At 42.3% G+C, this 53,527-nt stretch carries 42 protein-coding genes and 1 pseudogene; 16 read left to right on the top strand and 27 right to left on the bottom strand.

The features are described 5' to 3' along the window. Positions 1-314 precede the first annotated feature (314 nt). A complete protein-coding gene (locus tag HWQ41_RS09750) occupies positions 315-959 on the bottom strand; it encodes a class I SAM-dependent methyltransferase (RefSeq protein WP_292761963.1) in 645 nt (214 codons plus the stop codon). Positions 960-1,969: 1,010 nt separating this feature from the next. Between HWQ41_RS09750 and HWQ41_RS09745 the strand changes: the two genes are divergently transcribed. From HWQ41_RS09745 to HWQ41_RS09720, 6 genes are all read left to right on the top strand, one after another. Then, a complete protein-coding gene (locus HWQ41_RS09745; protein ID WP_292761961.1) occupies positions 1,970-3,499 on the top strand; it encodes a glycosyltransferase family 39 protein in 1,530 nt (509 codons plus the stop codon). 74 nt (positions 3,500-3,573) lie between these two features. Beyond that, positions 3,574-4,041: a MarR family transcriptional regulator gene (locus HWQ41_RS09740; RefSeq protein ID WP_292761959.1), complete on the top strand. Its 468-nt coding sequence runs from the start codon at positions 3,574-3,576 to the stop codon at positions 4,039-4,041. A gap of 162 nt (positions 4,042-4,203) precedes the next feature. After that, a complete protein-coding gene (locus HWQ41_RS09735; protein WP_292761957.1) occupies positions 4,204-5,670 on the top strand; it encodes an HlyD family secretion protein in 1,467 nt (488 codons plus the stop codon). 348 nt (positions 5,671-6,018) lie between these two features. Next, positions 6,019-7,278 (top strand): MFS transporter, encoded by a 1,260-nt coding sequence (locus tag HWQ41_RS09730; RefSeq protein ID WP_292761955.1) that lies wholly within the window; start codon positions 6,019-6,021, stop codon positions 7,276-7,278. 283 nt (positions 7,279-7,561) lie between these two features. Then, positions 7,562-9,142: a DHA2 family efflux MFS transporter permease subunit gene (locus HWQ41_RS09725; RefSeq protein ID WP_292761954.1), complete on the top strand. Its 1,581-nt coding sequence runs from the start codon at positions 7,562-7,564 to the stop codon at positions 9,140-9,142. 144 nt (positions 9,143-9,286) lie between these two features. Next, positions 9,287-9,853 (top strand): Uma2 family endonuclease, encoded by a 567-nt coding sequence (locus tag HWQ41_RS09720; protein WP_292761952.1) that lies wholly within the window; start codon positions 9,287-9,289, stop codon positions 9,851-9,853. Here the strand turns inward: HWQ41_RS09720 and HWQ41_RS09715 are convergent. After that, positions 9,850-10,713, bottom strand: coding sequence for a Uma2 family endonuclease (locus HWQ41_RS09715; RefSeq protein ID WP_292761950.1), 864 nt, complete (start codon positions 10,711-10,713; stop codon positions 9,850-9,852). The two genes, HWQ41_RS09720 and HWQ41_RS09715, sit on opposite strands and share 4 nt — an antisense overlap. Positions 10,714-11,156: 443 nt before the next feature. Next, positions 11,157-12,386, bottom strand: coding sequence for a hypothetical protein (locus HWQ41_RS09710; protein ID WP_292761948.1), 1,230 nt, complete (start codon positions 12,384-12,386; stop codon positions 11,157-11,159). Between the two features lie 1,165 nt (positions 12,387-13,551). On the opposite strand from HWQ41_RS09710, the gene HWQ41_RS09705 reads away from it, so the two are divergent. Beyond that, a complete protein-coding gene (locus tag HWQ41_RS09705) occupies positions 13,552-16,026 on the top strand; it encodes an EAL domain-containing protein (RefSeq protein ID WP_292761946.1) in 2,475 nt (824 codons plus the stop codon). A gap of 256 nt (positions 16,027-16,282) precedes the next feature. On the opposite strand, the gene HWQ41_RS09700 is transcribed toward HWQ41_RS09705, so the two are convergent. Further along, positions 16,283-16,795: a hypothetical protein gene (locus HWQ41_RS09700; RefSeq protein ID WP_292761944.1), complete on the bottom strand. Its 513-nt coding sequence runs from the start codon at positions 16,793-16,795 to the stop codon at positions 16,283-16,285. 190 nt (positions 16,796-16,985) lie between these two features. On the opposite strand from HWQ41_RS09700, the gene HWQ41_RS09695 reads away from it, so the two are divergent. The 3 genes from HWQ41_RS09695 to HWQ41_RS09685 all read left to right on the top strand — a co-directional run bounded on the left by HWQ41_RS09695 (position 16,986) and on the right by HWQ41_RS09685 (position 19,435). Further along, complete coding sequence (locus tag HWQ41_RS09695; protein ID WP_292761942.1) at positions 16,986-17,882, top strand: YihY/virulence factor BrkB family protein; 897 nt, start codon at positions 16,986-16,988, stop codon at positions 17,880-17,882. Between the two features lie 94 nt (positions 17,883-17,976). Next, positions 17,977-18,483 (top strand): DUF4112 domain-containing protein, encoded by a 507-nt coding sequence (locus tag HWQ41_RS09690; protein ID WP_292761940.1) that lies wholly within the window; start codon positions 17,977-17,979, stop codon positions 18,481-18,483. Between the two features lie 19 nt (positions 18,484-18,502). Next, entirely contained in the window at positions 18,503-19,435 is a 933-nt protein-coding gene (locus HWQ41_RS09685) for an alpha/beta hydrolase (protein ID WP_292761938.1), read from the top strand. A 561-nt stretch (positions 19,436-19,996) separates the two neighbouring features. Here the strand turns inward: HWQ41_RS09685 and HWQ41_RS09680 are convergent. Further along, positions 19,997-20,164 (bottom strand): hypothetical protein, encoded by a 168-nt coding sequence (locus HWQ41_RS09680; RefSeq protein ID WP_292761936.1) that lies wholly within the window; start codon positions 20,162-20,164, stop codon positions 19,997-19,999. A gap of 140 nt (positions 20,165-20,304) precedes the next feature. On the opposite strand from HWQ41_RS09680, the gene HWQ41_RS09675 reads away from it, so the two are divergent. Beyond that, entirely contained in the window at positions 20,305-20,970 is a 666-nt protein-coding gene (locus HWQ41_RS09675) for a class I SAM-dependent methyltransferase (protein WP_292761934.1), read from the top strand. A gap of 113 nt (positions 20,971-21,083) precedes the next feature. On the opposite strand, the gene HWQ41_RS09670 is transcribed toward HWQ41_RS09675, so the two are convergent. The 5 genes from HWQ41_RS09670 to HWQ41_RS09650 all read right to left on the bottom strand — a co-directional run bounded on the left by HWQ41_RS09670 (position 21,084) and on the right by HWQ41_RS09650 (position 29,943). Then, positions 21,084-22,778: a fasciclin domain-containing protein gene (locus HWQ41_RS09670; protein ID WP_292761931.1), complete on the bottom strand. Its 1,695-nt coding sequence runs from the start codon at positions 22,776-22,778 to the stop codon at positions 21,084-21,086. A gap of 874 nt (positions 22,779-23,652) precedes the next feature. Further along, positions 23,653-23,862, bottom strand: coding sequence for a hypothetical protein (locus HWQ41_RS09665; protein WP_292761929.1), 210 nt, complete (start codon positions 23,860-23,862; stop codon positions 23,653-23,655). A gap of 517 nt (positions 23,863-24,379) precedes the next feature. Next, positions 24,380-27,643: a PAS domain-containing protein gene (locus HWQ41_RS09660; protein ID WP_292761927.1), complete on the bottom strand. Its 3,264-nt coding sequence runs from the start codon at positions 27,641-27,643 to the stop codon at positions 24,380-24,382. 663 nt (positions 27,644-28,306) lie between these two features. Then, positions 28,307-29,515, bottom strand: coding sequence for a NupC/NupG family nucleoside CNT transporter (locus HWQ41_RS09655; protein WP_292761964.1), 1,209 nt, complete (start codon positions 29,513-29,515; stop codon positions 28,307-28,309). Between the two features lie 245 nt (positions 29,516-29,760). Beyond that, positions 29,761-29,943: a hypothetical protein gene (locus tag HWQ41_RS09650; RefSeq protein WP_292761925.1), complete on the bottom strand. Its 183-nt coding sequence runs from the start codon at positions 29,941-29,943 to the stop codon at positions 29,761-29,763. On the opposite strand from HWQ41_RS09650, the pseudogene HWQ41_RS09645 reads away from it, so the two are divergent. Beyond that, positions 29,923-30,779: pseudogene (locus tag HWQ41_RS09645) on the top strand (ATP-binding protein); the annotation flags it as partial. The gene HWQ41_RS09650 and the pseudogene HWQ41_RS09645 sit on opposite strands and share 21 nt — an antisense overlap. Before the next feature lie 2 nt (positions 30,780-30,781). On the opposite strand, the gene HWQ41_RS09640 reads toward HWQ41_RS09645, so the two are convergent. The 6 genes from HWQ41_RS09640 to HWQ41_RS09615 all read right to left on the bottom strand — a co-directional run bounded on the left by HWQ41_RS09640 (position 30,782) and on the right by HWQ41_RS09615 (position 36,316). Then, on the bottom strand, positions 30,782-30,940 hold the full coding sequence (locus HWQ41_RS09640; protein ID WP_292761924.1) for a hypothetical protein: 159 nt from the start codon (positions 30,938-30,940) through the stop codon (positions 30,782-30,784). A gap of 182 nt (positions 30,941-31,122) precedes the next feature. Next, the gene (locus HWQ41_RS09635; RefSeq protein WP_069068837.1) at positions 31,123-31,353 is read right to left on the bottom strand and encodes a hypothetical protein; all 231 of its coding nucleotides are present in this window, start codon (positions 31,351-31,353) and stop codon (positions 31,123-31,125) included. A 234-nt stretch (positions 31,354-31,587) separates the two neighbouring features. Next, positions 31,588-32,538: a hypothetical protein gene (locus tag HWQ41_RS09630; protein WP_292761921.1), complete on the bottom strand. Its 951-nt coding sequence runs from the start codon at positions 32,536-32,538 to the stop codon at positions 31,588-31,590. Beyond that, positions 32,519-33,412, bottom strand: coding sequence for a hypothetical protein (locus HWQ41_RS09625; RefSeq protein WP_292761920.1), 894 nt, complete (start codon positions 33,410-33,412; stop codon positions 32,519-32,521). Before HWQ41_RS09625 ends, HWQ41_RS09630 begins: the two co-directional genes overlap by 20 nt. A gap of 425 nt (positions 33,413-33,837) precedes the next feature. Beyond that, positions 33,838-34,821 carry a hypothetical protein gene (locus HWQ41_RS09620; RefSeq protein ID WP_292761918.1) on the bottom strand — a complete coding sequence of 328 codons (984 nt, stop codon included), beginning with the start codon at positions 34,819-34,821 and terminating at the stop codon, positions 33,838-33,840. Between the two features lie 73 nt (positions 34,822-34,894). Continuing rightward, on the bottom strand, positions 34,895-36,316 hold the full coding sequence (locus tag HWQ41_RS09615) for an amidohydrolase (RefSeq protein WP_292761917.1): 1,422 nt from the start codon (positions 36,314-36,316) through the stop codon (positions 34,895-34,897). Between the two features lie 81 nt (positions 36,317-36,397). Between HWQ41_RS09615 and HWQ41_RS09610 the strand changes: the two genes are divergently transcribed. From HWQ41_RS09610 to HWQ41_RS09600, 3 genes are all read left to right on the top strand, one after another. After that, positions 36,398-37,177 carry an isochorismatase family cysteine hydrolase gene (locus HWQ41_RS09610; protein WP_292761914.1) on the top strand — a complete coding sequence of 260 codons (780 nt, stop codon included), beginning with the start codon at positions 36,398-36,400 and terminating at the stop codon, positions 37,175-37,177. A gap of 232 nt (positions 37,178-37,409) precedes the next feature. Then, positions 37,410-37,865, top strand: coding sequence for a cupin domain-containing protein (locus tag HWQ41_RS09605; protein WP_292761912.1), 456 nt, complete (start codon positions 37,410-37,412; stop codon positions 37,863-37,865). Between the two features lie 38 nt (positions 37,866-37,903). Then, a complete protein-coding gene (locus tag HWQ41_RS09600; protein WP_292761911.1) occupies positions 37,904-38,125 on the top strand; it encodes a hypothetical protein in 222 nt (73 codons plus the stop codon). 148 nt (positions 38,126-38,273) lie between these two features. Here the strand turns inward: HWQ41_RS09600 and HWQ41_RS09595 are convergent, their stop codons facing one another. Both HWQ41_RS09595 and aepY read right to left on the bottom strand, forming a co-directional pair. Continuing rightward, positions 38,274-39,392 carry a 2-aminoethylphosphonate aminotransferase gene (locus HWQ41_RS09595; RefSeq protein WP_292761910.1) on the bottom strand — a complete coding sequence of 373 codons (1,119 nt, stop codon included), beginning with the start codon at positions 39,390-39,392 and terminating at the stop codon, positions 38,274-38,276. Between the two features lie 205 nt (positions 39,393-39,597). Next, positions 39,598-40,797 (bottom strand): phosphonopyruvate decarboxylase, encoded by a 1,200-nt coding sequence (gene aepY / locus HWQ41_RS09590; RefSeq protein ID WP_292761909.1) that lies wholly within the window; start codon positions 40,795-40,797, stop codon positions 39,598-39,600. Positions 40,798-40,847: 50 nt separating this feature from the next. Here aepY and HWQ41_RS09585 point away from each other — a divergent pair, with 50 nt between their 5' ends. After that, positions 40,848-41,147 carry a hypothetical protein gene (locus HWQ41_RS09585; protein ID WP_292761908.1) on the top strand — a complete coding sequence of 100 codons (300 nt, stop codon included), beginning with the start codon at positions 40,848-40,850 and terminating at the stop codon, positions 41,145-41,147. On the opposite strand, the gene aepX is transcribed toward HWQ41_RS09585, so the two are convergent. From aepX to HWQ41_RS09540, 9 genes are all read right to left on the bottom strand, one after another. Beyond that, positions 41,101-42,756 (bottom strand): phosphoenolpyruvate mutase, encoded by a 1,656-nt coding sequence (aepX, locus tag HWQ41_RS09580; RefSeq protein WP_292761907.1) that lies wholly within the window; start codon positions 42,754-42,756, stop codon positions 41,101-41,103. The genes HWQ41_RS09585 and aepX overlap by 47 nt on opposite strands. Positions 42,757-43,121: 365 nt before the next feature. Further along, complete coding sequence (locus tag HWQ41_RS09575; protein WP_292761904.1) at positions 43,122-43,877, bottom strand: phosphocholine cytidylyltransferase family protein; 756 nt, start codon at positions 43,875-43,877, stop codon at positions 43,122-43,124. Positions 43,878-44,011: 134 nt separating this feature from the next. Next, positions 44,012-44,725, bottom strand: a complete 714-nt coding sequence (locus HWQ41_RS09570) for a 2OG-Fe(II) oxygenase (protein ID WP_292761903.1) — start codon at positions 44,723-44,725, stop codon at positions 44,012-44,014. Positions 44,726-45,183: 458 nt separating this feature from the next. Next, entirely contained in the window at positions 45,184-45,789 is a 606-nt protein-coding gene (locus HWQ41_RS09565; protein WP_292761901.1) for a CDP-alcohol phosphatidyltransferase family protein, read from the bottom strand. A 147-nt stretch (positions 45,790-45,936) separates the two neighbouring features. Next, positions 45,937-47,145, bottom strand: coding sequence for a bacteriohopanetetrol glucosamine biosynthesis glycosyltransferase HpnI (gene hpnI, locus HWQ41_RS09560; RefSeq protein WP_292761899.1), 1,209 nt, complete (start codon positions 47,143-47,145; stop codon positions 45,937-45,939). A 233-nt stretch (positions 47,146-47,378) separates the two neighbouring features. Beyond that, entirely contained in the window at positions 47,379-48,293 is a 915-nt protein-coding gene (gene hpnK, locus HWQ41_RS09555) for a hopanoid biosynthesis-associated protein HpnK (protein ID WP_292761897.1), read from the bottom strand. A 482-nt stretch (positions 48,294-48,775) separates the two neighbouring features. After that, the gene (hpnJ, locus tag HWQ41_RS09550) at positions 48,776-50,230 is read right to left on the bottom strand and encodes a hopanoid biosynthesis associated radical SAM protein HpnJ (protein ID WP_292761895.1); all 1,455 of its coding nucleotides are present in this window, start codon (positions 50,228-50,230) and stop codon (positions 48,776-48,778) included. A 548-nt stretch (positions 50,231-50,778) separates the two neighbouring features. Then, on the bottom strand, positions 50,779-52,434 hold the full coding sequence (locus HWQ41_RS09545; protein ID WP_292761894.1) for a B12-binding domain-containing radical SAM protein: 1,656 nt from the start codon (positions 52,432-52,434) through the stop codon (positions 50,779-50,781). 186 nt (positions 52,435-52,620) lie between these two features. Continuing rightward, a complete protein-coding gene (locus tag HWQ41_RS09540; protein WP_292761892.1) occupies positions 52,621-53,397 on the bottom strand; it encodes a Uma2 family endonuclease in 777 nt (258 codons plus the stop codon). Between the last annotated feature and the right edge of the window lie 130 nt (positions 53,398-53,527).

Genomic DNA, 53,527 nt, shown 5'->3' with positions numbered 1-53,527 from the left:
TCTCCCTCCCAGCCTCCCTCTCCGAAACGGAAAGGGAGGAGCAACGAAAAATTAAACTTTTTGCTCCCCTCTCCGCCTCGGAGAGGGGCTGGGGGAGAGGTCAAATAAGACTTGTCGAACTCACGTTAAGTTAAGATACAGCCCTTGCCCTAACTCGTTAAGAGCCTCTAGGCTGGGAACCCATCCTGGGGGGCTGCCGCCTCCTCTTTCTTGACGAGAGGCAGCAGCCTCTTTTGAATACATTCCCAGTCTTAAGACTGGGAACAAGGCGACACAAGCCTTTGGGCTTTTCTTAGTGCCATTCATCTCTGGGCTTAACTGCGGTAAGCTATGACGGCATAAAACGGATCTCCTCCAGCTGCACCCAACCACTGTAATAAATTCGGTAAGGTTGACTTATGAGCTATAACTTCTGCGGTTGTAAATCCTGGAACTGAAGCAAAGTAGGCTTTGACTAATTCCACTCGCTCTGCTTCTGAAGCCTCCCGCCAAGCTTGAATTGCCTTTTCAAAAAACATCCGGTTAGAAAAGCTGATAATTGCGACACCACCGGGTTTCAGGATGCGGTAAATTTCGGAAAATACTGCTTCTGGATATTGCACATATTGCACAGATACGCAATTGAGAACAGCATCAAAATCTTCATCTGGTAAAGGTAGCTGCGGATTTTCGTTGAGATTTTGCACAAAGTAATGATTTAAGCGGGAATTTCGTGCTAGTTCCTCTGCGTTGAGTCCGTGTCCCTCCACATGAGAAAACTGCATCTCTTCTGGTAAATGAGACACCCAACTGCTCATCATATCAAAAATGCGGGTGTTGGGTTTCAGGCGATCGCGATATAAATCCGTTAGCTGTTGAATAAATCCTTCATCGACATGGGTGACGAAGCGGGGATAGGCATAGAACAGCTTATCGTCTGTGTCGTCTAATTTCAGGCGTTGATTCGGTCTTAACTGCATAAATCTCTATTTTGGAGAACTTTTTCCGAAAATTGCGGCAATTTCAAGTATTTTTCAACAATCACTATCTAACATATTTGGTTCTTCAGTACTAACTATAATTACTACTTAAGAACCTTTTTTTTGTTAAGTCAAAGTAGTTAAGCAGCCTTGCTATTTAATCATCACTGACTATATATTTAGTGCTGAAAGCTTGTCGCAGCCCCATAAGAATATAACCAACAGCAAAAGTTAGACTTAGACTGTACCAAAAGATGACAGTCAATCTAGATTTATTTTGTCTGCTTTTTTGAGTAATAGGTGTTGTTAAAAGTTTTTGTAATTGTGGAATTAGCATTGTGCGCGTCTATGTCTGAATAAATCGTGTTAATGAGGAAAATCAAAAGCTTTCTTCAATTTTTCTGATTGTACAATCTTCAAGTACTAAGCGGTCATTTCTAGAGTCAATAAATCTAGCAGCACTCTGTTTTCTACCCAGAACAAAAGGGAATCAAAGCCTAACTGTCTAGGTTAAAAGGATGGGGTGTAGCTTGCCCATGCAATATTTCAGCTAGAATTTGTGCAACGCTTTTCCTATCAGTCAGAAGTTGATATAGGACTAGTATTTGATTTTTGAACAAGACTCAGTACGGATCTATCCCTTCTTTCCTGTTCCCTGCCCACGCAAGTAAATTCAGGAATCAAACCGGATTCCTATATTATATAATTATTAGCTTGTGCTACTTGATTATACTTAGATTCTGGTTCCCGATCGCCCTTAAGAGGATGTTTGAAAAGTCCTCTTGTTGGTATCAAAAGTTTTAGATCCCTCTAAATCCCCCGATAAATTGGGGGACTTTGATTCCGGTTCCCCCCTTTTTAAGGGGGGTTAGGGGGGATCTGAAAGTGCCTAAAGTCACAGTGAAACACTTTTCAAACAACCTCTAAGAAAAACTTTGCGATTTACTGATTTTAGTTTGTTAGTTTGGATACTGCCCTTATTATTATTTAATTCTGGGCACAATAGTTTGATGGCACATGATGAAGGGCTTTACGCTTCGCGTGCGCGTCTGATGTTTGATTCTGGTAATTGGATAACTCCTTGGGAAAAGGCACATCATAAAACCCCTGGCCCTTATTGGTTAATTGCCAGTTCCTACAAGTTGTTTGGTATCAGTGATGCTAGTGCGCGTCTTCCTAGCATGATTGCTGGCATTTTTAGCTTATGGCTTGTGTATGAAATCGGCAAAATTATGCTAGGCAAAAAATTAGCAAGGCTTGCTGCTGCAATTTTAAGTGTGGAATTTCTCTGGCTGCAATACTCTCGCTTAAGTACACCTGATATACCGATGGTTCTCTTGGTACTTTTAGCTATTTGGTCTTTAATAAAAACGGAATTACATCCTAAATATCGCTATTTTTGGAGTTTTCTCGCTGGTTTAAGTTTAGGTTTAGGCTTCTTAGTCAGAAGCTTTATGATTTTTTTGCCAATCATAGCTTTATTTCCTTATTTAATTTGGGAACATCGCCGTCATCGTCATCTTACTAACCCAATTTTGTATTTAGGCTTTTTCGTAAGTTTAATACCTACTTGTGTTTGGCTATGGTTAAGCTGGCTGCACTACGGAAATCAGAGTTTTGAGGAGTTAGTCAAGTTTGTTGTGCAGCTAGGTTCTGAGCCTCAGAATAATAATGGGCCGCTATTCTATATATGGAATATTCCTTTAAATGCATTTCCTTGGGCTTTTTTCGGACTTTTAGGTTTATTTTTAACTCTCCGCCGTCCTATTCCTCGTTACCATTTGATATTAGTTGGCTTTCCGCCGGTCTTATTTTGTGAACTTAGTTTTTTTACCACTCGTTTCACTCATTATAGTCTTTGCCTTTATCCGTTCATAGCTTGGTTTGCATCTGTGGGTTTAAACTGGTTAGGCAATATTTACCAGACAGGAATTCCCCCACAATTCTCTCTTCAAAAAGGTAAAATAAATGTATTAAACCTTTTTGCCAGGAAGAATCTTCCTCGAAATCTCAGTTATGCCTTTGGTGGCTTAGGTGTTTTACTTGTAATAGCGAGTATTGGCGTTCTTAGTTGGGGTAGTTCTGACATCCGCAAGTATGCAACTATTGGCTTGGCTATGGGCTTGGGTTGGTTAATTTTGCCTGTGGTGTGGATTAGTCGTTACCACTTTGGCAAAAAGTTTCTCACAGATCGTTACTGGATTGCAGGTTGGTTAATTCCCTGTTGGCTAGCTTTGGCGGCGATGGGTAGCGTAGGTCTGTTAAGCGACTATAATCCTGTTTTAAGAACTTTTTTACAACAAAGTGCGATCGCCTCAATTATCCAATCTCATCCTATCTACTTTGTGCAACTAGACGCTAAAACCAAAGTACTGCTTAATTTCTATCTTTCTAGTCGCCCCCAACCAGTAGTCTCTATTTCCCAAGTACCAGCTTTGAGCTATGTTTTGATCTATACTGACCAATCCCCGAAATTATCTCGGCCTCACCGCATTATTGGTACAGTAAAAAAGTACCAATTGATTCAAATCCTTCCCTAAGACAGATGCAAAGCAACTGTTGCTAAAAAAGATTAATCTAGTTATAATAGTACGTACACTAAGTATTTTGTGAAATGGTTTCTACATCTAATCACTCTCCAACTTTAGAGTCGTGGCAACAAAATCTCGCACCATATAATTTGGGCTACAGAATCAAATTAGTCTCACAACTGCTCAGTCGCAAGTTTACTGAGAAGCTAGAACCGTTTGGACTGACGCCATTTCACTGGTTGGTGTTGTGTTGTTTGTGGCAAGAAGATGGTTTACCTACTTCTAGTATTGGGGACAAACTCAAACAAGTGGGAGGGACTTTAACAGGCGTACTAGATCGGATGGAAGAACGCGGCTTGGTGCGTCGAGAACGCGACACCCACGATCGCCGCATCTGGCGGATCTGGCTCACGGATGCAGGGAAGGAACTAGAAACTGTTTTACCGCCAATCGCCGCAGCCGTGCGTGATGAAGCGATGGAGGGTATTTCCTTTCCTGACCGGGAAGTGTTTTCCCAAATCTTGAATCGGGCGATCGCTAACCTCTCCTAAAGATTATCCCAGAATCACCCGACCGGGTGAGGCAGTATAAAGATTTCTTTTGAGATAATATTACGCATACTAAGGAAATAAGAATTTTTTTCAGTAAATATTACGCATTCTAAATAAACGACTATCAATCAAATTATTGAACGGACAAGGGAGTTAACAATCATGGGCACTAATACTTTGAACGGACGCAACGGACACAAGACCTCAATTTTAGAAAAAGAAGTGATTCCTGATTTAGAGACTTTAGAAGCTGTGACAGCAGAGACATCCGCAATAGCAGAAGCGCCTGTTGTAACTCCTGAGATCGAGAAAGAAGTTCCAGCGAAGCGGAAAAAACCGACTGGTTTAATTTTGGCAGGATTAGGTGTAGGTGCGATCGCCGCAGGTACTTTTGGTTTTCACTATTGGCAATACGCCTCCACCCACCAGGAAACAGATAACGCCACCGTTGCGGGAAACATTCACCAAATTAGTACCCGCATTCCCGGAACTATAAGTGAGGTGCTGGTGAATGATAACCAACTGGTGCAACCCGGACAACTGTTGGTGAAGTTAGATCCACGCGACTATCAAAGTCAGGTACAACAAGCACAAGCTGCCCTAGAAAATGCGCGTGGTCAGGCGCAAGCCGCCCAAGCAAATATTGCCTTAACTTCACAAACCACCAGTGGTAAGACAAGTCAAGCGCAGGGAGATGTCAGCAGTGCTGTTGCAGCAATTTCCACAGCCCAAGCAGCAGTTCAAGAAGCCCAATCTGGGATACCAGCGGCGCAAGCTGAAGTCAGACTAGCCCAAGCCGGGATTCCCGCCGCCCAAGCGCAGGTAGCGCAAGCAAATGCGAATTTAGAAAAAGCTCAAGCAGATTACAATCGTTACAACGAATTGTATAAAACAGGTGCAATTCCTCGTCAGCAATTAGATACAGCCAAGGCCGCTTATGATGTGGCTAAGGCACAAAAAAACGCCGCTATTCAGGGAGTAGAACAAGCCCAAGCCAAATTAGCCTCCGCGAAAGTTGGTGTCGCCAAAGCCCAGTCTCAACTAGCACAGGCGCAAGAAAATGTCACCAACGCCCAAGCTAAATTGGCAGCATCTAAGGGAGGATTGCAACAAGCTACCGCAGGCGGACAAGATACGACAGTAAAACGTAGTCAATACGAAGCGGCAAAAGCGGCGATCGCGCAATCAGAAGCATCGCTCAAAAACGCACAATTGCAACTATCTTATGTTAATGTTACCGCCCCCAGTGCCGGACGTATCGGTAGAAAAAACGTGGAAGTTGGCAACCGAGTTCAATCGGGAACACCATTAATGGCGATCGTGGATAACAACTATTGGGTAGTTGCGAACTTCAAAGAAACTCAATTAGAAAAGATGCGGCCAGGAGAGCCAGTAGAAATCAAGCTTGATACCTTTCCTCATCATACCTTTATTGGTCGTGTTGATAGTGTTTCGCCAGCTTCCGGCGCTCAGTTTGCCTTATTGCCACCGGATAACGCAACAGGTAACTTTACTAAAGTTGTCCAACGCATTCCAGTAAAAATAGTTTTCGACCAAAAGAGTATTCAAGGGTACGAATCGCGGATTACACCTGGGATGTCTGCGGAAGTTGCTGTGGAAGTCAAGTAATACCATGTCCGCTAAAATAGAACCCCACCCCCAACCCCTCCCCGCCTGCGGGGAGGGGAGCGAAAGCACAGCTTTGGCTCTTTGGGGTTCCAGGTTTTATGGTTAATTGCCCGGACATCATTACAGGAGTTTTCATGTATTTGAACCACATCTGTCGTAGGGGCACAGCAATGCTGTGCCCCTAGCGCGTGGTCTATTTACCTGAAAATAGCTGTAAATACCAAATTCCCTGCAAACAGATGAAAAACCTCTTTCTAACTGTGATATGTTTCTACATCTATGGAGAGGCGTATAGAGATGAAGTGAGATGATATTTATCAAAGCAGATTGGTATAAAGCAAGCCATAGATGAAAAAACCGCTACTACCTGCATTAAGGTCAAAAAACTACCGTCTGTTTTTTGCCGGACAAGGTATTTCCCTAATTGGGACGTGGATGACGCAACTTGCCACGATTTGGCTAGTTTATGACTTAACAAAGTCCCCATTAATGCTAGGAGTTGTGGGATTTTCGAGTCAAATTCCTAACTTTTTTTTAGCTCCCTTTGGCGGAGTATTTGTAGATCGCTTTTCTCGGTATCATACCTTAATTGGTACGCAAGTCTTGGCGATGATTCAATCGTTAACATTAGCAGTGCTGGCGCTAACTGGTGTGATTCAGATATGGCATATCATCGTGTTGAGTTTGTTTCAAGGATTTATTAACGCCTTAGATGCGCCAGCACGCCAAGCTTTTGTGCCAGAATTGGTTGAACACAGAGAAGATTTAGGCAATGCGATCGCGATCAATTCCACGATGTTCAACGGTGCGCGATTAATTGGCCCTGCGATCGGGGGTTTATTAATTGCTCGCGTTGGAACTGGCTATTGTTTTTTAATTGATGGTTTGAGCTACATTGCTGTAATCGCCGCTTTATTGGCGATGCAAGTTAAACCTTGGAAAAATTCGGTAACTGACGGTAATCCCTTGCAAAAAGTCAAAGAGGGATTTGTATATGCCTTTAGCTTCCCACCCATTCGATCTGTCTTATTGCTATCAGCATTAGTTAGTCTTATGGGACTGCAAAACACTATTCTCGTCCCAGTTATGGCAGAACAAGTTCTCAAAGGTGGTGCAGAAACATTGGGGTTTTTGATGGCTGCATCTGGAGTTGGAGCCTTAACTGGTGGTATTTATCTAGCTACGCGCCAAACAATCTTAGGAATTGGGAAATTGATTGCCTTAGCTCCAGCAATTTTAGGAATTGGTCTAATTGCTTTTGCTTTGTCTAGATTTTTACCACTTTCTTTATTTACAATGTTATTTGTTGGCTTGGGAACAATTCTTCAAGTTGCTGCGAGTAACACATTTTTGCAAACAATTGTTGAAGACGACAAACGCGGGCGATTGATGAGCTTATACACAATGTCATTTTTGGGGATGATTCCTGTAGGTAATTTATTAGGAGGTTTATTAGCAAGTCATATTGGTGCTACCAACACTTTAATTATTGATGGGATAGCTTGTATTTTAGGGTCGATTATTTTCAGCAGACAGTTGCCTGCTTTAAGGAAAATAATGCGTACAATTTATGAGCAAAAGGGCATTATCACGACTCAAGAAGTTTAAGATAGATAACCGCAGTTAGATTTAGATTTATGTTATACCAGTTTGCAGTTGAGTCAAATACAGACCTAACCCCCAACCCCTTCCCTACTAGCGTTGGGGAGTAAGATTTAAAGCCTCTCTCCTAAAAGGAGAGAGGTCAAAACTGTACTGCACCCAAGCGAAAACATCTATAATATAATGAGCTTTTTTCGACTACTCATATTGTAATTTCGCCGCACAGAGAGAAAGAGAATATTTAATAATAACATTTTTTACTAGTTAACTTTGAAACAGGAAAAATACTATGGCTAACGCAGGTGTAATTGGTCAGCAAGTACCACCAGAACGTGTACCGCTAAAAATCTGGATTGGTGTATTAGCCAGTATGCTTGGTGCATTTATGGCGGTATTAGATATTCAAATAACTAATGCTTCGCTGCAAGATATTCAAGCAAGTTTAGGAGCAACTCTAGAAGAAGGTTCTTGGATTTCTACGGCGTATCTCGTAGCAGAAATTGTGGTAATTCCTCTAACAGGATGGTTGTCGCGGGTGTTTTCTCTGCGACGTTATCTGTTAGTCAATACTGCATTATTTGTTTTCTTTTCTATATGCTGTGGTTGGTCGTGGGATCTCAATTCCATGATTTTCTTTCGGGTCTTACAAGGTTTTAGTGGAGGAGTATTAATTCCCACTGCTATGACAGTTGTATTAACGACTTTACCTCAATCTAAGCAATCAATTGGGCTGGCTGCATTTGGGTTTAGTGCAGTTTTTGCACCCTCAATTGGCCCGACATTGGGAGGTTGGTTAACAGAAAATTTTGGTTGGGAATACAACTTTTATATAAATGTAATTCCAGGGGCATTAATGCTAGCTGGCGTTTGGTACGGAATTAAGCAAGAAAAACCCCAAATTAATTTACTGAAACAAGGTGACTGGTGGGGAATTATTGCAATGGCTATTGGATTAGGTTCCCTGCAAGTTGTTTTAGAAGAAGGCAGTCGCAAAGATTGGTTTAGTTCAACGCTGATTGTGCGCTTAAGTGCGATCGCGGTAATTTTTTTAGCCGTGTTTTTCTTTATAGAATTAACTCGTAAACAACCATTTATTAATTTACGGCTTGTGCTTAGGCGGAACTTTGGTTTAGCGAGTATTGTCAATGTGTCGCTGGGAGTAGGATTGTATGGTTCGATTTATATTTTACCGCTGTATCTTGCCCAAATTCAACAATACAATGCGCTGCAAATTGGTGAAGTGTTGATTTGGGCTGGTATTCCCCAACTGTTTATTATTCCCCTCATCCCCAAATTGATGCAACGTATTGATGTGCGGTTAATGGTAGCTGTTGGTGTGACTTTGTTTTCTATCAGTGCGTTTATGAACTCTGGAATGACTAATCAAACAGGATTAGATCAGTTACGCTGGTCGCAATTTGTGCGTGCAATGGGACAACCTCTAATTATGGTGCCGCTTAGTTCTATCGCCACTGCTGGATTGAGTCGGCAAGAAGCAGGTTCAGCAAGTGGTTTATTTAATATGATGCGGAATCTGGGCGGTTCTATAGGAATTGCATCTTTAGCAACTTTATTAACTAACAGAGAGCAATTTCACTCGAATAGATTGGGTGATGGAGTATCTTTATATAACCCAGAAACTCAGCAGCGAATTGATCAGATGACACAGTATTTTATCAGTCGCGGAGCCGATTTGAGTACAGCACAAAATCAAGCGATCGCATCTATATCTAACATTGTCCGCCGGGAAGCATTTGTAATGGCTTTTAATGATTGTTTCTACTTTATTGGCATTGCTTTGTTACTCAGTGGAATTGCCGTTTTATTCTTGAAAAAGGTGAAGCCAACTGGTGGCGCTGTCGCTCATTAAATTTGTTATATAGCAATCCTATTTGATTTGTGAAAATCACAAGACTCAGATCCCCGACTTCTTAGAGAAGTCGGGGATCTCGTTGTTCAGCAGTAAATTCGTTGTATGGGTTAAAATGTTTGATAAAACTACTAAGGTCTTAAAATGGTCATTAGCCAAAGTGAGTACTATATCTCACCGGAAGAATATCTAGAAGGCGAAAAAGTAAGTGAAATCAAACACGAGTATATTGATGGGCAAGTCTACGCAATGGCAGGGGCAAGTGATGCTCATGTCACAGTTAGCATGAATGTATCTATGCTGCTGCGAAACCATCTCCGGGGTAGTGGTTGCCGTGTCTACATGTTAGACATGAAAGCACAAATTGATGTCATAAACCGCTATTTTTATCCCGATATGATGGTTACTTGCGATACACGAGATAAAGAATTTGAATATTTTAAGTGCCATCCTTGCTTAATTATCGAAGTGCTTTCTGAGTCAACAGAAAGCTTTGACAGAGGGAAGAAATTTGCCAGCTACCGACACTTAGAATCACTACAAGAATATGTGCTAATTTCACCAGACCAAATGAGTGTAGAATGCTTCCGCCGCAATCAGGAAGGAAATTGGGTACTTTACCTTTATGAAGAAGAAGAAGTGCATTTAGCTAGCGTTGATTTTCGTTGTGCGATCGCAGAAATATATGAAGATGTTTTATTAGTATCTTAATCCAACATTTCTGAGTCAATTCCTAAAGCGTTGAGTTCTTCAGTAGAGAGCGATGTCTCCGACGGGCTACGCCTACGCAATTTCTCTACAATTCTCTCCCGCTTTTGTCGCTCAACTTCCGCCCTTTGTTGCTCAATTTCCGCCCTTTGTCGCTCAACTTCCGCCCTTTGTTGCTCAATTTCAGTGCGTTCATAACCCGTAAGCAGTAAATTTCCTTGTGCATCCCACCAGCGTAACCAAGGTAACTCAGCATTTTGATAAAATCCCTGCCAGATTCCCAACTCTACCCCCATAGGAACAATTGGGTAATGCCCCCGTTCATTGGGTTTCATCAGTTGATAGGTATTATCGATTAGGTGGTAAACTTCCACCTGTGCTTTTGCTACTTCATAAATCCCATAATAAGGCACTCGAATTGCCTGCTCATAAACCCAAAATTTACCAACATTTCCACCTTGCCCTTGAGATGGCGGCGTTTGATCTCGTTCTTCCGAACCGTCTCCAGAGACAAATTCCAACACAATCAAGGGTGCAACATATTCCTTCCACAGCACATAAGAACGCCGTGTTTTACCTTCAAGGGTCGGTGGTACATTGGATACATAATACCAATCGGGTGATTCAGCCCCTTTCTCAGGAGGATCTGTTAATCGCCAATAGATACCTAAGTCTTGTCCAATACAATATTGACTATCAGGATGAAGGTCTTCTAAGACAAGTTTAATTGAGTCAGTGAGTAAGATACTTTGGGGATGCTCTTGCCAGTTTTTGCCTCCGGCACGCTTCGCGAACACAAAGGTACCATCTGAATCTGGTAACTGGGTGTGGTCAGGTAAGGTTAATGCCGAGAGGGAAGTCATAGGGACAACCAAAATTATATTTGTAATTTTACACTATGACTTCACGAATATTGCTCCTCAACGATATAGCGCTTCTCAGTTGAGTGCAATACAGACCTAACAAGAACAGCCCCTTCCCTACTAGCGTTGGGGAGTAATATTCAAAGCCTCTCTCCTTTTAGGCTATGCGTTACCCACATCTTTCTTTACAATCTTGAAACCCATGTTCTATAACCGTCTTAGACACTGAGAATTTAGGCATACTTGACAAATTCGCTTTTAATCTTCTCGCTAAAACTGCGTTTTTATTGAGAATGAACAACGAACGAATCTGGGTTATAAAAACCTGAGTCAATACTCTCGCAAATGTTAAGAAAGATCCGGGTAATGGATAGCCTTTTAGGAGAGAGGTCAAAGTGTATTGCATACAAACGATAAGCGCTATAGTACTTCGTTAATATTGCCTACAAATTTGCTTTCGACAGTTTTTCAATTTGCCCAGTAAAGTATGCTTCCTGATATTTGAGTTGTTGTGCTAGTTCTAACCCTTTTTGAAAAGCTGTTAGTGCTTGAGGAAACTCTTTACGTTCTAGATACAATTGCCCAATTTGGTCATAAGCTTGCATCATCCCGTAAAAGTTGGCGGCTTGCGCCTGTATTTGCACAAGAATTTGGCTAGCCTGCAAAGCCGCGTCTGTTTGTCCTTGAGAACGGTACAGCGCAATTAACTTCTGCAAAGCGTCACCAGCCCGAACGTATTCCTGTAATTGCCAAGCAGTGGTATAAGCTTCTTGATAATTTTTAAAAGCTTCTAACAGTAAGTTAGGATCTTTTTTTGCTAGAGATTCGTAATCTGAAGCGATCGCTAGCTTTAATTGTGGTATTTCAGTAAGATTATTTTGATTGACGTAAATTTCTGCTAGTCTATTAAGTACATTCAATGACTGCTGTGGTTGGTTTGTCTGCTCGTAAATGTCAGCCAGCCGTTGCAGATATGTTACCTCATTTACACGTTCGCCTTGGGAAGTCGCTAAACCCAACAATTCCTGGTAGATTGGGGCGGCTTTGCGATAATCAAACCAACTCAAATGCAGTTCTCCAATTGTCTTGAGGATTTCTATTAGGGCTGCTGTATTTTTTTGCTGTCGCACTACTAACAAAACTTGGTCGTAAGCTTCTAGAGCTAGTTTAGGCGATCGCACATTTTGGTAAGCTTGACCTAGCGATCGCCACAATTCTAGATCAATTTGGGCAGTTTTTTTCTGAGATTCTGCCTGCTTTTGAATTGCTTGCAATCGCAGTGTAATATATTGTACTTCTTGGCTGTTGTTTTGGTTCCAAGCGATCGCAGAGACTCGTGATAATGCTTGCACCTCTGCTAATGAACCTAAAAAGCGTCGCAAGCGCAGTTCCCGGTTCCAAATTTCAAACGCCGCTACCTGATCCCCTGCTTGCAGTTTCGCTGCTGCTTCTTGGTTTAAGGCATCCAGTGCTGGTTCTAACTTTTGCTTTTCTTCGAGAGTTAACGGCTGTTTATCTTTGGGCAAACGTGGTAGCAGTGGATCGCGTGTGGTAATTTCTAGGGGACTAGGAGGAAATTCATCCGGTGGTTTGGGCTTTTTACTCTCTGCCAGCGTCAAGGAACTGCTAAAGAGTATAGCGGCAGTCACAATCACAATTAAGCGCCTGAGCATGGATACTTTACCTTGCCTTGAGTTAGTTGGATGAGGTAATTGGTAATTATCCCCATGCCCTATTATTTACCTTAAACAGCAATTCATCTCACATCTTACCGCTTGATCGGAAGTGTGAAACGGCAGTCGCTACAAGTCGGGAAACCCGCCCAAAGTGTAGGTAGTTCACTTATTTACCAAAGTCAAGGGTTATTATTCTACTCCTCTCCATTGCTTTATGTCTTTATAGGAATCCGGTTTGATTCCTGAATTTACTTGCGTGGGCAGGGAACAGGGAACAGGGAACAGCAAAAAAATTGTAGGTTGGGTGGAGGCTTTGCGTAACCCAACATCCTTATATATGTTGGGTTGCGCTCCGCTCCACCTACGTCTAATGCACTATTTTAGCCTAGAGGGTCCACTACGTGCATTTCAAAAATCAAATAGGAGTTCTATATCTAGTCTACGTATTCCGCAAATCAATTTAATATCAAGCTAATACAACCAAAGATTTTTAAGTGCAATTACTGAGGCTACATAGCACATTAAGATAATTTGTGCAAGCGAAAATCTCTTTAAGATGACTTTGGAAATATACTGAATAATTTCACAAAATTTTTTATTTGCCTTCCCAGGACTCAGAAAATATACGCTCACAATAATTAACTAATATAGATATCCTTGATTAGAGATTGTTTTAAGAGTCCCGTAAGGTATAATTTGCCGTTCTGACTTAGGTCAACTGCAACGAAAAAACAAGCTTTCAGCCATGTACTGAGATGCTTCACGGTGCTCACCATGAGAGCAAAATACCCTTTTAAAACATCCTCTTAGAGCTAATTGGCTCTCGAAGTTAAGAAACTTGGTATCAGTTCCCAGGACTATAACAAGTAGTAGCGTTATTTCAAATCCTCTAAAATATGCCTTTCCCCAAAGAGAATCGAGCGAAATGTGTATTGAGTTTTGCTCCCTAGAAGCAAATTTATTTCCACTTACTATCAATGATCATGGCGTTGATGTTGCCAAATATTTTTACTTTTAAACTACAGAATTATTAGGTCTGCGATTAGTAAAACTCCTCACACATCAGCTAAAAGGGAATATTTATTTTAGCAGCTATAACGGAGGAGAATCAAAGATTATATTTGCGAATAAAAATTGATATTTCCATAAATAAAACCAAATTATGAGCGGCGTAAATATATTAATTGTTGAAGATGAAGCCATCGTGGCAATGGATATACAAAATCGGCTCAAAAAATTTGGATACAATGTTTTGTGGCTTGCCTATTCTGGAGAAGAAGCAATTGAGAAAGCAGCAGATGATTCTCTAGATTTAGTTTTAATGGATATTCGCCTCAAGGGAAAGATGGATGGTGTGGAGGCCGCCCAGATAATTCATAATAATTTTAATATCCCAGTAATTTATCTCACTGTCAATGCCGATGAATCAACATTAGAACGAGCAAAAGTAACAGAGCCATTTGGCTACATTATCAAACCCTTCAAAGAAAAAGAATTAAAGTTTACTATTGAAATTACCCTATCCAAACATCGGATGGAAAGAAAATTAAAACAGAGTGAACAATGGCTGACTACCGTACTTAAAAGTATTGGTGATGGTGTGATTACTAGCGACGCATTAGGAGCAGTGACTTTTATGAATCCGGCTGCGGAGGTAATGACGGGTTGGAAATATGCAGATGCGTTTGGTAAAAAAGCAACAGAAGTATTCAATATTGCTCATGAAAAGACCCGTCTAAAAATTGAAAGTCCTGTAAGACAAGTCCTTGAGTCTGGTGTTGCTGTCAATTTACCAGAAGAGACGATACTTATTGCTAGAAACGGTGCAGAAATACCAATTGATGATAGTATTGCAGCGATTAAAGATGACAATGGTAACATCACGGGTGCAGTTTTGGTCTTTCAGGATATCACCGAGCGTAAGCAGATATTGGAGGCACTAGCGTGTCGCCAGCAAGAATTCAAAGCACTAGTTGAAAATGCACCTGATATTATTTCCAGATTTAACACTCAATTGCGCTACGTTTACGTTAATCCAGCTATTGAAAAGCTTACAGGAATATTAACTGAAACATTTATCGGTAAAACAAACGCAGAGTTAAATCTGCCGGAAGAATTTTGCCGGATATGCGATCATAAGCTCCAGCAAGTTTTCCAAACTAAGCAAGAGATGGAGTTTGAATGCTGTTTAGCGATCGCTTGGGAAATAAGACATTACCATACCCGTCTTGTGCCAGAATTGGCTAGCGATGGTTCAGTATATTTTGTTTTGAGTATTGCTCGCAACATTACTGCTCTAAAACTTGCCCAGGCGCAATTAATCCATGATGCCTTTCACGATCTACTGACCGGTCTACCAAACCGCGCCTTATTCATCGAACGGCTAGAGCGTGGACTGATGCTGGTAAAACGACGTGTGGACTATATATTTGCTGTTCTCTTTTTAGACCTAGATCGCTTCAAAGTTATCAACGATAGTCTCGGTCATATGATTGGTGATCAACTACTAACTGCGCTTGCTCAGAGATTAGAAAATTGCGTGCGCTCTGGAGACACAGTTGCCCGTCTAGGGGGAGATGAGTTTACAATTTTGCTTGATGATCTCAACAACATCAATGACGTAACATGCGTAGTGGAGCGAATACACCAAGCTCTGACATCTGCGTTCAAACTCAGCGGGTATGAGATATTTACCACCGTCAGCATTGGCATCGTCTTGAGCAAGGCCAGTTACAACCGACCGGAAGAACTCCTGCGCGATGCTGACATTGCAATGTATCGCGCTAAGGCATTGGGTAAGGCACGCCATAAGATATTTGACTCAACTATGTACACCCAAGAAACGAAACTATTACAGTTAGAGATGGATCTACGACGGGCAGTTGAACGCCAGGAGTTTCAGATTCACTACCAGCCAATTGTTTTGTTAGAAACTTACAAGATTATTGGCTTCGAGGCTCTGGTTCGTTGGCAGCACCCGCAACACGGATTAGTTTTTCCAGACAGCTTTATTCCAATGGCAGAAGAAACTGGGCTGATTATCCCTATTGGTTATTGGGTACTCCGCGAGGCTTGTCGTCAGATACGTGCTTGGCAAATACAATTTCCTGCTAACCCACCCTTGACAATCAGTGTAAATCTTTCCACTAAACAGTTTTTACAACCTGGGCTGATTGAACAAATTACCCAAATAATCCAAGAGACTGACCTGGAAGCCAGCAATTTAAAACTGGAGATTACCGAAAGCGTACTTATGGAAAATATTCAATCAGCAACTTTTATGCTTTTGCAACTGCAACAGATGAATATCCAATTACACTTAGATGATTTTGGCGTCGGCTATTCATCCTTGAGTTACCTGCAACGTTTTCCAAGTAATGCCTTGAAGATTGATCGTTCTTTTATTGCCAAGATTGGTGCTAATGGAGAAAACTTAGAGATTATTCAGGCGATCATCACCCTAGCCCAAAGTCTAAATAAAGATGTAATAGCGGAGGGCGTAGAAACGGTGGAACAGCTAGCACAACTTAGAGCCATGAAATGCAAGTACGCGCAGGGATATTTTTTCTCCCAACCCCTAGATAGCAAGTCAATAGAGAGATTAATTGCATCTGGCATTCAGCCGAGACAACGATAGCAGGGGGTTATTGACCGTGCCAATTTTAGATTTTAGATTAAAGAATTAAAAATTATCGTAAATCAAAGGGTTTAAGACCCCAACAATACAGGTAGCGCGGAGTCGGAGCCACTCCGCCTCCGATCATTTTCAGTCGGGGTTTAAATCGCCGTCTGAAAATGTCTTTAATTTTGAATTTTGTTAGCGTAGCGTTAGCGAGTCTGCGTTCGCTTTTAGCGTCTCGTAGAGAGCGTCATTTTGAATTTTGAATTGTTAACTATGGGGTTTCCCCTTGTCCCCCTATCTCCTTGTCCCCTTGTCCTCTTGGGTGACTCTCTTTTTCTGCTGCGGCTCGTTCCCGTGTCAAGCTATCAATAGCATCACCCAAGGCAGTAGTCAGGCTATTGCGGGTTTGGGCGTGGTTATCCTGCTCAGTTTTCAAAGCTTGCAAGAGGCGATCGCGTTCTTTGATCACGGCGATGAGTTTAGTTTGCAAGTCCTCCACAGATTTTAGGTGTTCTATTTCTTGTTGGATCGCTGTTACTGGTGTCGCAGCAGCCAGTGTCTCGACCTCAAAACCCTGGAGTTTATGCAGGTCTGCCTTGAGGGATGCGATCGCCTGTTGGGACAGTTGAGCATCTGTGCGGCGTTGTTCTGCTTCTGTGTTGTAAAGCTGACGCCATTTTTGGGCACTTTCCCAAGCCGCATCGCGATCGTGTTGAAGTCCCGCCATCTGCTCTTTGAGTACCTGGATTTCTGTCAACCACTGTTGTGTTAAATCTTGATTCATAAATAAATAGTTATTAGTTAATGGTCATTGGTCATTAGTCATTGGTCATTGGTCATTGGTCATTGGTCATTGGGCATTGGGCATTGGGCATTGGGCATTGGGCATTGGGGAAAGAATTCTTATAACTCCTAACTCCTAACTCCTAACTCCCCACTCCCACTCCCTACTCCCCACTCCCCATTACTAAATCATGCCAAAGCCTCGTTTTTTCCGCTTCTTTCGCCACCTCAATTGGCACACGCTCAAAAAAACTTTTGCCAGGACAATCGAAAGACGACTTTTGGGACTAGCCTCAGAAATCGCCTTCAATGCCATGCTATCGCTGTTTCCAGCAATTCTTGCTTTCATCACAGCCATTGGCTTATTAGCAGAATCTTTGCAAGCCACCTTTAATAAACTGGCGATTCAACTCAGTCAAGTCCTACCTGAAGAAGCCCTGGATCTGATTCGTGATTTTGCCACCACAGAAATTACCAACTCCAAAAACAGCGGTTTATTTTCTCTGAGCTTTGTATTAGCAATTTGGGCTGCTTCTGGGGCGGTGAGTACCGCTATGACAGCCCTCGACCAAATCCATCAAATTCCTCCAGAAAACATCCGCCCCTTTTGGAAAGCCAAGCTCGTCTCTCTGGGATTAACAGTCGGTACTATGTTGCTTTTAGTATTGGCTTCTTTCTTAGTGTTTACCAGTGACCTACTGTTGGGAATGGTAGTGCGCGAAAATGGTTCTTTGATCTTCTTGGTGCATGTTTGGCAGCTGTTACGCTGGCCTTTAGCTTTAACTATTGTTGCTGTTGCCTTTGGCTTTCTCTATCGCTATGGCCCAAGCCAGTGGAACTCAGGCACACCAATGATGCCTGGAGCAATTTTAGCAGCTGTTTTCTGGGCAATATTGTCTGCTCTATTTCGGCTTTATGTGGCTAATTTTGGGAATTATAATAAAGTCTATGGTGCTGTAGGGGCTGTGATAGTTTTAATGCTCTGGCTGTCGATGAGCGCTGCTGTTCTGTTAATCGGCGATCAGTTGAATGTGACTGTCGGCGAAGATATGCGCCCAAAAGCACAGTCAGAATCCCCCGAAAAATAGTAAATATAGCTAAAATCTCTGAGGAAATTTTTCCGATAGCTCACTAGAAGAGTAGAATATCTAACGATTCAATACAAAGTTAGCGATCGCCTTTATGCCTGATTCTTCTCCTCGATTTTCGATGATTGAACCTGATGCCAAAGCACCCACCTTGAAGCGCCTGCGTCAGTTAAGTCGGCTGCTGGATAATATTATTACCATTCCCGGCACGAAGATTGGTTTTGGTCTAGATCCAATTATCGGACTGATACCTATTGGTGGTGATTTTTTGGGAGTGATGTTTTCTAGCTACATCATCCTAGAAGCGGCGCGGCTGGGTGTATCTAGAGCCACTTTAGGCAAAATGGTTTTGAATGTGATCATTGATGGCTTGGTAGGCGCTGTCCCAGTTTTGGGAGACTTGTTTGATTTTGCCTGGACAGCGAACAGTTATAATATCAAGTTATTGGAAGAGTACTTAAAGTTTCCCAGCCAGCAAAAGAGTGCAGACAGGTGGTTTATCTTTGCCGTTTTGGCTGGATTGTTGCTAATCTCGATTATTTTAGTAGCATTGCCTGTGATACTAATTAGAATGTTGTGGAACGCCTTAACTGGCACTTAAATTATTTATTGATAACGGAATGAAAGATTGGTGGCAAGCTACTTTTCCTAAAGGGCGGCAAAGTCTAGTTATTACTGATGCTAAAGGGTATCCTGTACAAATTGCTTATGGCGAAAAAGGTAGAGGTAAACCGCTAATTTTATTACATGGTATGGGTAGTTGGAGCTATAATTGGCGGCACAATATAGCACCATTATCTAAATATTTTCGGGTAATTTGTTTTGATGCCAAAGGTTTTGGTTTTTCCGAAAAGCCATTGTCTCGTAGAGAACACAACGGTCATCAAGTTATTGAGTTTCAAAGAATTATTCAGGCATTATGTGATGAACCCGCAGTGATTGTCGCTGAATCTCTGGGGGGATTAGTTGCCCTTGCCCTTGCTCAAGAACATCCACAGTTAATCGGGCGGCTTGTAGTAGTAAACGTACCTGTTTTTGCCGAACATCTACCCCATTGGGCTATGTGGATACTTGCCCAAACGCCCCTGGAAATAATGCAAACAATTGACTCCTTACGGCTGGCATATTTGTTTGCACCTCTATTTAGAGAAATTATGGCAATAGAAAGACGTGGAGTATTATTTGATCCGTCAATTTTGACACAGGAAGATGTCTATTGGATAACTTACCCGTTTATTGAATTGCCAGGTACGGTTGCGAAAGTCGCCGAAGAGTTACAAATAGCCGCGCGAGAAATTGAAAATTGGCAACTAAATAAGCCTAATATGCTCACCCAAATTCAAAATAACCTGAGTGCGATTAAGTGTCCTACACTAGTTTTGTGGGGTGATCAAGATAGTTGGTTTCCTGCTAGTCATGGTGAAAAATTGCATCAGCATATCCCAAATTCTAAATTGCAAATTTTGTCTAACTGCTATCATGATGCCTCAACTGGCGCTTTTGAGGAGTTGAATGCAGCGATTCTTGAGTTTTTACGGGATACTGACTTCTAAAGACAGTTCATGTTTTGATAGGAGCATCCCAAATATGCAAAAATACCTCACAATTAGAAATCGCTAAATAAAAAGAGAGTGGGAGGAAGCATATCAGTCAGCTTTCAAACTCCCACTCTGCCATTTGCCGCTGAAGTGAACAGGAATGTATACAGACGTTGCCCGTTATTTGGGGGCTAATGCGTACTTCCACAACAACGCCCATACGCATTTAATATTCCTGTTGCAGCAAATGCCAAACCTGATTATTGATAATTATCTGCTGAGAAAAATAGTCTGCAAATAATTGGTAGGGATAGTTTTTTATTTTTGTAAATCATTTAGTAGATAGTGTTTTACAAAAGGAATTTGCTTACGTGGTAGTCCCTGATAACAAAACCCTTGAAGTCGTTTATCTTTTACAATTTAACTTGGTTAATCAGAATCGGGTTGCCATTTTGGCAGGTTTTTAAATTTCCTAATTACTCATAAGTAGCCTTTATGAACTGCGTAACGATCTGACCATTATCCCAATACTTTTTGGGAAGTATAAAAGTGCATCATGCATCCAATCCAATAATTTCAACACACTATCTCCCCAATCTTCTCCGAACCAGCCTGCTTATTAGCGATCGCTGTATTGACTTTCAATAATGTCATGTCTTCCGGGCCATTTATATCCAGTACTATCACTCCGACTACTTCCATCCGGCATGATAGTGTTGTGGAAGATGGCATCGCTGCATTCATAACCGTCCACAAGATCCCTCAAATTGGCATAACTGAAGTTAGCCTTCCTGAAAAAAGAGTGACTTACTCACTGGAGATTCCTGATAAACTACTATTGGGCGATAGTATAACTGTAGATTCTTTCAATTCTCTGAGCTACCATGCCAAAACAGTCTATAGGTCTTGATAACCAACTCTATAATTACCTTTTATCCGTTTCGCTGCGGGAACCGGAGATTCTTTTGAAGTTGCGCCAAGAAACCGCCAGCCATCCCCGAAGTGGAATGCAGATTTCACCAGAACAAGGGCAGTTTATGAGATTACTGGTACAGCTGATTGGAGCGAAGAAAACCCTGGAAGTTGGTGTATTTACAGGTTATAGCTCACTCTCAGTTGCCTTAGCCCTTCCTGAGGATGGCAAGATTATCGCTGCTGATGTGAGTGAAGAATTTACTGCGATCGCCCGGCGATATTGGGAAGAAGCCGGAGTTGCTGATAAAATCGATTTACGATTGGCACCAGGCTTGGAAACTTTAGATCAACTGTTGGCAACTGGCCAAGCCGAGACATTTGATTTTGCCTTTATTGATGCTGATAAAGAAAATTATGATGCATATTATGAGCGATCGCTACAATTGGTGCGTTCAGGTGGATTGATTGCTATTGATAATGTTTTATGGTCTGGACAAGTTGCCCAAGTGCAAAATCAAGATAAAAGCACCCAAGCTATCCGGGCGCTCAACGAAAAGTTACATCATGACGAACGAGTTACCCTCTCCCTTGTCCCCATCGCCGATGGACTGACTTTAGCCATCAAGCGACCTTAGTATAGTTTCAACCCAACTTACTCAGGAATTACGCAAACAAGAGCCGAAAAGAATGATTTTCACGTAGGGGCAATTCATGAATTGCCCCTACCGCCTGTTCTATTTCTATTTACTTAGAAGTTATAGCCAACTCCTAATAGTAGCCCTACATCAGTTTGATCCATAAAAGCAGCATTTACACCACCTGTTAGCGTAAATTTAGAACCGAGAGGAACGTCTACACCACCAGTTAGCAGTAATCCAATATCAGTATCCACATTAGCTTCAATTGCTACACCAGCACCTATATAAGGAGATATACTATAGGTTTTTTCGCCCACCGAACCTGCTCTGCGGGGAGAAAAATCTAAAGTCACGGGAACTAGAAACAGTGTATCATCCCCAAAGATCACCGATGGTCGCACTGATAGATAGTTTGTCAGACCAAGTTTGCTGATCACTGCAAAGTTACCGTCGCTCAGAGCTGTATCGCCGCCGCTCAAACCAATGTTACCAGCAACTCCGATATAGCTTCTGCCACCACGAGTAGCTCTACCTACTGTCACATCAGGCGTGTTTGCTGTTGGTGGCTGATTTAACTTACTGATGTTAATATCAGGCGGAATCAGGACTTGGTTAATTGCATGGATAACACCATTGCTAGCTTTGATGTCCGGCTGGATAACCCTAGCATTATTCACCTCGACTTGATTGTTAGCGCGATCGATTTGAATTTTTACAGGTCTATCTTCATAGGTTTTCAGTTCCCCATTCGTCAGTTGACTAGCAGTTACCGCACCAGGAACCACATGATATCTCAAAATCTTAATCAATGCTTCTCTGTTCTCTGGTTGCTGTAACTGCTGTAGAGTAGCAGCAGGCAAAGCAGCAAATGCCTGATCGGTGGGAGCAAAAACTGTATAAGGGCCTGGCTGTTGAAGAATATCTGCTAAACCAGCTGTCTTTAATAAAGAAGTCAGAGTTGTAAGAGAACTACTGGATGCAGCAAGAGAAACAATATCGTTACCGGTTTGAGTTCCACCGACAATATACTGACTAGCTGGAAGATTGCTAGCAATAGGTTGTATCCGTCCCTGTTTAGCCAAAGCTTGATATAAAAGTGCTGCCGCTTCCGCACGAGTCAGGGGCTGTTGTGGATTGAGTTGTTTTACATCTGGATAATTAACAACAATATTAGATTGTGTTGCTGCTGTCACACCACTAACAGCGTAGTTCGGGATACTTGAGGCGTCATTGTAGTAGGTGCCCAGATCACTACTTGCTCCAGTACTGCTAGTAGTCAAACCCAAACCACTTGCTAAAGCAACGATCCCCTGTACTCTGGGTATTTGTTGATTTGGCAAAAATACGTTCCCAGGATAGCCTGCCAAAAATCCAGTTTCGTAGGCGCTTTGAATTGCAGAAGCCGCCCAATAGCCAGTAGGAACATCACTAAATCCACCTGCGCTTAATTGCCGAACTCGGTTTTGGCTGCCGAAAGCTTTTTGAATTAGGGCAGCAAATTCAGCACGAGTCACAGCTTGATTCGGTCTAAAGGTGCCATCAGGAAAGCCAGCAATCACATTATTGTCAGCTAGGGCTTGAATGAAGGGATGCGCCCAATAATCTGAGGAAACATCAGACAAGTTAACTGTTGAAGTAGGCGATGGTGTCGCAGGCGATGGTGTCTCAGGTGATGGTGTCGCCGATGGAACAGTATTTTGAGATAAAGCTGGGGCAGAAATTACGATGGGAGTTATTGTAGCAGCTGTCATTCCCAGAACTAGTAAAGCAACCCTTCCTGATGACCAACGAAAGAAACTAGACATGGAAATATCCTCTTTTCAAATTCTTGGATTGACTATTGGAAAATACTGGATGCAAGGTTAAGTGAATACAAATATCCAGATAATTGTTTGGTTTGCCTTGATATGGAAACCATAAATACAACCGTTAACTCTGGAAAAGTCAAATCTTGGACATTATGAGTAGCTGCTCTGACATCTCATAACATTTATCCAAATGTTCACCACACATAGTACAGGATTACTATTTGATTTTTAAAGAACCGCAGATGACACTAATAAGGATAAGCAGGCATACTGTGGTAATAGGTATGTTGCAATAATAAAGATAATTCGTGCAAGTAGGCGATTTTATTCAGTTCTAAAATCGCAGTCAAGCAGTAGGATAATTGGCTTTTAGTAGCCGTCTCTTTATAATTGCCGAGGAAGGTTAATGCCGTCAAGCTTAATGTATCATGATCTTTAGCAAGATTTAATAAATAAAATGTGTTTTGCGAATATGATATATTATTAATCTTTTATCAAAATTATACAACTAACTAAAGGCTGGATTTAGAGAAAAAACTTTCACTCTTTAGATAGTTGTCTGTGATGGGAAATTTTCAAATACTAGACTGGAAGTTAGCGATCGCAATCAAAAATTTCGAGCCTGATTGCGCCAAGATTTTTGGGTAGGAATTATTCTTTTGCAAAAGACTATTTTAGGAAAATCAACCCACAGATAAACTAGTAACCCATCTGCTGTTACTCTTGCACGCGATACCTACGGTAAGCTGGGCTAACGTAGATGGTCACTTAAGCAATAAAATCCCCTCCAAGAACAAAATTTAGAAGGGCGCTAGGAGTTAGATTAAATTTTAGTCAGTGGTCATTAGTCATTAGTCATTGGTAGTAATGACTAATGACTGTACATGACATCCGATCGCAAGACGTAGTTTCGCCCCTGAATAATAGAAGCGCCCTCATGTACTAGTTCGTGGACAAAACACAAAGCCATACTTATTACTGCAAGCACAGGCAGATTAAGTAAATCTTCGTAGTATGCGGGAAGATAAAAGCGGGTTTCGCCGCCTTCAAAGCCTTCATTCAGATAAATCATGAAAGTCAATACACTTTCCTCACTGTTAGGTCGCCGATAAGCACCATCATGGTGAGGTGCAAACCCCTAGAAACGAAAACGCTCATTCAGCCCAACAGGATGTCATCTACCAATGGTGTTGGGGATATAATTTGACACACGCTGCCATAAATCAAAAGCACGCTCCCGGTTATCCAGAATAACGCGCTGATTATTGCGGATGTCGGGACGCATTTCAAAACCTCGGTGAGTACTAATAGGATAGGACTTACGCAAAACTAGACGCTGTAGGGGCAATTCATGAATTGCCCCTACGTAAAAATAAGGGTTTCAGCTATTGTTTGCGTAAGTCCTGTAGGAGCATCTGCATAGCCAATGTTTTCTGTTAAAGTAATATACTCAGCACATTCTGCGGGCGAAATGGTTGCGAAGCAAATCTTTCTTGATCATGGTTAAGCTGATTGAGATTTAAGCCTTCTGATAGTGTATTTCTCATAACCCAATACCGTTCAGTTCAGCCTAAAATCCAATGGACAGAAATAGAGTTTTAGTGATGATTTTGCCCTAGCAAATTTGCAATTGAGGTCAGTAATTCAGTTGGTTGTACTGGTTTGGCAACGTGTTTTTGAAACCCAGCTACCAAGACTCGATCGCGATCGCTTTCTCCAGCATAGGCAGTAAGAGCGATCGCCGGAATTTCCCCTCCCTCCTCCTTTGGCATGGCTCTGAGCAGCCTAATCAGGCTGTAGCCATCCATCTCTGGCATTCCTAAATCACTGATTAATAAATTAGGTACAGTCTGTGCTACTACAGACAACGCTTCAGTCGCCGAGGCTGCAACAGTTGTCAGCGCCCCATTCTGTTGTAGAAAGAAGCGCAAAAACTCCCGTGTGTCAGCATCATCATCAACAATCAATATCCGTAGTCCGCTGAGAACTGAGGAGTTAAATTTCTCCGCTGCTCCCCCTGTTCGCCCTGTTTCCCCTGCCCCTGCCCTTACTCCCTCACTCTCCTTGATCACGGGCAGTCTCACAGTAAAAATTGCTCCCTGTCCAATTCCGGGACTAGTTGCGATCGCACTACCACCATGCAACTCTACTATGTGGCGAACTATTGCCAATCCCAGTCCCAGTCCGCCAAATTTTCTGGTTGTGCTGCTATCGGCTTGACGAAAATATTCAAATACGTGGGGTAGGAATTCCGGGGAAATACCTTGGCCGGTGTCTTTAACTTGAATCAGTGCTGAGTGGGAACTAAATTCCCGACTCGATGATAGGCTGACTTCCACAGATCCATTCGGGGGAGTGAACTTGATTGCGTTCGAGAGTAAATTCCCCACAACTTGCTGTAAGCGATAATAATCACCTAACACTTTGCCTACATTGGGGTCAATCTGTATTTTTATCTGGATAGATTTGGTTTCAGCGATTAACTGGACTGTTTCCAATGCAGCATCAATTACAGCTACCAGGTTAACAGTGGCAAAAGTCAGGTTCAACTTACCGCGAATAATTCGGGAGACATCCAGCAACTCATCAATTAATTGAATCTGCAATTGAGCATTTCTTTCGATGGTTTCTAAAGCACGATTTGTAGTAACTTCATCAAATTTGCGGCTTTTGAGTAGCGATGACCAACCGAGAATGGGGTTGAGTGGCGATCGCAATTCGTGGGAGAGAATGGCGAGAAACTCATCTTTGTTTTGGTTTGCCTGTTTGAGTTCCTCTGCTTGTTGTCTAAGTGCCTTTTCTAATTGCTTCCTGGGGGTTAGGTCAAGAATAAAACAGATCCAAGACATGGGCGATCGCTCCACTAAGGCACCACCAATTAATATGGGAATGCGGGAACCATCCTTGCGGATGTATTCTTTTTCAAAAGGAGTACATATCCCAACCGTTAAAAGTTGCTCTAGCCCCTGCTGATCAAGAGCGTGATATTCCGGTGGAGTTATCTGTTTTCTGTGTATACCTGCTAATAGTTCCTCTCGCGTATAACCCACCATTTCTAAAAAAGCCTCGTTCGCCTCAGTAATGTATTCAGCAGTGGCGAACATAATGCCAATAATGTTGGAATCAACTAATCGCCTTAATTGAGTTTCGCGCTGGCGCAACTCATTTTCTACCTGTTTGCGCTGGGTAATATCCTGGGCAGTACCCATCAACCGTACTGCATTACCTTCGGTATCATAAAAGACGCGACCTTTAGCAGCAATCCAATGAATACTACCATCAGACCAAAGGCTGCGGTATTCAATGTCACAGTCAACCTTTTCTTCAAGAGAGCGGGCGATCGCTTCATGGATGCGTTGACGGTCTTCTGAATGTATAGAGTTGAGGAAAATTTCATAGCCCATTTCGGCTTCTGGCTTTAGTCCAAACAGCTGCTGACATTTCTCTGTCCAAATTAACTCATTGGTAGTGATATTCCAAAACCACATACCCAGTTCAGCAGCAGTAGTAGCTAACCGAATCCGTTCTTCACTCTCGCGCAGATTTGTTTCAATTTGCTGGCGATCGCGTAGCGCAGCTTGCTTAGAGGTAATATCAGTACTAGCACCAACTACCCTAACTACCTGACCATTTGCATCCCGGACTGCAAACCCCTGGTCTTCCACCCACAAATAGCGGCCATCCTGGTGACGCACTCGATACTCAATGTTATAACGGTTTCCATTGGCCATACTAGCCATGAACTGGTCATTAACTCTTTGTTGGTCATCGGGGTGGATGCGTTCTTGCCACCACTCGAAAGTAGGTTCAGCTTCTTGTTGTGTGTAGCCAAAAACCTGGGTTAGACCCTGAGTTCTTTCCACAGTATTTCTTTGAAGTTCCCAGTCATAGATTAGGCAATTAACCGCCGCCGCTGCTAGCTCAAACCTTTCGTTACTTTGCCGCAGGGAAATTTCTATGTGTCGTCGCTCTGTAATATCAAAAGCGATTCCCAAAAGATATTGCGGCAATCCATCAGCAGTTCTGCTGTACACAGTGTCATAGCTACAAAACCAGCGCCACTCTCCATTAGCGTGTCGAATCCGGTACTCAAAGCTGAGGACTTCGCCCTGATGAGCAGAATTAAATTTTTCCCAATAGCTAGGGAGTCGAGCCATATCTTCAGGGTGTAGAAGTTGGGTAAATAACTCCTTTCCCATTGCCTGGATTTCTGCTGGTGTGTAGCCCCAACCTTGAGCAATTTCGTAATTAACGTAAGAATTTCGCTGCTCAATTAGGTCATGAATGTAGAGTATCCCCGGAAGAGTGCCAGCAATTTGTTGAAACAGACGTTGACTATCCCACAGTGTTTGAAATTCATCTGCATCAACTTGTTGAGTATCTTGAGCAGAGCTAGAGTTTTCTTCAAGCTGCGCGTGCTTAGATTCAGTAATATCCGAAAAAGTTGTGACGATCGCGTAGGGAGTAGTGACTCCAGCTTGGAATAGAGGTTGTGAAGACAACAATAGCCAGACTAGCTCACCATTTGGCTTATAAAAGCCACACACCACATTCAAGCAAGGTTTACCTGTATTTTGGGCAACGATCGCTGGGTGAGTTTCACTGACCAAAGGAGAGCCATCTTCATGAATAAATTGCCACTTGGGATCAAGCAAATTTTGCCCCACAAGCGGTTCTGCGGTCAGTCCCAGAATGCGATCGCAAGTTGCACTGCAAGCCTGGATAGTGCCATCAGCCAACTGAAGCACCATTCCCTCTTCTCCACTGGCTACCAGCGAATAATTTGCTTTTTGACTAACTTCCAGGTGTAGCAGCAGCTTCTCATTAGCCAGCTGGTTTTGGGACTTTTCCGTGTCTGGCATTCTATAAAGTTAAATAAATTTAAAGTTAATCTCAGATTCAGCGGCTCATACTTACATAAATTTTAGGGCAATTTCTTGCACTTTAAGGGTGAATATGACTAATACGCTGATCTTGGTTTATTTGCGGCTACATGGGCACTCTGTTGCGATCGCCTTTATTCTCAAAGAGAACTTTAACCAATTTAATTCTACTTTCAGGTCGAATAGTACTTACTTAAGCAAAAGTTGCTGCTCAGATCCCCGACTTCTTCAAGAAGTCGGGGATCTAAATTTTGAGATTCGCTCTCAGAGGATGTTTGAAAAGTCCTGTTGTCGGTATCAAAAGTTTTAGATCCCTCTAAATCTCCCTTAAAAAGGGAGACTTTGATTCCGGTTCCCCCTTTTTTAAGGGGGGTTAGGGGGGATCTAAAAGTGCCTAAAGTCACAGCGAAAAACTTTTCAAACAACCTCTCAGATACTCATTCATCTGACAATTCAGGTCATCTGGAAAACCTCACTTCTATTTCTCTCTCCTAAAAGGAGAGAGAAATAGAATTTTCCCCCTTTCCGATGCGGGAAGGGGGTTAGGTCAATCGTTAGCTTTTCTACATGACCTGAATTGCCAGACTCATTCATCCACCTCATAACTCCACTTCTCTGCTGTTGCCCTGCCCCCTGCCTCCTTCAAATCAACATCCCAGCAATACAAGCGGTAATAAAACCCGCTAACAAACCGCCAATCATTGTCCTGACACCCATGCGAGCTAAATCATGCTGGCGATTAGGTGCTATCCCAGTAATGCCGCCAATGGTAATGCCAATTGAACCTATATTTGCGAAATTACATAATGCGTAAGTCGCAATAATTACTGCGCGTTGGGAAATTTTACCACTTTCAATTAGTGCCTTCAAATCCAAAAAAGCAATAAACTCATTCAGAATTGTCTTTGTACCTAATAAAGCCCCAACTTGCCGACAATCAGCCCAAGGTACGCCCATTAGCCACGCCACAGGAGCCATAACAAAAGACAAAATCCACTGTAATGAGAGTTGCTGTAAGCCCACAAATGCCCCCAACCATCCCAGCAGCGCATTCAGGGCGGCTAATAATCCTAAAAAGGCGATAATGATCACCCCAACATTAACTGCTAACTTTACACCGTCAATAGCTCCGCTAGTAGCAGCATCAATTACATTTATATAATTGGTTTCTACATCCACTTTTGCCTTACCAGCCGTCTCTGATACTTCTGTTTCTGGGTAAAGTAATTTTGATACCACCAATGACGTGGGAGCAGTCATAAAGAAAGCAGCAATCAGGTGTTCTGCTGGTATACCAAAGGAAAGATACGCTCCTAGTACTCCACCTGCAATTGTGGCAAAACCACCCGTCATTAGTGCATGGAGTTCCGATTGCGTCATATTCGCTATATAAGGTTTAACCATCAGCGCCGACTCTGTTGGGCCCAAAAAGATATTACCTGCACAGGATAAAGATTCAGAACCCGATGTTTTCATCGTCTTGATCATTATCCACGCCACCACATTTACAACTCGCTGTAAAATGCCGTAGTAATACAAGACGCTGATGAAGGCAGAGAAAAAGATAATTGTCGGCAGCACTTGGAAAGCAAAGAAATGATCCTTAAAATTTTCTCCAAAGACAAATTTAGCACCGACATCAGAAAATGCTAAAAATTGGCTGACAATATCTCCCAGAGATTTAAACACATTTAAACCCCAAGGAGTTTTAAGAATCACTAGCGCAAATGCAAACTCCAATCCCAAACCCCACGCCACTATTGACCAACGCACCGCACGACGATTAACAGAGAAGGCGTAGGATATACCGATAAAAACTAAAATTCCTAACGCAGAAATGGCGCGTTCCATGTTTTCTCCCGGAAATGTATCGCTAAGGCACTTAGTCACAAAGCATACACAAAATCAGCCTTTTTTTGTGGCTTTTTGGTGTCAACTTAAGCTAAAACACGCAATTTCCCTTAGTTTTAGATCCCCCAACCCCCTTAAAAAGGCGGCAAAAGATTCTAGTTCCCCCCTTAAAAAGGGGGATCGAGGTTTCAGGTTCTCAATGCGTAAGTCCTGAATTTATTTGATAAATAGGACTTACGCACACTCTACGAATTCTCGGCGCTCTTCTCTACGAGACGCTGCGCGTTGGCGAAGCCTCTCGCAGAGAAGGCGTCTTCTCCTTCGGAGACGCGAAGCGCGAAGGCGGTTCGATAAATTAAGCTTTTTAGCAATTTTTGCGTAAGTCCTGATAAAGAAGAATTTAGCGATCGCAAGAAAATGCTCAACATTTAGAACACTCTATTACAGATTTACAGCAGATGCAACTACAACTAGTACAAAGTGAGAAAATGTCAGCATTAGGTAACTTAGTTGCAGGTGTAGCCCACGAAATCAACAACCCTGTAGGCTTCATTGCAGGTAATATCCAACCTGCTGTTGATTTTGTTGGAGATTTATTTCGCCTCATCGACCTCTATCAGCAAAAATTTCCGAATCCGGGTGCGGAAATAGAAGAAGAAATCGCAGCGATTGACTTAGAATATCTCCGAAAAGATTTGCCAAAACTGATTTATTCGATGAAATTAGGTATTGACCGCATTCGGAGTATTAGCAATAGTTTACGAACCTTTTCAAGAGCAGATACAGAACACAAAGTTGCTTTTAATATTCACGAAGGTATCGACAGCGCTATTTTGATTGATTCTTAAGCATCGCTTAAAAGCATCGGAACTGCATCCAGATATTCAAGTAGTGAAAGAATACGGAGATATATCTTTAGTCAAATGCTTTCCTGGGCAACTTAATCAGGTATTTATGAATTTATTAGCAAATGCCATTGATGCTTTAGAGGAGTCGAATATTGGACGTAATTTTCACGATATTAATAATAAAATTGAGATTACGACTTGTTTTAATTTACATTCAAGATAATGGGATGGGAATGTCTGATGAAGTCAAACAAAAGATCTTTGGCCATTTATTTACAACTAAATCTGTAGGCAAAGGTACAGGATTAGGATTAGCGATCGCCCGGCAAATTATTGTAGAAAAACATGGCGGCACTCTGGAAGTAAATTCTGTACTGGGAGAAGGTTCAGAATTTGTGATTCAAATTCCGATTTAAAATTATCCCTCCTGGCGCGGATAGCCAAAGCTGAGATGGCTACCAATGAGTGTGTAGAAGTCATTGGTAGCGTGTGCAGCACCTCCTGCATAACCCGGAACTTTGCACTTATCGCTAACAGTTTGGGCGACTTTGTAAAGCTCAGTGGTGTGTGGTGTCATGTCCCATCCTTCCCCACCATAGCTTGTGGTTTAAATCCCCTCCTGACTGTTGATGCACTTGAAACGTAAAGACGGGTGAAATAGATTCTCTGCTCACAGCCGATATGCTTTCTTGGCACTTTGCCTAATTTCGCTGCTCAACTGTCGATACTCAGACCAAAAGGAAGGAAGTACTGCTGACTTTATAGCTGGTCGTAGTTCATTGCAGTGGCTTGTCCCTCTGCAATTTCTTGTTTGGCAAGTTTTGCAGCAGCAATAAGTTTTGATTGTGTTCTCTGGAACGATTCATTCCATGTGATTTCATCTTGTAGATCATCAATGTATTCCCGCAGATGCTCTGCAATTCGATCTTGTACCTCAATGGGTAAAGACTCCATCATTTTGATTACGGTGGTAATTGCTGTTGATGACATAGTGAATTACTCTCACGTAACGCTTTGCTCTTAAAGTTAACACCGATCACCTCTCTTTATTCATCAAACTCTCATGCCTGACGACATCATTGACTCTAACCCAAACACAATGAGCAAGTGTTGTGTGTAGCCGTAGCCCGTCGTAAACATCGCTCAAATACCCAATTATTTTAAAATGTTCAACAAATACAGTGTTAGCCTGTGCCACTACTTAATAATAGTCACCAAACCTAACTAGAATAAGTACTTACTGTACTTGATGTAGTGGAAGAGACTTCTTATTGATGAGATAGTTGTCAGTATTTTGCCAATAGCTGCGGTTGAACTTAGTTCCCATCGCTCCATAGATTTGGCTTCCATACTATGACCTGCCATATTACGAATAGATGCGATTGCTTGTGAGATGTCACGTTGTTTAGTGTGAATGAAACTATAAGGAGTTCCCGAATCATCCCTGTAAGCATACAAAACGTTGTTGGCTAATTCTGAAATGCCAGACTTTGCTCCAATTTTCTTGATGTCAATAGTTCCAATTTCAACAGAGAGTCTTCTCAGAACATCCTCATAAGCTCTTCCCGAACATTCGATAGCACTTCTTGGGTTATCTAGATAAGTAAGAAGACTAGTTACCAATTCCTCAAGTTCACTGTGGGTAAGCCATTGGAAGACCTCATCGCCAAGCACTCTGTTTAAGTAAAGTCTTACTCCTACATCATCGAGTAAATCTCTAGAAAAATCATCTGTTAGCTCTTTTATCTCTATTTCATACTCTCTAATGATTAAAGATCCTTTAGCGTCAATTAAATTGCACGTCTTAGACCACAAACTTAATAACTCGAAAATTGCTTTAACATCCTTATTAAAGGAGTAAAAAGAAGTTAGCCTCCTAGCTGATACTTCGAGGCTATCTCCCATTGCTAAGTGACGAAGAAAAAGAATAAAAGGCTTCCATGCTTGAAGCCACTTTCTAAACACAGCAACCTTCAACTCTTCAGAAGGTTTAGCAGTAAGCAACTCAGAGCATTCCTTGACCGTAGCAAAATAACCATTATCTTGGTTGTCTATCATTCCAAGTAAGCAAGCCGCATCAACTGCACTTTTAACATAGGGCTTGCTTTTTCCTGTATATTTTTCCAAAGAGCCTAGGTTGACTTTGCTATAAGAACTACAAATCACTATATCCATCACTAGATTCACTGATACTTTGTGAGCAGGTAGTTGATAAGTCAGATTCTCTATCATCGTCAAAAATTCCGTAAGTAGCTTTGAAGAAGGTAATGATTTTGCTGGTACCCCATTCACTCATATCAACATTAATTGAAATAGTCGTCGGGATAACACTCAGTGTTGTGCCCCCTAACGACGGTAGCTCGACATGAGATTTAGATTTAGCAGCAGGTGTCTCGCTGACCGATGGATAATCCTTGAAAACGGACGTAGAATCACTCACATCTATCTGTTCAGAATCAATACTTGAAGACTGTTCTTCTAAGGTTGAATCAGACTTATCAGAATTACACGCTGCATCAATTAAAGATTTCGCATTTTGATTCCATTCGATACGCGATGGCTGTCCTTTCCTACCAGTTATGAATTTACCAAGTCCCGTCAACGAGATGAGTTTACCAAAAGCAACAACTCCATCCTCACGGTTACTCCCAGAAGAACCATAGTTATGTTTCCACCAATAATCTTTTATAGTTTCTGTTTCTGTAGTGGATAAATCACCAGTTTGAGAAATACTTTCAAGGTAATGACCATAGGGCGTATAGCTAAGAAAGAATTGAAGAAAAAGTTCTTCTTTACGTTTGTTATCTTTTTCAATAGCAAACTCTTTTCCAGCAGAGCTAAATATTAGTTGATTGTCCAAAATGCCTAATATTTCAAGAGTTTTTCGAGAAGTTTCAAAGTTTGATTTGTTGTATATCTCCTTAATAGCCTTCTCATTGTCTGGTTTTCTTTTGATAGCTTCAATAAGCTGGAGAATATCTTGATCATCGGTCTTGTATGGTAGTGTAACATTAGATACTTTTTCTGGTGTATCTTCGATACTAGGCATTTTTGTTTTGCTCGATAAAATTATCTACGGAATCTTAGCCAATAAAAAGCAACTGTGTCAATACTAGTCGCCCGTATATCAAAGATTAACTTTAGCCTAAAATGATTGTGAATCAAGCTTTTCATAGATATAAAACTTCTCATACAGAATAAGAAGAAATATTAATTTACTTTTTAGCCCATAAAAGCTTGCTTTCACAGTATTCTTGAACAAACTCTCATACAACCAATTTGTATTATTTGCGACATACCGCTTCATTTTGCCTTTCACTTTTGAGGAGAGGAATAATGATTATAGAAAAGATGGATGTTTGCTTGGCAAGGTCAAAATACTCTCCTAATCAATAACTTAATAGGCTAGCGTGAAGTTAAGCGGAGGCAAGCAACCTTGACACAGAGGCTTGGTTCGTCTGCTCCAACATTGTGTTAAGTGTCGGAAACTCGCATATCTAGCTGAACCTGGCTATCATCTCTAGCGATTTTGCTTGGGTGAAAGCTCTCTCTATCTGAAGCAGGTAGGGCTTTGTATGTTTGTAGCACTGTATCAATAGGCACAGTGGATATAATACTTAGCCCAGCAACAGGTGATTTCACAGCACTGATCTTCCCTTTTAGAAGTCGTAATGCAACACTAGGCAGATTTGATGTAACAAGTAGCAACGGATCTGGATTTTCCCATCTGATTCGGGTAGTACCTTGCTTCTTCGCTTTACTTGAGGAGTTATCCAACAACTGAACGTACATCCCCGATGAGTCAACAGATTCAAATTCAGTACGTATCTTTTTCATCGCTTCAGCTAAACTATGAGCTAGTTTTTGGTCATTATTTGTCGCAGCCATATAAAAGGGATATGTCCAAGGAATTCCATATTTTAGTAAATCGATCTGCTTGTTATGCTTCTGCTCAACTAGTTTTCTTATAAATTTAGGAATGACTAAAGAACAAGCCCATTCTGAAGAATCAAAATTTGACAAAGATGGTAATGATTTACTGGGGGGATAAAGTTCATCAGTAATTTGGGAGTAAAGACAATAGAGAGGAAACAAGCGGTAATGACGTGCAAAATTTAGCAGCAGGCGACGTTGCTCACCTGAACGATAGTTAAGAAAACGACAAGTCGAATTAACTGGATTAACAACTTTTGCTTGCACTAATAATGATAACCAAGCACCAGGCTCACCTATGCACCATAACCAGTCAGCACCGCTTTGTGAACCTTCTTCTCTACGACTGAATTTCTTAGTCAGGATAAAATCGCTGTGCTTTCGTGCAATTGTTATTAAGTTGATATCAGTGATCGTTTCTTCAAGGATGCCTAAACGAGATGAAAAACCATCTTCAATAATGCTGTTTGTCCAAACTGTACATTCTTGAAATGTTGCACATAAATCACTAAGTGATAATTTCATGCTTACTCCGCATGATGTCCTAAGCTTAACAATTTGTTACTATTTTACAGTGGCTCTTGTGTATACTTGTTTTTCATAACCCCATAACCGTGCGATAATGTGCTTCAATTTGCGCGACGGTTTCAGACTTGCGCTTTGTCTCCCATTGACTACGATTAAATAATTCTTGTCGCAATTCATCAACGTTAATTGTGGTAACTTTACCATCGGCAACAATTTGCTTACCATTCACCCAAACACTATTAACAACATTACTAGGACGACCTAAAACTAGCAATCCAATGGGATCTGTACGCGGTAATAATGATAAGTTGGTGAGGTCATAAAGTACCAAATCGGCTTGTTTTCCCACAGTAATAGAACCGAGTTTGTCTGCTATATTCAGTCCCTTTGCACCTCCCAAAGATGCCATTTCTACTGCTTGTCTGGGCGTAATCCAGTGTTGATAATCGGAGTCTGTAACATTATGTAAAATAGAACCAATTTTGATAGCTTCTAACAAATCTTGGGAGTCATTACTAGAAGCACCATCGCAACCAAAAGTTACATTTACTCCAGCTTGGCGATATTTTAAAATGGGGGCGATGCCACTACCTAAACGTAGATTACTTAAAGGATTATGAACAACTGTAGATTGAGTTTCGGCGAGGATGGCGATATCAGCATCATTTAACCAAACACAATGAGCAAGTGTTGTGCGTTGGCGTAGCCCGTCGTAGACATCGCTCAAAAACCCGATTCTTTTCAAATGTTCCACAGCAGTACAACCGTACTTTTCTTGGGCGAGTTTTTCCTGTGCTTTAGTTTCGAGTAAATGGGAGTGACGACAAAGATTGTAGCGATCGCTTAACTCGATACATCCCTCAAATAAAGCATCAGTACACAATTGTATCCCTGTTGGTGCGACTAAAATATTTACACCCTCATCCGGGCGATGAAACTGTCTTACCGCCTCTTCGATGATTTCCAATGTTGCCGCAGTTGAACGAAAATAAGGCTGATGAGTTGGGGCTGATTCCCCGGATGGGATACCTGCGGAGAGGGATTCATCTTGAATTAAGGGGGCGATAAAGGCGCGAATTCCCACTTCTCTGTACGCGCGAGTTGCAATGGCGATCGTTTCTAACTCAAGTCCGGGAATTAATACCAGGTGATCTACTACACTCGTCCCACCAGAAAGTAGGGTTTCCACCGCAGTACCCAAAGCACTGAGATAAACCTGTTCGGGATCGAGGGGAGCAAAATCATACAGTTCCCCTAACCATAATTCTAAAGGGAACATTGACATGATTCCTCGCTGCCACATCTCTGATGAGTGGGTATGGGCGTTGAAAAAGCCAGGTAGCAGCAGCTTATTTTTGCCATCTATGGCTGTGCCAATTACCTGTAGATTGGGGGCAATGGCTGCGATCGCACCATCTACAACCTGTACATCTACCGTTGCATAATCATCACGGACGGCAATCAAAACATTCTGGATAGTGAAACTTACCATATTTAACCTTGATTAAGTAATCGTCTTTTCAACTGAATTTCAAGTTACAAAATAGAAAATGGTGTTGGGTATTGGAATTTTATGAATTTACCATTACGGACATTGGGAGTTGCACCAAATGCGTGGACAGTGAATGATGCGATCGCAGATATCACTCGTCTTCAAAAGACCCCACAACCCGTTATTTTATCAACAGAAACTAAAACCCTGTGCCTAGACTTGGCAAAAGCTGCTATCCTCGTCATTGATATGCAAAATGACTTCTGTCACCCTGATGGCTGGTTAGCGCATATCGGCGTGGACGTAACTCCGGCGCGTCAGCCTATTAAACCTTTGAACAACTTACTTCCAGAACTGCGTGAGGCTGGTGTTCCAGTCATTTGGGTAAATTGGGGGAATCGTCCCGACTTGCTCAATATTAGTGCTAGTTTGCGTCACGTCTATAATCCCACAGGGGAGGGTGTGGGATTGGGCGATCCACTGCCAAGTAATGGTGCTAGAGTACTCATGGCAGGTAGTTGGGCAGCAGCCGTGGTAGACGAACTAGAACAGATTCCCGAAGATATTCGTGTGGACAAATACCGGATGAGTGGGTTTTGGGATACGCCATTAGATAGTATCTTACGGAATCTGGGAAGGACAACATTATTTTTTGCTGGTGTTAATGCTGATCAATGTGTGCTAGCCACGTTATGTGATGCCAACTTCTTAGGATATGACTGCGTATTAGTTAAAGACTGCACCGCCACAACTTCTCCTGAATATTGTTGGCTGGCGACGTTGTACAATGTCAAACAATGCTTTGGTTTTGTCACTGACTCGCAAGCAATTTTAACAGCGCTGCAAAAAAGTCAGGAGTGAATCAATTTTGGATTTTGGATTTTGGATTTTAGATTGATCCCATGTATGAATGCTCTTTCTTCGATCAGGAATTTTAGATTTTTATCGCGTTTAAATTCGCTTGCTCTCAGACATCTTTGAATTTTGAATTCTTCAATCCCAAATCCAAAATGTAAAATCTAAAATTCTCTGATTCAGGACTTGGATTTTAGGCATTTCCATAGCCATCGATAACTTCAGAGGGGATAAATAAATGTACGCAACTCGTTGTGTAATTCCAGTTATCAAATCTCTCAAAGATTACCAGGTATATCGCATCAGTCTTAACGATTCTAATCGATTAGCAATTATCTTCGATTCGACAAATGCTAATACTTCGTTGACTTGCTGCATAGAAATTTTTGATGTAGGTGGACAAACACCGCCAAATCGCCATCAGTGGGCGGTGGAAATGTTTTTCATCCTCAAAGGGGAAGCGATCGCCATGTGTGACGGCAAAAGTGCGATGATCAAAACTGGAGATAGTTTGTTGGTGCCTCCCACTGGTACTCATTTGATTAAAAATACTGGTTCTACTCGCTTGTACACGTTGACTGTTATGGTTCCCAATGAAGACTTTTCGGAATTGATTCGCAGTGGTATTCCGACGGAGTTAGATGCAGAAGATATGGCAGTACTGGGGAGATTAAATGCTTTGATGCCCTGTTAAAATGGGCATGGGTAAGAGTCACCAATGCCCAATTCCCAATGCCCGAAGTCGGCGGGCGGCTATCCTCTCCAGCCACTCTTGGGTTGGAGTTTCCCGCCGACTTTCATCGGACTTACGCAAAACTACACGCAGTAGGGGCAATTCATGAATTGCCCCTACCTAAAAATCAGGGTTTTGGCAAACAATGGAATGTTCTCTTGAGGAGTTATTTGTTGCCTTGGCGGATACGCTTTGGAAAGGCAAGCGCAATTCTCAACTAGAGGATTTGGTCATTAAGAGATTGGCTACACAATATAACAAAGATTATTGGGAGTTTTTTGTCGAAATGGATTCCTGCTTTGAGACAATTGCTTCAGACGGTGATTCAAGACTGTTGCGTAGTCAGTCCGCAGCATATATCTAATTTAATTACTGTCTTTTTGAAATAATTTGTTGAACAACAGCAACAAATCGTTCCATATCAGGGTGAGTAATAGCTCCCATTGTTGATACTCTAAAAATAGATTGAGCTAAATTTCCTTGTCCAGAATAAATTACATAATCCTCAGCTTTGAGTTGGTCGTGAAATTCTTCATAACTGAATTTATCTGGTAAATAGTAGGCATTCAAAACCACAGATGAAATTCCTTGAGGAAGTAAAGATTTAATTCCCATTGAGGCTAACCCGTCTCTGACTAAGTTTGCTAGTTGGCTGTAATAGCTGTGTCTAGCACGCCATCCTCCGGCTTCTGCCATTTCTTGCAAAGCTTCTGTTAAGGCATAAAATGTCTGTACTGATTGCGTAAAAGGTGTTCCGCCTCGGTCTTGCTGCTGGCAATAGGTTGCTAAATCTAAATATAAGGTGCGGGGGATTGTGTCTACTGACGGCAGTGCATCCCGTCGCAGGATGACAAAAGAGGTTCCAGGGACGCCATGCAGACATTTATTAGCTGTCGCAGCACAAGCGGTGATTCCCCAATCTGCAAAATTTAGTTCTTCAGCACCAAAGCTGCTAACTCCATCCACTAGTAATTTGATGCGGCGTTCTTGACAAATTGGCGCGAGTTCCACCAAATTATTTAGGCGACCGGTAGTAGTTTCGTGATGGACGACAGCGAGATGGGTGATATCGGTGTTTTCATCCAGGAGTTTGATTAAACCGTTGATATCTATTTCGGCATCCCAAGGATGGGAAAGTGTGATGTAATCAATGCCGTGGATTTTGGCGATTTTGGATAGTCGTTCACCATATACACCGTTTTCAATGACTAGCAATTTCCCATCTCTGGGTACTAAACTGCTGATCATCGCTTCCATTGCTGCGGTACCAGAACCGGTGAGGAGAACTGCTGCCCAGCGATGCCTACGGCGGGCTACGCCTACGCCTCCAAGATCATAAACTTGAAGTAATTGTTCGCGGATTCTGCTTTGAAGTTCAGAAAATTCTACTTCACGATGACACAAATCGGGACGCAACAGGGCATTTCTGACGCGATCGCTCAAATTCACGGGGCCGGGATTTAGTAAAATCATTTTGTCATTAGTCATTGGTCATTGGTCATTTGTCATTAGTCATTAATAAATTAAGAGTTTGTACTTTGAATTTATTAATTAACGCGATGTGCAACTTATTCTTAAAACCCCGCTTCCATTCCTCTCCCCCACAGGGAGAGAGGCTTTGATTCTTGCTCCCCTTCCCTTGTAGGGAAGGGGTTGGGGGTTAGGTTTGAGAGAAAGTTGCACACGGCGTGAATTACGAATTAGAAATTATCAGGTCTGAACCAATATGTTTCATGAAGCGTTGTAAAACTGCTTCCGGGGTGAGGTTCGGTCGGGGTAGCTTTTCTAAAGTACCGGGACGGATTTTCAGATGAGCGAATTTAGGTCTAGTGTTAGCATCTGCGGTAAATAAGGCTTCTAAAAGGGCTGGGTCGTCTCCGGCTAATGTAACGCCGTAACCGCACGCTTCGGCAATTTTGGCAAAGGAGATACCCGCAGAGACGGTGGCTTGTGCGCCTGTGGAATCGTAGACTTCATTATCTAAGAGAATATGGAGCAAGTTAGCACCGCCATAAGTGCCGATGCTAGCAAAATTACCCATTCGCATCAGTGCTGCTCCATCGCCATCAATCACTACTACCTTCAGGTCTGGACGTGCTAAGGATAGTCCCAATCCCATTGAGGAAGCGCAGCCCATCGACCCGACCATATAAAGATGATTGGCGCTGTCTTGACTGGCGAAGAGTTCCCGTCCCGTATATCCTGTGGTGGCAATTACTACAGTATTCTCTGGATCAATTAGTTCCACAATCCGAGCTAGTGCTTCGCTGCGAGAAATGCGTTGTTCTTTGTTATCTCGAAAAAAGCTTTGCTGAATATCAGCGCTACTACTATTTTCTCGTTCGGGAATAGAAGAACGGGTGAGTGCATGGGGTGCGATCGCTCCCTTACGCATAATTAGAGCATAAGGACGGCGTTCTTGTCTCATGTAGGCTGTGGCTCTTTTCAAAACGGGTTCTATTTCTGCTGCGTCTGTGGGAAAAAATTCCCAAGGTACAGACATAGTTTCCAACAATTTATCTGTGATTTGCCCCATTAATTGATGTTGCGGTTCATCTTGTAAATGGCGTAGGCGTAGCCCGTCGTAGACATCGCCTCGCAGTGTACAAATCAGCAGCAGTGGAATCCGAAAGATATAATTTAGGGACGTTAGCGGGTTAACAGCATTCCCCAAACCAGAGTTTTGCATCATCACCACAGATAGTTTACCAGCAATTGCTGCTCCCGATGCGATCGCTACAGCATCTCCCTCATTGGCTGCGGAGATATATCTAAGTTGAACGTCATTGATAACGTAGTTAATAAAAGGCGTGAGAAAAGAACAGGGTACGCCAGTATACCACCCAAAGCCAAGATTACGCGCAGCTTCTACAAATTCCTCTGCCTGGATCATAATTAAAAATTTACAGCAATTTTCAGGGATTTAGACGATTGAGATGGGGAGTGGGAAGGAAAGATTATTACTTCGACTTCAGAACTCAAAACTTTAACCTCAAAGCTTCGTTGATCAACCTCAAAGCTTCATTGATGAACCTCAAAGCTTCATTGATGAACCTCAAAGCTTCGTTGATGAACCTCAAAGCTTCGTTGATGAACCTCAAAGCTTCATTGATGAACCTCAAAGCTTCATTGATGAACCTCAGAGTTCAAAATTTTATTTCCACCTCCTCATTCCCAACTCCCCACTCCCCACTGCCTATTGTTTTAATTGAAAAGCAAGGTCAAGATCATCTAAAGAATTAACATCTAACCAGTTACCGCGAATATAAAGCACCTTGATCGGTTTGCCTTGCTCGATTAAATAATTGCATAATTCTGGCAAACCCAAACTGTTAAATTCCGGTCGTTTTTGTAATTCATCGAGTGCTTCACTTACCCACTGTCTACCTTGACTCCGCAAACGCAGCATCCCAATCCAGCGTCCGCTAGATTTACCCAATTGCATTTGTGTCGTTTTAGAAATGTCCAACAGATTGACATCCTGTCCAAACAGAGAAAGGTCGTCTGGAATTGAGCAATAGGCGTAGTCAGGTGAACCGCTAACAGATTTGCTGTTGGCCACAGAATCAACCACAGCGACAATTTCTCCAGGACATTCTAATAAATCCCGCAGGATGTAGCTTCTAAATAGTAAATCGCCGTAAAGCACCAGCATCTCCTCGCTGAAACTGGTTTGAGCGCAGGCTAAAGATGCTAATTCTCCCGTTGTTTCATAATCTGGGTTGCGGATGACTTTAGTCCCCGGAACATTGATAGTTTCTGCTTTGTAACCCGCGACAACGGTAATATCATTGATGGCAAGTTTTTTGAATTTGTCCACCAACAACCTGAGTAGGGGTTTACCTCCAAGGGGTAACATCACTTTCGGTTTATCTTCCGTCAACGCTGCTAATTCTTGGCCTCTGCTAGCAGCCAAAACGATCGCTTGGGTGTTTTGTCGTCCGTTGTTAAAGTAGCGTTTTTCCGCTTCTATGAGTTCATCCGCCCCTTGTAGCCGGAAAATTTCTTTTACAGGTGCAATATCATCTTCAATGTTGATTAAAGTTTCGCTGGCTTTCACTTCGCTAGCGATCGCTTGCATACTAGCAACAGCAGCTCGAATCATGTGGTTTGCCCAGATGACCAAATTAACTTCAGCTTTGCGAAAAACATCAGTGGCAGTGCTGTAATATTTTGTCGGTATAATCACTAACGGGGAACGACCCGCCCACTCTTTGGCAAAGGCTAGCACTTGGTCAGGACGCGATGATTTACTGTGAATTAGGATGGCGTTTGCGCCGGCTGCGTGGTAAGCTTCAGCTCGGCGCATTGCCTCTGAGAGATCCCACCCGGCAATCAAAGCTTCCAGTCGGGCGACGATGCAAAAATCTGGGTCTGTCTGACTATCCTTACCTGCCTTAATTTTGCCGCAGAATTCATCAATATCAGCTAAAGCTTGGCGACTGCCGTTGATGAAACTATTGGTTTTGGGAAAAAGCTTATCTTCAATACAGACTCCCGCAATACCTCGCTGTTCTAACTTCTTAACCAGGCGACGCATATTATTAAAGTTGCCATAACCAGTATCCCCGTCTAATAATATGGGGATGCTGGTGACATCTGACATGAACTCCAGCATTTCCACAACTTGAGTCCAACTGGCTTCATTATTATCTCGAACGCCATATTGAGCCGAAAGGGCTAGTCCACTCGCCCAAATTCCTTTAAATCCAGCCTCTTCCACAATGCGGGCGCTAATTCCATTGTGAGCTTCCATGATGAAGTCGAGTTGAGGCGATTCTAGTAATACCCGCAATTGGGCACACTTATTTAAGTTTGCAGCGGTGTCGATGGGTGCAAATATTTGATGCATCTATTCTACTTTTCTCAACTTATATAATATAGCTAGCGATTTTCAATTACATGGAATACAGACCTCACCCTAACCCTCTCCTCTTAGGCTACAGCGTACACACATCTTGGTAATGAAGCCCAAACCCTGGATTTACCCCCCTTAATCCCCCCTTGTCAAGGGGGGAAATATCCGGTTCTCCCCCTTGCTAAGGGGGAGTTAGAGGGGGTGAGAAGGACTTGTGTGTACACCGTAGCTTCAGAGGAGAGGGAAGTAGAAAAACTTTTATTGCTGGAAGGGAAGTAAGCCTCAAAGCCTTTCTCCTTTTAGGAGAGAGGTCAGACTGTAATGCATCCAAACCAGAAGCGCTATAAATAAAGATATTTTCAGACATTTTCTGCGACTTCTATCTGAGGTAAAATATCGTTTTGGGCACGTTGAATATCCTGGGGAAAATCGATTTCGAGCCAAGGTAATCCGGTGATGTCTTCGTAGCCAAATGTTTCTGGAGTTTCTAACAGTAGATCCCGAATTACTTCTTCATAAGGTTCTTCATGTCGTCCGTCAGCGATATAATATCCTGTGCGCGTGGCAAGACGGTGAGCAGCAGCACTTCCAAAACGAAAGAATCCCACTGACTCGCCAATCAAATCATAAGCCAAACCAAGAGCTACTTGTTTGCGAAACTCCACTAGATAATTATCTCTGACACAAAGCTTCACGGGTTCATCTCCCGGTTCAAAATCCCGATCCAGCAAGAAGCTGTTGGGGATATTTGTCTTTACTAGTCGTTCGATGATGCGGCGATCGTACAACACATCTGCATCCATTAATAATATGTCATCGCCAGCAACTAGCTGTTGACGTAAAGTCCAAAGGCTGATTACACTACCTTTAGTGTAATCAGGATTATAAACTGTACTGACCCAATTTTCGGCTCCTAATGCTTTGATTTCATCCTGAATTCTTTGTGATTGATAACCCACAGCAATCACTACTTCGTCAATCTGGTAATGACGGAGATGGTTCAAATGGCGCTCTAATAGAGATTTGCCGTTAAATTTCAGTAAGCATTTGGGTTGGATTTCCCCATCTTTACCTAAGCGTCGTCCAACGCCAGCAGCTAATATAATTGCCTTCATCGTCAAGTCACCAATAAAGCTATGACACCAGGAAATATGGAAACTTTCCCAGTATTTTATATGACTGTTTTTTGCTCAAGACAATATTTGTTAATTAATTCTTAACATCGAAGAAAGATTAACTCTGTATCGTCTCAACCGCGAAACACCTGGCGAAACCCGAAATAGGCGATCGCATCTTTCATATTCGAGACAAAACGTTTTAGCATACCCATGCGGGTGTCGGTGACATACTCCAAAGTCAAGACAATGCGCTGTTCATTCTTACCCAAAGGTGTAACTCTGTGGTAAAGTTTGTCACCATTGAATAATACTAAACTACCAGGAGTTAAGGAGAGCGATCGCGTTTGCGTCTCCCGTTCAGGAATATCCTTGTAGAGTTGATATTCCAGCTTACTGGATGAATTATCAACCAAACCAATCAACACTGTATAGCGTTTCCCGCGATAGTAAGAAGTATCGTAATGATACTGAATATGATCACCAGGCTCAGTGTAATAGTACAGCGCGTAAGTATGGGGATCAGCCTCAGGACAGGGAAGGAGTTTTTCTGCCGTAATTTGGTTGAGGAATTTAAAAAAGGCACTGAGTTGATAAAACTCTCCGAAAATTGGAGCAAGGCTGTCTAAGCTATAGCGGCTGATACTACCGCCCTTTTTATGATTGGGAATATAGTTGCGGTTGATAGCAGGTTGTAAAGATGGCAACAGCGCCAATAACTGCTCAATGATGGAGTTAGGGAGAAAGTTCTCCACCACCAAAAATTCATTTTGAGCTTGAAACTCAGCTTGAAGTTTCTGGTAATTAACAGCTGCTATAGCTTTATCAATTTCAGTTTGAAGATCCATTGATAATTTGATACTAATACAGGATTGCAAAAATAAACATACCACTTCTACACTCAAGTAATAACGAGTTATTCAAGATAATTTGGGAAGAAAGCAGCAGGTGAAATATGAAAAAAATCTGCCAGTTATTCAATGTGTCTGGTTGTTAACTTACGCCGCTTTTTCAATATGGCTGATATAATAGATTCTGTTTTTAAAATGGGTACTAAATCTTTTTGAAGTAGCCCATTTTCTTCTATCAAAACCTGAAGTAAATCTACTCCATAAATATCAGGCACGGGCTGCTGCGTTTGTTCATACTCGTAAACTATAGGAATCCGGTTTGATTCCTGAATTTACTTGCGTGGGTAGGGAACTCTTAACAGGGAACTCTTAACAAGAAAAAAGGGATACATCGGTACTATTCAATAAAGCTAAAAAGCCTGTTTTATTAGCTTTCTGCCCAATGCCCCGCTATACTAATTGGATTCAGGCTGCGGGAGTGCCCAAAATTGCCAAATTACCCATACAGCAAATGTTGGCGCACCAATTGTAGCTGCTATTAGTAACGGCTCTAGTCCATGCAGTAAGGTAACTATGGGAAACAAATATAATACGTCTTCAATGTCAAATCCGGCGAAATTTGGTTGACGGCTAGCGTCTTTACCCAAACGCTGTTCCATTTGGTTTCGCAAGTGAAAGATGCACGCAACAGATACACCAGATACTATCCCCATCAGCAACGCCCACCAACCAAATTTTCCCTCCCTAAGACCATATCCAATACACACAAACAAAAGAATATGGATGATAGCATCACTAGCGAGGTCATATTGATGTCCCCATTTGCTGCTTTTGCCACTCAAACGAGCTAATTCACCGTCGGTGTGATCTAGAAAGTTGGATAAAGCAAACAGCCCTGCGCCAATGTTAGTCCAAATGGCATCGCCAACCGCAATCGCAATGGCAGCCGCCAACCCAGTTACAAGTCGCACTGTGGTGAGATGATTAGGGTTTACCCAACTGTCTTTTAGAGGTCGAACTAGCCAGTAAGCAAGTTGAGCATCCCAAGGCTTTGTGGTCATAGATGAACATTAAATTTGATATAGTCTGGGAATATGTATAACAGTGAACAGTAATCACTAACTAGTACCGCAAGGCGGAATTCAAAATTCAAAATTCAAAATCCAAACAGGTATACAGCGTAGTTATAAATATTCCCACTTACAACCTTAATTGATAATTGATAATTCATAACTCTTGTCTTCTTGTAGTAGTAGCTTTCCATCTTTAGTTAGCTTCAGTTGCTGCCCCCGCCACTCTATAGTGTTGCCAATAAAGCCAAAACACCAAATAGCAAAGCTTAACAAGTCGCACCCAGGAACGAGCCACAGAAACTTTTTGACAATTGGATCTTTCAGACTTATATTACCAACAACCCAAGCCATCAGCAATCTTGTTACCCAACAGATACATAGTCCTAGCCATCCTAGTATTGAACCATCAGTGGCAATCAGCAGCAGCAAGCTGGTGACGACACCATAGGTAAAAATTAGTCCTAGATAACCCCAAGGACGAGAAACTCGTTTACCACGCGCCCAACGAATCTGGCGCTTGATGGCATCAAGTAAGTTGTTGCTTGTTTGTACATGTTCAACTATATAGTCGGAAAGCACAACCTTATAACCTGCTTGAACAGGTAGATAGCCAAGTTGGAAATCATCTGCCAGATAATCAGCAATTGCTTCAAATCCACCGATCGCTTCTAGTACTTTTTTCGGGATGATAATGGTGGAGCCGAAGGCATATTTTATACCATTTTCCTGGATTTTGCTAACTAAAACCCCAGCATGAAACTCTGTAGTAGTACCAATAGCCTCTAATATCGATATCCATCCTTGAGTTAAGGTTCGATACATACAGGTAACTACACCCACGCTTTCGTCTTGCAACGGCTGGATAACTCTTTGTAAATAGTCTGTTCCAACTCGAATGTCACTATCAGCAAGGAGTAAAATTTCGTATTTAGCTTTGGCTGCGGCATTGGCCAAGTTGCTAACTTTGAGGTTTGTACCGATGACGCGATCGCTTACTATCAGCAGAATATCCAAGTCTGAAAAATTGTGGATGATTTTCTCTATAACCTCTATGCACGGGTCTTTAGAGTTTCGCACAGCAAAGATGATTTGATATTCTGGATAGTCCTGCTGACAAAATGAGGCTAGGTTTTCATAAGCATCGCTATCAAGCCCACAAATGGGTTTGAGGATACTAACAGGTGGGTGAAACTCTAGATCAATTGTCTGGGGATCAGCAAAAAAAGTTATTGCTGCATAAATTGCATAGCAATAAAACCAGACAGATAATATGCACAAAATTAGCAGAAAATCAATGATAACTAGGTGAAGATTTGTTAAAAAAGTAGATGCAAATATGGACATTGATTAGCAGGCAAGTAATATTAGCATTTTCTAGATTCGCTGCCGAGAGTTTAGGACTTTTGTATGTACGTTAAATGAAATTGGGATGACAAAGTTATTACTTTAGAGGAATTTTACTTTTAAATGTTCACGACATATTTTTGGCTGGCATAATTATTCCCAAAAGTATCTGAATCAAAGCCAGATACTTTTAGCATAAATTATCATTAATTAAAAATTCTGGGAAATAAAATTTAGGTGGTACGTTGGGATAATAAATGGTGGTTGGTAATTTCAAAGCCGTTATTAAGAAGCGCTTCGCGTACCTGATCACTTAATAAGGCAGCAAGTTCTGCTTCACCTGTAGCTACTTCTCCATTCAAAGGATCGCCATGAATAGCGTTGGCGTTGGCGTAGCCTCTCCAAGAGTTGCCCGCCGTAGGCATCGCCGGATGAGAGTAAATCTCCACCAAGTTTGCCTGGATTTGGGGTATCAACCCAAGCAAGTATTCCTCTGTAATGCCACCAGTTTGCAATAAACCGTAAACTCTTTGGGTAAAGCTAATACCTTGGGACTTTAGCATCTTCTCACCATAGCGGCGTAGTCTGCCAAATACTCCTGACCAAACTAGCTTCGTCAGCAGATGACTGCGATTAACTCTGAGGGTCAACCCCAGTTCCTCACTGGGAAGACGAATGACTTTAATATCAAATTCTGGTGCCAGGTCAACTAAAATACGCAAGACCACTGGATGCATATGCATGTGCAAATGTCCATCCACATGAGAGAGAGGCAAACCAGTTGAACGGTATTTTTCCAACTGGGCGCGAATTTCTTGCCGCAGTTCTTGACGGGTTTGGCTGACAAATTGATAGCGCAACCCGGCGAACAATGGACTGTTGGAAAAGTTACCTTGTTTGTCAACTAAATGGGGAATTTGCTCTGGCGGTAGGATAGAGCGCCCACATATCAACACAAGATGTAGACCAACAGCCAGGGTTGGGTGGGCACTTGCCAAGGTGACAGCTTCTTTTGCAGCATCAGCGCTCACCATCAGGCTGGTACTTGTTAGGACTCCCTGTTTGTGTGCTTTGATGATTGCTTGATTAACTCCTTCAGAGAAACCAAAGTCATCACCATTGATGATGGCGAATCGCTTTGCTTGCATATGTTTTGTATTTTTTCTGATAATTGAGCTATTGAGTGAGACTGATAGCAATTCTGCATGAAGATGCGCCAAACTATATCAGGACTTACGCACAAGCAATGGAAAATGGAACCACAGAGGACGCAGAGTACACGGAGGAATAAGAGTTTGAGAGCTTTTTTGCGTAAGTCCTATATATGAGGAACGAACCGCAAAGGGCGCAAAGGACACAAAGAAAGAAAGAAAGAAAATTTGATGCAGCCTCAATACAGTTCAGTTAAGCATTTCTTCCTTTTCTTCCTTTGCGACGGCAGTCGCTCATGGGGGAAACCCCCAAGACCGCGCTGCCTCTTCTTTGCGTCCTTTACGGTTCGTTAAAAAAATTGAATTTGACAAAGAGTTAAGCCTTAACCCAAGCGTATTGAGTGCAGCCTCACAAACAAATGGTATGACACTACTGTTTGATATTTGGCTGGGTTAGCTCCAAAAAGAACAATCAACAACTAACCAACAACTACTGATTCGGCTTTCGCAGTTGCTTGGGTGCGACGATCTTTTAAGTATGAGAAAAATTCCCGCCCTTCACGCAGGCGGCGCACTAACATTTGAGGATCACTGAGCATTTCACTGACAATTGGGATGATCGCTTTGGGACGGAAGTAGAACTTCCGATACATCTTCTCAACTGCATCCTCAATCTCAGCACTGGAGAGATTTGGATATTGCAGTGTGGACATTTGAATTCCGGAAGTGGCAACTAAGGAATTGTTGCTAAACCAATTATTTTCCTGTGCTTGACGATAAAGTTCTGTTCCGGGATAGGGAGCTGCGATCGAAACCTGAATTGTATGAGGACTAATATCGCAAGCAAAGCGAACTGTTTCTTCAATTGTTTTTTGGGTTTCGTCGGGTAAACCAATGATAAATGTGCCGTGTATGGTAATGCCAAGTTTATGACAATTTTCCATAAACTTCCGCGCTACTTCCAGCTTGATTCCTTTCTTAATCCCATCCAAAATTTGCTGATTGCCAGATTCAAATCCTACTAATAGTAGGCGTAAGCCATTATCACGTAGTTGTTTGAGGGTGTCATAATCGAGATTTGCACGGGCGTTGCAACTCCAAGTCAGTTTGAGTCGCTGCATGTGTTCGCTAATCGCGATCGCTCGATGTTTGTCTATAGTAAAGGTGTCGTCATCAAACATATATTCTCGCACCTTGTCGCCGAAGATCGCTTTAGCTTCTTCCATCTCGCGCCCAACAGCTTCTGGGCTTTTAGTGCGGTATAAGTGTCCACCAATTGTTTGCGGCCAAAGGCAGAAGGTACATTTTGCCGGACAGCCCCGCCCAGTGTAAAAGGAAATGTATGGATGCAATAAGTAGCCGATAAAGTATTTTGTAATATCCAAATCACGGTGATAAATCGGCAATACACTGGGCAGAGAATCCCAATCATGAATCAAGGGGCGGTCTTCATTATGACGTATATTACCCTGGCGATCGCGGTAGCTTAGACCTTTGATTTCCTCCCAAGATTTACTTTCTGCTAATTCTTTGCAGGTATAGTCAAATTCGTGGCGACACACAAAGTCAATAATTGGGTTTTCACTCAGCGTCTGTTCTGGTAATACTGCTACGTGCGCTCCAATCAAGCCAATCTGGATATCAGGATTTTGAGCTTTGATTGTCTCGGCGCACTTCACATCATTAGGCAGCGAAGGTGTGCTGGTGTGCATGATAATTAGCTCGTAATCTTTAGCAATTTTGATGACATCTTCTACTGTTTGATTATGTGGTGGTGCATCGATAAGCTTGCTACCAGGTACAAGGGCTGCGGGTTGGGCCAGCCATGTCGGATACCAGAAGGAAGTAATTTCGCGCTTGGCTTGGTATCTCGAACCTGCTCCACCATCAAACCCATCGAAGGAAGGAGGACTGAGAAACAAAGTTTTTTTCACAGGTATATTTCCTTATCTATAGTTAGGAGGTTCTACTTAACACTTCTTTAGGATAAAACCTCAAAAGTAGCATAGCCGATCGCAGTCCTAAATCTTTCATTAAGGGACTTCAAAATGAAAAATATCCAATTATTTCTTGTGGGGTGGGCGTCTCGCCCGTCTCGCCCGCCCAGTAACCAAAGGCGGGCAAGACTTCGGCGTAAGAGGATGTTTGAAAAGTCCTCTTATCGATAGCAAAAAGTTCTAGATCCCCCTAAATCCCCCTTAAAAAGGGGGACTTTGATTCCGGTTCCCCCCTTGTTAAGGGGAGCCAGCGCGGTCTCTGACTGGTTCCCAGCCTCCAGGTTGGGAACCCATCTTGGAAGGGCTGCCGCCTCCTCTTTCTTGACGAGAGGCAGCAGCCCTCTTTTGAATACATTCCCAGTCTTAAAACTGGGAACGAGTCCACACAAGCCTTTGGGCTTTTCTTAGTGCCATTCTTCTATAGACAAGTCTCGTAGAGAGCGTCATTATCAATTACGAATTATTTTCAGGACTGTGCTTGACAGTTAGCTACGAACTTTGGTGAGGATTTTTTGGGAATAAAACGAAGCCGATTCTTCATTTTTGGCACAATCTTGGGCAAACTTAATCAAATGATGTCCGACAAGTCCAACGTGAATCAAGTTTTCAATATTACCTGCTTTTAATGCTGGCTTGGCCATTTTCCAGAAAGTTTGACGATAGTTACTAAATATGCCTATCCGCAGCAAAATATTGGTTAAATAAGTTAAACCTTTGCGAATATTAGCCCTAGAAGTGCGAGCCGGGCTGTTAGGAATTTTGATGCGATTTGGGTAGGTGTGTTCCATGTTGTAGGCAAACCGCTGATATAAAAATTCCGGCTCATAAGCAGTTGTGATGCAGCGCCGCCACATCTCAATAACTTGCTCGTAGGGCATCAAAAACTCAACATTTGATTCGCGGCTTTCATCAAAGAGAAGTCGTCCTTCTGCTTCTAATCTCCGCCATAAAGGAGTTCGGGGTAAAGCATGAAGTAGGTTAATTGTCAACATGGGAATTTGGGATGCCCGAATAAATTCGATAATTCGGTCTGCGGTTTCTGGTGTATCTGTATCTAACCCGATGATGATTCCTGATACTACTTCCATGCCATAGCTATTTAAAACCTGAATCGCTTTTAAGATTGGCATACTCAGATTTTGGTCTTTGGAAATAGCATGGAGAGCGTCTGGTTCCGGTGTTTCAATGCCACAAAAGATTGTGCAAAAATAAGCTTCGCGCATCATCTCCAGCAGTTTTGGACTTTGAGCTAGGTTGAGCGTTGCTTCACAGGCAAACTGGATGGGGTAGCCATTGCGTTTTTGCCAGTCAATCAGATGAGGAAGTAACTTCATGGCGGCGCGGCGATCGCCAACAAAGTTATCATCGACAAAATACACTGCCCCCAAATTGCCAGATTGTCGCATTGCGTCTAACTCCGCGACTACCTGCTCTGGTTTTTTCATCCGGGGACTGTTGCCATAGAGTTCGGGAATATCGCAAAACTCGCAGCGATAAGGGCAACCACTAGAAAACTGCACATTTGCCAGGAAATAATCATTGATATTCAGCAAATGATAAGCTGGTGTGGGGAACTCTGTTAGGGGCAAACGTTCCTTGCTGTCAAAGCGAATTTGCGCTTGGGGACGTTCCAGGTTTTGGTCGAGATACTCGATCATGCGATCGCTTCCATCTCCCAACTCACCCAAATTTAAAATGTCAAACTCAGGATAATATTCTGGACACCCAGATACCGAGGGGCCACCAACAACTGTAATTTTGCCGGCTCGATGGGCAAGTTCATTAATTTGATTAATCTGTGGTTTTTGGATATGCATTCCACTCACAATTACCACATCAGCCCATTGGTAATCAGCCCTAGTTGCTGATTTGACATTCTCATCAATAAACCGCACTTCCCATTCTTTAGGTAAATAGGCAGCCACAATTAAAATACCTTGGGGTGGCATAAAAGCCCGGACATTACCCATGAGTGGGTAAGCGTGATGAAAAGTACCAAAGGAGCGGCTGTACTTGGGAAAGATACACAGAATGCGTCGATGGTGCGAGGGAACGTAGCGGGTTCCTTGAGCAGTAGGAGCGGTTTTGGAATCGCCCGCGACATTAATTTGGTTCTCTAAAGACTTCAGATTCACAGTCATCGCAAATTTTATCCTGGAAAACTGAGCAGCTAATTTGACAGTTTATTGACAAAATCAGCTGTAATTTAAACTAGCTTACCAAAGAAAGGCAGTTATGCTGGAGGTGAAACAATGCGGTGAGTCAGCGTGGCATTGGAAACCCGTAATGATCGATGACGGAGTAATCAGAACGGCGGTTTTTACTTTCTACTCGAACGGGGGCAAATTATTCGGGTCAATACCCTGAGATTGCAAATAAGCAATCAGTCGTTCTTTTTGCTGGCGTTCCTGTTCAGCGCGTTGGCGTTCTTGTTCGGTGCGTTGGCGTTCTTGTTCAATCTGTTCCACAGCCCACGGTAATAAATTACCAGCTTGATCCCACCAGCGCAACCAATAACCAGTGCGAGCTTCTTTTGTTCCTTGCCAAGTTCCCAAAAATAAGCCCATTACATCAATCCAATGACGACCATTTTCGTCGGGTTGCTTTAACTCATAGCGTTTATTTTCCAGTTGATAATATTCCAATAAACCGCCATCTGGTTCAAAAATTATGTAGATGGGAATCTGCAAAATTTGCTCGTAGAAAAACCATTTTCCTGGTGGATAAGTTCGCTTTACCGAATATTCTCCACCCTCAGTGTCGGATAAAAATTCGATAGCGATCGCTGGGATATTTCCTTCTAAATTGGGTGTATAACTTTTGCGATTGCCCACAACTTCATTAACCGATGGCACATAAACCCAGTCAGGTGCTTTGGCAATAAATTGCCCGTTGACTGTCGCACAAAGACCAAAGTTTGAAGCTATCAACATCTGGGGTTGGATGAATCCACTGATTTCTAGGCTTTCACGCAAAGCACCAGCCAAAAGTGGCTGACCGGTATTCTCCACTGGTTCATCCTCTAGTTGAAAATCCTTGGGTAAGGCTTCCCAAGATATTACTAGTTCAGTTGGTGATTTGGCTTGGCTGAGTTGGGTTGCCATAAACACAGCATGAATTTATTTTTGATCTTATCGCTTGCGATACCAGGATCAAAAAAAAGGGGCAAAAAACCCGGCCCTCTTAACCAGGAAACTAGGACTTATATCATGTCCGGGTAATTAGTTGTGATTC

This window comes from Nostoc sp. NOS(2021) (genome assembly GCF_017115025.1).
Lineage (GTDB): Bacteria > Cyanobacteriota > Cyanobacteriia > Cyanobacteriales > Nostocaceae > Nostoc.
Note: the sequence above shows the minus strand (reverse complement) of the source record. Positions and strands in the feature narration are given on the sequence as shown.

Excerpts from the sequence above, each read along its gene's own strand:
- HWQ41_RS09750 (WP_292761963.1), bottom strand. The coding sequence starts at position 959 with ATGCAGTTAAGACCGAATCAACGCCTGAAATTAGACGACACAGACGAT.
- HWQ41_RS09745 (WP_292761961.1), top strand. The coding sequence starts at position 1,970 with ATGGCACATGATGAAGGGCTTTACGCTTCGCGTGCGCGTCTGATGTTT.
- HWQ41_RS09740 (WP_292761959.1), top strand. The coding sequence starts at position 3,574 with ATGGTTTCTACATCTAATCACTCTCCAACTTTAGAGTCGTGGCAACAA.
- HWQ41_RS09735 (WP_292761957.1), top strand. The coding sequence starts at position 4,204 with ATGGGCACTAATACTTTGAACGGACGCAACGGACACAAGACCTCAATT.
- HWQ41_RS09730 (WP_292761955.1), top strand. The coding sequence starts at position 6,019 with ATGAAAAAACCGCTACTACCTGCATTAAGGTCAAAAAACTACCGTCTG.
- HWQ41_RS09725 (WP_292761954.1), top strand. The coding sequence starts at position 7,562 with ATGGCTAACGCAGGTGTAATTGGTCAGCAAGTACCACCAGAACGTGTA.
- HWQ41_RS09720 (WP_292761952.1), top strand. The coding sequence starts at position 9,287 with ATGGTCATTAGCCAAAGTGAGTACTATATCTCACCGGAAGAATATCTA.
- HWQ41_RS09715 (WP_292761950.1), bottom strand. The coding sequence starts at position 10,713 with ATGACTTCCCTCTCGGCATTAACCTTACCTGACCACACCCAGTTACCA.
- HWQ41_RS09710 (WP_292761948.1), bottom strand. The coding sequence starts at position 12,386 with ATGCTCAGGCGCTTAATTGTGATTGTGACTGCCGCTATACTCTTTAGC.
- HWQ41_RS09705 (WP_292761946.1), top strand. The coding sequence starts at position 13,552 with ATGAGCGGCGTAAATATATTAATTGTTGAAGATGAAGCCATCGTGGCA.
- HWQ41_RS09700 (WP_292761944.1), bottom strand. The coding sequence starts at position 16,795 with ATGAATCAAGATTTAACACAACAGTGGTTGACAGAAATCCAGGTACTC.
- HWQ41_RS09695 (WP_292761942.1), top strand. The coding sequence starts at position 16,986 with ATGCCAAAGCCTCGTTTTTTCCGCTTCTTTCGCCACCTCAATTGGCAC.
- HWQ41_RS09690 (WP_292761940.1), top strand. The coding sequence starts at position 17,977 with ATGCCTGATTCTTCTCCTCGATTTTCGATGATTGAACCTGATGCCAAA.
- HWQ41_RS09685 (WP_292761938.1), top strand. The coding sequence starts at position 18,503 with ATGAAAGATTGGTGGCAAGCTACTTTTCCTAAAGGGCGGCAAAGTCTA.
- HWQ41_RS09680 (WP_292761936.1), bottom strand. The coding sequence starts at position 20,164 with ATGAATGCAGCGATGCCATCTTCCACAACACTATCATGCCGGATGGAA.
- HWQ41_RS09675 (WP_292761934.1), top strand. The coding sequence starts at position 20,305 with ATGCCAAAACAGTCTATAGGTCTTGATAACCAACTCTATAATTACCTT.
- HWQ41_RS09670 (WP_292761931.1), bottom strand. The coding sequence starts at position 22,778 with ATGTCTAGTTTCTTTCGTTGGTCATCAGGAAGGGTTGCTTTACTAGTT.
- HWQ41_RS09660 (WP_292761927.1), bottom strand. The coding sequence starts at position 27,643 with ATGCCAGACACGGAAAAGTCCCAAAACCAGCTGGCTAATGAGAAGCTG.
- HWQ41_RS09655 (WP_292761964.1), bottom strand. The coding sequence starts at position 29,515 with ATGGAACGCGCCATTTCTGCGTTAGGAATTTTAGTTTTTATCGGTATA.
- HWQ41_RS09650 (WP_292761925.1), bottom strand. The coding sequence starts at position 29,943 with ATGTTGAGCATTTTCTTGCGATCGCTAAATTCTTCTTTATCAGGACTT.
- HWQ41_RS09640 (WP_292761924.1), bottom strand. The coding sequence starts at position 30,940 with ATGACACCACACACCACTGAGCTTTACAAAGTCGCCCAAACTGTTAGC.
- HWQ41_RS09635 (WP_069068837.1), bottom strand. The coding sequence starts at position 31,353 with ATGTCATCAACAGCAATTACCACCGTAATCAAAATGATGGAGTCTTTA.
- HWQ41_RS09630 (WP_292761921.1), bottom strand. The coding sequence starts at position 32,538 with ATGGATATAGTGATTTGTAGTTCTTATAGCAAAGTCAACCTAGGCTCT.
- HWQ41_RS09625 (WP_292761920.1), bottom strand. The coding sequence starts at position 33,412 with ATGCCTAGTATCGAAGATACACCAGAAAAAGTATCTAATGTTACACTA.
- HWQ41_RS09620 (WP_292761918.1), bottom strand. The coding sequence starts at position 34,821 with ATGAAATTATCACTTAGTGATTTATGTGCAACATTTCAAGAATGTACA.
- HWQ41_RS09615 (WP_292761917.1), bottom strand. The coding sequence starts at position 36,316 with ATGGTAAGTTTCACTATCCAGAATGTTTTGATTGCCGTCCGTGATGAT.
- HWQ41_RS09610 (WP_292761914.1), top strand. The coding sequence starts at position 36,398 with ATGAATTTACCATTACGGACATTGGGAGTTGCACCAAATGCGTGGACA.
- HWQ41_RS09605 (WP_292761912.1), top strand. The coding sequence starts at position 37,410 with ATGTACGCAACTCGTTGTGTAATTCCAGTTATCAAATCTCTCAAAGAT.
- HWQ41_RS09600 (WP_292761911.1), top strand. The coding sequence starts at position 37,904 with ATGCCCGAAGTCGGCGGGCGGCTATCCTCTCCAGCCACTCTTGGGTTG.
- HWQ41_RS09595 (WP_292761910.1), bottom strand. The coding sequence starts at position 39,392 with ATGACTAATGACAAAATGATTTTACTAAATCCCGGCCCCGTGAATTTG.
- aepY (WP_292761909.1), bottom strand. The coding sequence starts at position 40,797 with ATGATCCAGGCAGAGGAATTTGTAGAAGCTGCGCGTAATCTTGGCTTT.
- aepX (WP_292761907.1), bottom strand. The coding sequence starts at position 42,756 with ATGCATCAAATATTTGCACCCATCGACACCGCTGCAAACTTAAATAAG.
- HWQ41_RS09575 (WP_292761904.1), bottom strand. The coding sequence starts at position 43,877 with ATGAAGGCAATTATATTAGCTGCTGGCGTTGGACGACGCTTAGGTAAA.
- HWQ41_RS09570 (WP_292761903.1), bottom strand. The coding sequence starts at position 44,725 with ATGGATCTTCAAACTGAAATTGATAAAGCTATAGCAGCTGTTAATTAC.
- HWQ41_RS09565 (WP_292761901.1), bottom strand. The coding sequence starts at position 45,789 with ATGACCACAAAGCCTTGGGATGCTCAACTTGCTTACTGGCTAGTTCGA.
- hpnI (WP_292761899.1), bottom strand. The coding sequence starts at position 47,145 with ATGTCCATATTTGCATCTACTTTTTTAACAAATCTTCACCTAGTTATC.
- hpnK (WP_292761897.1), bottom strand. The coding sequence starts at position 48,293 with ATGCAAGCAAAGCGATTCGCCATCATCAATGGTGATGACTTTGGTTTC.
- HWQ41_RS09545 (WP_292761894.1), bottom strand. The coding sequence starts at position 52,434 with ATGACTGTGAATCTGAAGTCTTTAGAGAACCAAATTAATGTCGCGGGC.
- HWQ41_RS09540 (WP_292761892.1), bottom strand. The coding sequence starts at position 53,397 with ATGGCAACCCAACTCAGCCAAGCCAAATCACCAACTGAACTAGTAATA.